The sequence below is a fragment of the Streptomyces griseorubiginosus genome, assembly GCF_017614965.1.
In the GTDB taxonomy this organism is placed as follows: domain Bacteria; phylum Actinomycetota; class Actinomycetes; order Streptomycetales; family Streptomycetaceae; genus Streptomyces; species Streptomyces griseorubiginosus_B.
This window is the reverse complement of record NZ_WVUG01000005.1, coordinates 1-56,627: the sequence shown is the minus strand read 5'-3', so window position 1 is coordinate 56,627 and position 56,627 is coordinate 1. Positions and strand designations below refer to the sequence as shown.

47 protein-coding genes and 3 pseudogenes (1 of these 50 running past the window's edge) are annotated in these 56,627 nt (G+C 71.0%); 22 read left to right on the top strand and 28 right to left on the bottom strand.

Annotated features, from left to right (window positions below):
* The 6 genes in view from GRC12_RS02005 to GRC12_RS01980 are tightly spaced (at most 36 nt apart) and all read right to left on the bottom strand, a layout consistent with a single transcriptional unit that may run on beyond the window.
* Positions 1-795, bottom strand: the 5' portion of a protein-coding gene (locus GRC12_RS02005) for an aldo/keto reductase (protein WP_208776862.1). The gene continues 165 nt to the left of window position 1, outside the view; only the first 795 of its 960 coding nucleotides appear in the window; its start codon is at positions 793-795; its stop codon lies beyond the left edge, outside the window.
* 2 nt (positions 796-797) lie between these two features.
* Positions 798-1,553 carry an SDR family NAD(P)-dependent oxidoreductase gene (locus GRC12_RS02000; protein WP_208776861.1) on the bottom strand — a complete coding sequence of 252 codons (756 nt, stop codon included), beginning with the start codon at positions 1,551-1,553 and terminating at the stop codon, positions 798-800.
* Positions 1,550-2,890: an L-fuconate dehydratase gene (locus GRC12_RS01995; protein WP_208776860.1), complete on the bottom strand. Its 1,341-nt coding sequence runs from the start codon at positions 2,888-2,890 to the stop codon at positions 1,550-1,552. The genes GRC12_RS02000 and GRC12_RS01995 overlap by 4 nt, the downstream gene beginning before the upstream one ends.
* 36 nt (positions 2,891-2,926) lie before the next feature.
* A complete protein-coding gene (locus GRC12_RS01990; protein WP_208776859.1) occupies positions 2,927-3,952 on the bottom strand; it encodes an ABC transporter permease in 1,026 nt (341 codons plus the stop codon).
* On the bottom strand, positions 3,945-5,462 hold the full coding sequence (locus GRC12_RS01985; RefSeq protein WP_208776858.1) for a sugar ABC transporter ATP-binding protein: 1,518 nt from the start codon (positions 5,460-5,462) through the stop codon (positions 3,945-3,947). Before GRC12_RS01985 ends, GRC12_RS01990 begins: the two co-directional genes overlap by 8 nt.
* On the bottom strand, positions 5,459-6,529 hold the full coding sequence (locus GRC12_RS01980) for a sugar ABC transporter substrate-binding protein (RefSeq protein WP_208776857.1): 1,071 nt from the start codon (positions 6,527-6,529) through the stop codon (positions 5,459-5,461). The genes GRC12_RS01985 and GRC12_RS01980 overlap by 4 nt, the downstream gene beginning before the upstream one ends.
* A 164-nt stretch (positions 6,530-6,693) precedes the next feature.
* Between GRC12_RS01980 and GRC12_RS01975 the strand changes: the two genes are divergently transcribed.
* Positions 6,694-7,395: a FadR/GntR family transcriptional regulator gene (locus tag GRC12_RS01975; protein WP_208776856.1), complete on the top strand. Its 702-nt coding sequence runs from the start codon at positions 6,694-6,696 to the stop codon at positions 7,393-7,395.
* 184 nt (positions 7,396-7,579) lie between these two features.
* Here GRC12_RS01975 and GRC12_RS01970 read toward each other — a convergent pair whose 3' ends face one another.
* Positions 7,580-8,713 carry an FAD-dependent oxidoreductase gene (locus GRC12_RS01970; protein ID WP_208776855.1) on the bottom strand — a complete coding sequence of 378 codons (1,134 nt, stop codon included), beginning with the start codon at positions 8,711-8,713 and terminating at the stop codon, positions 7,580-7,582.
* A gap of 139 nt (positions 8,714-8,852) precedes the next feature.
* Here GRC12_RS01970 and GRC12_RS01965 point away from each other — a divergent pair, with 139 nt between their 5' ends.
* Positions 8,853-9,530, top strand: a complete 678-nt coding sequence (locus tag GRC12_RS01965) for a TetR/AcrR family transcriptional regulator (protein WP_208776854.1) — start codon at positions 8,853-8,855, stop codon at positions 9,528-9,530.
* A 23-nt stretch (positions 9,531-9,553) separates the two neighbouring features.
* Here GRC12_RS01965 and GRC12_RS01960 read toward each other — a convergent pair whose 3' ends face one another.
* From GRC12_RS01960 to GRC12_RS01935, 6 genes are read right to left on the bottom strand one after another with little or no spacing between them, the layout of a single operon-like run.
* On the bottom strand, positions 9,554-12,574 hold the full coding sequence (locus GRC12_RS01960) for an alpha-mannosidase (protein WP_208776853.1): 3,021 nt from the start codon (positions 12,572-12,574) through the stop codon (positions 9,554-9,556).
* A gap of 30 nt (positions 12,575-12,604) precedes the next feature.
* On the bottom strand, positions 12,605-14,665 hold the full coding sequence (locus GRC12_RS01955) for an endo-beta-N-acetylglucosaminidase (RefSeq protein ID WP_208776852.1): 2,061 nt from the start codon (positions 14,663-14,665) through the stop codon (positions 12,605-12,607).
* Positions 14,662-15,918: a glycoside hydrolase 5 family protein gene (locus GRC12_RS01950; RefSeq protein WP_208776851.1), complete on the bottom strand. Its 1,257-nt coding sequence runs from the start codon at positions 15,916-15,918 to the stop codon at positions 14,662-14,664. The genes GRC12_RS01955 and GRC12_RS01950 overlap by 4 nt, the downstream gene beginning before the upstream one ends.
* 29 nt (positions 15,919-15,947) lie before the next feature.
* Positions 15,948-16,850 carry a carbohydrate ABC transporter permease gene (locus GRC12_RS01945; protein WP_208776850.1) on the bottom strand — a complete coding sequence of 301 codons (903 nt, stop codon included), beginning with the start codon at positions 16,848-16,850 and terminating at the stop codon, positions 15,948-15,950.
* Positions 16,847-17,740 carry a carbohydrate ABC transporter permease gene (locus tag GRC12_RS01940; protein WP_208776849.1) on the bottom strand — a complete coding sequence of 298 codons (894 nt, stop codon included), beginning with the start codon at positions 17,738-17,740 and terminating at the stop codon, positions 16,847-16,849. Before GRC12_RS01940 ends, GRC12_RS01945 begins: the two co-directional genes overlap by 4 nt.
* Before the next feature lie 6 nt (positions 17,741-17,746).
* A complete protein-coding gene (locus GRC12_RS01935; protein ID WP_208776848.1) occupies positions 17,747-19,039 on the bottom strand; it encodes an ABC transporter substrate-binding protein in 1,293 nt (430 codons plus the stop codon).
* A gap of 241 nt (positions 19,040-19,280) precedes the next feature.
* Here GRC12_RS01935 and GRC12_RS01930 point away from each other — a divergent pair, with 241 nt between their 5' ends.
* From GRC12_RS01930 to GRC12_RS01900, 7 genes are all read left to right on the top strand, one after another.
* On the top strand, positions 19,281-20,294 hold the full coding sequence (locus GRC12_RS01930) for a LacI family DNA-binding transcriptional regulator (RefSeq protein WP_208776888.1): 1,014 nt from the start codon (positions 19,281-19,283) through the stop codon (positions 20,292-20,294).
* An 83-nt stretch (positions 20,295-20,377) separates the two neighbouring features.
* Positions 20,378-20,986 carry a GNAT family N-acetyltransferase gene (locus GRC12_RS01925; RefSeq protein WP_208776847.1) on the top strand — a complete coding sequence of 203 codons (609 nt, stop codon included), beginning with the start codon at positions 20,378-20,380 and terminating at the stop codon, positions 20,984-20,986.
* Positions 20,987-21,164: 178 nt separating this feature from the next.
* The gene (locus GRC12_RS01920; RefSeq protein WP_308286448.1) at positions 21,165-22,316 is read left to right on the top strand and encodes a DNA gyrase subunit B; all 1,152 of its coding nucleotides are present in this window, start codon (positions 21,165-21,167) and stop codon (positions 22,314-22,316) included.
* A 59-nt stretch (positions 22,317-22,375) separates the two neighbouring features.
* Complete coding sequence (locus GRC12_RS01915; protein WP_208776846.1) at positions 22,376-23,179, top strand: SAM-dependent methyltransferase; 804 nt, start codon at positions 22,376-22,378, stop codon at positions 23,177-23,179.
* A gap of 130 nt (positions 23,180-23,309) precedes the next feature.
* Complete coding sequence (locus GRC12_RS01910; RefSeq protein WP_208776845.1) at positions 23,310-23,552, top strand: DUF397 domain-containing protein; 243 nt, start codon at positions 23,310-23,312, stop codon at positions 23,550-23,552.
* 147 nt (positions 23,553-23,699) lie between these two features.
* The gene (locus tag GRC12_RS01905; protein WP_208776844.1) at positions 23,700-24,605 is read left to right on the top strand and encodes a helix-turn-helix domain-containing protein; all 906 of its coding nucleotides are present in this window, start codon (positions 23,700-23,702) and stop codon (positions 24,603-24,605) included.
* Between the two features lie 53 nt (positions 24,606-24,658).
* Positions 24,659-25,270 carry a DedA family protein gene (locus GRC12_RS01900; protein ID WP_208776843.1) on the top strand — a complete coding sequence of 204 codons (612 nt, stop codon included), beginning with the start codon at positions 24,659-24,661 and terminating at the stop codon, positions 25,268-25,270.
* A 56-nt stretch (positions 25,271-25,326) separates the two neighbouring features.
* Here GRC12_RS01900 and GRC12_RS01895 read toward each other — a convergent pair whose 3' ends face one another.
* The 3 genes from GRC12_RS01895 to GRC12_RS01885 are packed head-to-tail and all read right to left on the bottom strand — an operon-like array spanning position 25,327 to position 29,463.
* Positions 25,327-26,868 carry an alpha-L-fucosidase gene (locus GRC12_RS01895; protein ID WP_208776842.1) on the bottom strand — a complete coding sequence of 514 codons (1,542 nt, stop codon included), beginning with the start codon at positions 26,866-26,868 and terminating at the stop codon, positions 25,327-25,329.
* A 20-nt stretch (positions 26,869-26,888) separates the two neighbouring features.
* A complete protein-coding gene (locus GRC12_RS01890) occupies positions 26,889-28,739 on the bottom strand; it encodes a beta-N-acetylhexosaminidase (RefSeq protein ID WP_208776841.1) in 1,851 nt (616 codons plus the stop codon).
* Positions 28,732-29,463 (bottom strand): hypothetical protein, encoded by a 732-nt coding sequence (locus GRC12_RS01885; protein ID WP_208776840.1) that lies wholly within the window; start codon positions 29,461-29,463, stop codon positions 28,732-28,734. Before GRC12_RS01885 ends, GRC12_RS01890 begins: the two co-directional genes overlap by 8 nt.
* A gap of 248 nt (positions 29,464-29,711) precedes the next feature.
* Here GRC12_RS01885 and GRC12_RS01880 point away from each other — a divergent pair, with 248 nt between their 5' ends.
* Both GRC12_RS01880 and GRC12_RS01875 read left to right on the top strand, forming a co-directional pair.
* Complete coding sequence (locus GRC12_RS01880) at positions 29,712-31,055, top strand: amidase (protein WP_208776839.1); 1,344 nt, start codon at positions 29,712-29,714, stop codon at positions 31,053-31,055.
* A gap of 23 nt (positions 31,056-31,078) precedes the next feature.
* Positions 31,079-31,615: a GNAT family N-acetyltransferase gene (locus tag GRC12_RS01875; protein ID WP_208776838.1), complete on the top strand. Its 537-nt coding sequence runs from the start codon at positions 31,079-31,081 to the stop codon at positions 31,613-31,615.
* Between the two features lie 29 nt (positions 31,616-31,644).
* Here GRC12_RS01875 and GRC12_RS01870 read toward each other — a convergent pair whose 3' ends face one another.
* Entirely contained in the window at positions 31,645-32,046 is a 402-nt protein-coding gene (locus GRC12_RS01870) for a VOC family protein (protein ID WP_208776837.1), read from the bottom strand.
* Between the two features lie 98 nt (positions 32,047-32,144).
* On the opposite strand from GRC12_RS01870, the gene GRC12_RS01865 reads away from it, so the two are divergent.
* Together GRC12_RS01865 and GRC12_RS01860 are read left to right on the top strand one after the other, a co-directional pair.
* On the top strand, positions 32,145-33,131 hold the full coding sequence (locus GRC12_RS01865) for a helix-turn-helix transcriptional regulator (RefSeq protein WP_208776836.1): 987 nt from the start codon (positions 32,145-32,147) through the stop codon (positions 33,129-33,131).
* A 61-nt stretch (positions 33,132-33,192) separates the two neighbouring features.
* Positions 33,193-33,834, top strand: coding sequence for a LysE family translocator (locus GRC12_RS01860; protein ID WP_133046537.1), 642 nt, complete (start codon positions 33,193-33,195; stop codon positions 33,832-33,834).
* A 14-nt stretch (positions 33,835-33,848) separates the two neighbouring features.
* Here the strand turns inward: GRC12_RS01860 and GRC12_RS01855 are convergent, their stop codons facing one another.
* Positions 33,849-34,331, bottom strand: a complete 483-nt coding sequence (locus tag GRC12_RS01855; RefSeq protein WP_208776835.1) for a GNAT family N-acetyltransferase — start codon at positions 34,329-34,331, stop codon at positions 33,849-33,851.
* 59 nt (positions 34,332-34,390) lie between these two features.
* A complete protein-coding gene (locus GRC12_RS01850; RefSeq protein WP_133046628.1) occupies positions 34,391-34,564 on the bottom strand; it encodes a hypothetical protein in 174 nt (57 codons plus the stop codon).
* Positions 34,565-34,938: 374 nt separating this feature from the next.
* Here GRC12_RS01850 and GRC12_RS01845 point away from each other — a divergent pair.
* Positions 34,939-36,003, top strand: a pseudogene (locus GRC12_RS01845) (ABC transporter ATP-binding protein); the annotation flags it as partial.
* On the opposite strand, the pseudogene GRC12_RS01840 reads toward GRC12_RS01845, so the two are convergent.
* A pseudogene (locus tag GRC12_RS01840) lies at positions 35,916-36,312 on the bottom strand (response regulator); the annotation flags it as partial. The pseudogenes GRC12_RS01845 and GRC12_RS01840 overlap by 88 nt on opposite strands.
* A complete protein-coding gene (locus GRC12_RS01835) occupies positions 36,309-37,943 on the bottom strand; it encodes a sensor histidine kinase (protein ID WP_208776834.1) in 1,635 nt (544 codons plus the stop codon). The pseudogene GRC12_RS01840 and the gene GRC12_RS01835, both read right to left, overlap by 4 nt.
* A gap of 190 nt (positions 37,944-38,133) precedes the next feature.
* Here GRC12_RS01835 and GRC12_RS01830 point away from each other — a divergent pair, with 190 nt between their 5' ends.
* The gene (locus GRC12_RS01830; RefSeq protein WP_244371904.1) at positions 38,134-39,549 is read left to right on the top strand and encodes a cation:dicarboxylate symporter family transporter; all 1,416 of its coding nucleotides are present in this window, start codon (positions 38,134-38,136) and stop codon (positions 39,547-39,549) included.
* Between the two features lie 262 nt (positions 39,550-39,811).
* Complete coding sequence (locus GRC12_RS01825; protein WP_208776833.1) at positions 39,812-40,576, top strand: DUF2127 domain-containing protein; 765 nt, start codon at positions 39,812-39,814, stop codon at positions 40,574-40,576.
* Here GRC12_RS01825 and GRC12_RS01820 read toward each other — a convergent pair.
* Positions 40,573-41,025: a MarR family winged helix-turn-helix transcriptional regulator gene (locus GRC12_RS01820; protein WP_208776832.1), complete on the bottom strand. Its 453-nt coding sequence runs from the start codon at positions 41,023-41,025 to the stop codon at positions 40,573-40,575. The genes GRC12_RS01825 and GRC12_RS01820 overlap by 4 nt on opposite strands.
* 91 nt (positions 41,026-41,116) lie before the next feature.
* Between GRC12_RS01820 and GRC12_RS01815 the strand changes: the two genes are divergently transcribed.
* The 4 genes from GRC12_RS01815 to GRC12_RS01800 all read left to right on the top strand — a co-directional run bounded on the left by GRC12_RS01815 (position 41,117) and on the right by GRC12_RS01800 (position 44,311).
* Positions 41,117-41,785 carry a maleylpyruvate isomerase family mycothiol-dependent enzyme gene (locus tag GRC12_RS01815; protein ID WP_208776831.1) on the top strand — a complete coding sequence of 223 codons (669 nt, stop codon included), beginning with the start codon at positions 41,117-41,119 and terminating at the stop codon, positions 41,783-41,785.
* A gap of 191 nt (positions 41,786-41,976) precedes the next feature.
* Entirely contained in the window at positions 41,977-43,560 is a 1,584-nt protein-coding gene (locus GRC12_RS01810) for an AAA family ATPase (RefSeq protein WP_208776830.1), read from the top strand.
* Positions 43,561-43,607: 47 nt separating this feature from the next.
* Positions 43,608-43,994, top strand: a complete 387-nt coding sequence (locus tag GRC12_RS01805; RefSeq protein WP_208776829.1) for a MerR family transcriptional regulator — start codon at positions 43,608-43,610, stop codon at positions 43,992-43,994.
* A 2-nt stretch (positions 43,995-43,996) separates the two neighbouring features.
* Entirely contained in the window at positions 43,997-44,311 is a 315-nt protein-coding gene (locus tag GRC12_RS01800) for a thioredoxin family protein (RefSeq protein WP_208776828.1), read from the top strand.
* A gap of 25 nt (positions 44,312-44,336) precedes the next feature.
* On the opposite strand, the gene GRC12_RS01795 is transcribed toward GRC12_RS01800, so the two are convergent.
* Positions 44,337-45,170, bottom strand: coding sequence for a class II glutamine amidotransferase (locus GRC12_RS01795; RefSeq protein WP_208776827.1), 834 nt, complete (start codon positions 45,168-45,170; stop codon positions 44,337-44,339).
* 33 nt (positions 45,171-45,203) lie between these two features.
* Positions 45,204-45,545: a carboxymuconolactone decarboxylase family protein gene (locus GRC12_RS01790; protein ID WP_208776826.1), complete on the bottom strand. Its 342-nt coding sequence runs from the start codon at positions 45,543-45,545 to the stop codon at positions 45,204-45,206.
* Between the two features lie 264 nt (positions 45,546-45,809).
* Between GRC12_RS01790 and GRC12_RS01785 the strand changes: the two genes are divergently transcribed.
* Together GRC12_RS01785 and GRC12_RS01780 are read left to right on the top strand one after the other, a co-directional pair.
* A complete protein-coding gene (locus GRC12_RS01785) occupies positions 45,810-48,059 on the top strand; it encodes a HelD family protein (protein WP_208776885.1) in 2,250 nt (749 codons plus the stop codon).
* 55 nt (positions 48,060-48,114) lie between these two features.
* Entirely contained in the window at positions 48,115-49,515 is a 1,401-nt protein-coding gene (locus tag GRC12_RS01780) for a cytochrome P450 (RefSeq protein ID WP_208776825.1), read from the top strand.
* A gap of 45 nt (positions 49,516-49,560) precedes the next feature.
* Here GRC12_RS01780 and glgB read toward each other — a convergent pair whose 3' ends face one another.
* From glgB to GRC12_RS01760, 4 genes and pseudogenes are all read right to left on the bottom strand, one after another.
* Complete coding sequence (gene glgB / locus GRC12_RS01775; RefSeq protein ID WP_308286447.1) at positions 49,561-52,734, bottom strand: 1,4-alpha-glucan branching enzyme; 3,174 nt, start codon at positions 52,732-52,734, stop codon at positions 49,561-49,563.
* A 60-nt stretch (positions 52,735-52,794) separates the two neighbouring features.
* Positions 52,795-54,186, bottom strand: coding sequence for a maltokinase N-terminal cap-like domain-containing protein (locus GRC12_RS01770; RefSeq protein ID WP_208776824.1), 1,392 nt, complete (start codon positions 54,184-54,186; stop codon positions 52,795-52,797).
* A 94-nt stretch (positions 54,187-54,280) separates the two neighbouring features.
* Entirely contained in the window at positions 54,281-55,981 is a 1,701-nt protein-coding gene (gene treS / locus GRC12_RS01765) for a maltose alpha-D-glucosyltransferase (protein ID WP_208776823.1), read from the bottom strand.
* Positions 55,978-56,627, bottom strand: a pseudogene (locus GRC12_RS01760) (alpha-1,4-glucan--maltose-1-phosphate maltosyltransferase); the annotation flags it as partial. The pseudogene GRC12_RS01760 and the gene treS, both read right to left, overlap by 4 nt.

Genomic DNA, 56,627 nt, shown 5'->3' with positions numbered 1-56,627 from the left:
CGCCGCGCAGAAGGCGAGGGCGGCGGCCCGCAGGGTGCTGCCGTGCCGCTCTGCGACCGCCTGCATGCCAAGGGCCCGGTCCAGCAACTCGGGTGGCACAGCAGCGTAGTTGTAGGTCGCCCCCGGCTTCGGATCCGCCAGCAGGCCCGAGTTGAAGGCTCCCCCGATCACCACCGAGACACCCCGGGCGAGGGCCGCGGGGAGGAGCTCCGTGAGCGCGCTCTGGTCGAGCAGGGTGTAGCGGCCGGCGCACAGCACCACGTCGACGTCGGTCTCGCGGACGAAACGGGTGAGCATCTCGGCCTGGTTCATCCCCGCGCCGATCGCGCCGACCACGCCTTCCGAACGGAGCTTCTCCAGCGCGGGATACGCCTCCCGGAAGGCCTGTTCGGCGTGGTCGTCCGGGTCGTGCAGGTAGACGATGTCGACGCGGTCGACGCCGAGCCGTTCCAGGCTGGCGTCGAGGGTGCGGCGGATGCCGTCCGCGGTGAAGTCCCACACCCGGCGGTGGGTGGCGGGGACGGCGAAGCCGTGCGCGAGGTCGTCCCCGCCCTCGGACGAGGGCTCAAGACGGCGGCCGACCTTGGTGGAGAGCGTGTACTGCTCACGCGGGTGCTCGCGCAGGACCGCGCCGAGGCGGCGTTCGGACACGCCGAGCCCGTAGTGGGGTGCGGTGTCGTAGTAGCGGATGCCGCGCCGCCAGGCGGCGGAGACGGCCTCGTACGCCTGCTCGTCGGTGACCTCGGTGTAGAGGCCGGCGATGCCGGCCGCTCCGAGACCGAGTCCATGCGGCATGTTCACCGGCCCACCGGCCTCAGCCGCAGTCCCTGCATGCCGCCGTCGACGGCGAGGGAGGTGCCGGTGGTGGCTCCGGAGAGTGGGCTGGCCAGGTAGGCGATGGCGCCCGCGACCTCTGCGGCGGAGACCAGGCGGCCGGTGGGCTGGCGGGCCTCCAGTGCGGCGCGTTCGGCGGCGGGGTCGGGGGCCTTGTCCAGCAGGCGGCCGACCCAGGGGGTGTCGGCCGTACCGGGATTGACGCAGTTGACGCGGATGCCCTCGCGGACGTGGTCGGCGGCCATGGCGAGGGTCAGCGCGTACACGGCGCCCTTGGTCGCGCTGTAGAGCGCGCGTTGCGGGAGGCCGGCGGTGGCGGCGATGGAGCAGGTGTTGACGATCGCCGCGTGCCGCGATGCGCGCAGATGCGGGAGCGCGGCGCGGGTCACGCGCACCATGCCGACCACGTTGACGTCCAGGACCCGGTGCCACTCGGCGTCGTCGTTGTCCTCGACGGTGCCCTGGGCGCCGATGCCCGCGTTGTTGACCACCACGTCGAGACCGCCGAGCTCGGCGACCGCGGCGGCCACCGCCTCTCGTACGGAGGTGTCGTCGCCGACGTCCGCCCGGAAGCCGAGCAGCGGCTTCTCCACCGGGGACGGGTCGAGGTCGAGGACGGCGACCTGGGCGCCGCGGGCGGCGAGGAGTTCGGCCGTGGCCCGTCCGATGCCGGAGGCTCCGCCGGTGACCAGGGCCTTCAGCCCCTCGAAGTCGGTCATGCCGCCTGTCCCTTCTTCTCGTCGAGGTCGGCGACCCAGAAGTCGCCGTCGGGAAAGGTGTACCGCGCGATCGACTCGGGACGCATGGCGGCCGAGAATCCGGGCGCGGCGGGTGCCTGGTAGTGGCCCTCGCGGATCACCACCGGGTCGAGGAAGTGGTCGTGCAGATGGTCGACGTACTCGATGACCCGGTTCTCGGTGGTGCCGGTGACCGCCACGTAGTCGAACATCGACAGGTGCTGGACGAGTTCGCACAGGCCGACGCCGCCGGCGTGCGGGCAGACCGGGACGCCGAACTTGGCGGCGAGCAGCAGGATGGCCAGGTTCTCGTTGACGCCGCCGACGCGGGCCGCGTCGATCTGGACGACGTCGAGGGCACCGGCCTGCAGCAGCTGCTTGAAGACGATCCGGTTCTGCACGTGCTCGCCGGTGGCCACCTTGACCGGGGCGACGGCCTCGCGGATCGCGGCGTGGCCGAGGACGTCGTCGGGGCTGGTGGGCTCCTCGATCCAGTACGGGTCGAACTCGGCCAGCGCCTTGGTCCAGCGGATCGCCTCCGCCACGTCCCAGCGCTGGTTGGCGTCGATGGCCATGCGGATGTCCGGTCCGACGACCGAGCGGGCGACCCGGCAGCGGCGGATGTCGTCCTCGAGGTCGGCGCCGACCTTCAGTTTGATCTGGGTGAAGCCGTCGGCGACGGCCTGTGCGGCGAGCCGGGTGAGCTTCTCGTCGCTGTAGCCGAGCCAGCCCGCGGAGGTGGTGTAGCCGGGGTAGCCGCGCTCCAGCAGCCGGGCGGTGCGCTCCTCGGCGCCCGGCCTGCCCCGGCGCAGGATCTCCAGCGCCTCCACGGGGGTGAGGGCGTCGGTGAGGTACCGGAAGTCGATCTGCCCGACCAGCCACTCGGGGTCGGCCTCGGCGAGCAGCCGCCACAGGGGCTTGTCGGCGCGCTTGGCGGCGAGGTCCCACACGGCGTTGGTGACCGCGCCGATCGCCATGTGCATCACGCCCTTCTCGGGCCCGAGCCAACGCAGTTGGCTGTCCCCGATCAAGTCGCGGTAGACCTGGCCCGGGTCGGCGCACAGTTCGTCGACGGACCGTCCGACCACGTGGTGGCGCAGCGCGTGGATCGCGGCGACCTGGACATCGTTGCCCCGCCCGATGGTGAAGGTGAAGCCGTGCCCCTGCGGACCGTCCTCGTCGTCGGTGCGCAGCACGACGTAGGCGGCCGAGTAGTCGGGGTCCGGGTTCATCGCGTCGGAGCCGTCGAGCTCGCGCGAGGTCGGGAACCGGATGTCGTAGGTGTCGACCGCGGTGATGCGGACGGGCGTCGGGGACACGGAGTGCCTTTCGGTCGGTGGCGGGGTCAGGGCGGGTCAGTCCTGGGCGCGGCCCGTTGTCAGGCGGGCGATCATGAGAGCGACGAGGATGATCCCGCCGTAGATGGCGTCGATCCAGAACGACGGCACCTGGGCCATGGTGAGCATGGTCTTGACCACGCCGAGCAGCAGCACGCCGGTGAGAGCCCCGAACATGGTGCCCCGGCCGCCGTCGAGGCTGATGCCCCCGATGACGGCTGCGGCGAACACCGTGAAGATCATGTTCTGGCCCTGGTTGGCGCCGATCGCGCCGACATAACCGGTGTACATCAGGCCACCGAGCGAGGCGAGCACACCCGCGACGACGTAGACGCCGAGCCGGACACGGTCGACGCGGATGCCTGCGGCGCGAGCCGCTTCCAGGTTGCCGCCGATGGCGTACAGCGAGCGGCCCACACGGTGGTACTTGAGCACCAGACCGGCGACGGCGAACGCCGCGGCGGCGACCCAGACCGACAGCGGGATGCGCAGGAACGTGGAGGTGGCCAACGAGAAGAACGCGTCCGGCATGCCGAACAATGTCTTGCCCTTGGTGGCGCCGACCAGGAGCCCGCGCAGAATGATCAGCATCGCCAGCGTGACGATGAACGCGTTGAGCTTCACCTTCACCACGAGGATGCCGTTGAAGGCACCGATGACAGCGCCCACCAGGGGGATGGCCAGCAGGGCCAGCCCGGCGGGGAGTTCCGTGCCCCAGCCGGCCTGGGCGGCCGGCAGAACCAGGAGCGCCGCCACCGCCGGAGCGACGCCGACCACCGATTCGAGCGACAGGTCGAACTTGCCCGTGATGAGGACCAGCGACTCGGCGAGCACCACCATCGCGAGCGCGGCGGAGGAGGCCAGGATGGAGATCAGGGTGTCCTCGGTGAAGAACGAGTCGTTCAGCAGGGCACCGAGCAGAAGGAGCAGCAACAGCGCGGGAACCAGAGCGAGTTCGCGGGCGCGGCGCACCAGCACTGCGCGAGCCGACCGAGCATCGGGCACCCTCACCGGCTTCACCGGCGGAGCCTTGGTGTCAGCCATGGTCAACTCCTTCGATGGAGGCGATCAGCTCGTGGTCGCGCCAGCCCGCCGAGTGCTCGGCGACGACACGGCCGTGGAAGAGGACGAGAACGCGGTCGCAGCGCCTGAGGTCGTCGAGTTCGTCGGAGACGACCAGGACGGCGGTGCCGTCCTCGCGGGCGCTGTCCACGCGGGCGAGCAGTGACTCCTTCGACTTCACGTCGACGCCCGCGGTGGGGTTGATGAGGACCAGCAGCCTGGGTTCGGAGGCGAGGGCGCGGGCCATGACGACCTTCTGCGCGTTGCCGCCGGACAGGGCGGAGACCGGCTGCTCGGGGCCCTCGGCGTGGATGTCGAGGCGGTCGATCAGCTCGGCGGCGAAGCCGCGTTTGCGGTCGGTGCCGATGAAGCCGAAGCGCCCGAGCCGGTCCAGGACGGTCATGGTGGAGTTGTCGCCGATGCTCATGCCGGCGACCAGGCCCTGTTCGTGCCGGTCGCGCGGCACGCAGCCGACGCCGGCCCCCAGAGCGGCCTGCACCGAGCCGAACTTCAGCCGCTCGCCGTCGAGTTCGGCCGTACCGCCGGTCGGGGTGCGCAGACCCGCGAAGGCCTCCGCCAGCTCGATCTTGCCGCTGGCGCTGGAGCCGGCGAGGCCGACGACCTCGCCGCGCCGGACGGTCAGGTCGACGTTCTGGTACGCCTCCGAGGTGAGCCCGCGTGCGTCGAGGAGGACGGGGGCCGCGTCGTCGACGGCCCTTTCCCGCAGGCCCTGTTCGGCGATCACCTCGATGGACTCCCCCGCCATCGCCTCGACCAGGGCCGCCCTGGGCAGTTCGGCGACGGGGGCCGTGGTGATCCAGCGGGCGTCGCGCAGCACGGTGACGGTCTGGCAGACCTCGTACACCTCCTGCAGATGGTGGGAGATGAACAGGAAGGTAACGCCCGAGTCCTGCAGACCGCGCATACGGGCGAAGAGCCGCTCGATCTCACGGTTGTCGAGCTGGGCGGTCGGCTCGTCGAGGATGATGAAGCGGGCGCCGAAGCTCAACGCCCGGGCGATCTCCACCATTTGACGGTCCTCGACCTTGAGGTCGGCGGTGCGCGCGTCGGGGTCGACGCGGACGTCCCAGGTGTCGAGCAGCCGGGCGGCCTCGCCGCGGAGCCTGCGCCAGCTGATGAAGCCGCGCTGGAGGGGCTGGCGGTTGATGAAGAGGTTCTCGGCCACTGTCAACTCGGGTACGACGGTGGGGTGCTGGTAGACGCAGGCGACCTTGCGGCGCCAGGCGTCGCGGTCGGTGAGCGCGGGCGCGGGCTCACCGTCGAAACGGACCGTGCCCTCGTCGGGCGCCTCCAGTCCGGTGAGGACACGGACCAGGGTCGACTTGCCGGCGCCGTTGCGGCCGACGAGGGCGTGGGACTCGCCGGGCAGCACGGTGAGCCGGCCGTCGGCGAGGGCGGTGGTGGGGCCGTACCGCTTGACGATGTCACGTGCCTCGACAAGCGGTACGACCGGGCTGTCGGATGCGCTCATTTGACCGTGTTGCCCCAGAGCTTGGGGTCGTCGACGTTGTCCTTGGTGACCAGGGGCGCGGGCAGCTGGTCCTCGAGGATGCCGCTCGGCAGCTTGACGATGGTCGAGTCGTGGTCGGTCGGGCCCGGCTTGAAGGTCTTCCCCTCCATCGCCGCCTTGATGTAGTACATGCCGTACTTGGCGTAGGCGTCGGCGGGCTGGGAGACGGTCGCGTCGATCTCGCCCTTGCGGATGGCGTCGAACTCCTGCGGGATGCCGTCGTTGGAGACGATGACGATGTGGCCCTTCTGGCCCGCCGCCTTCAGCAGGTTCTTCGACTTCAGGGTCTGCAGGGTGGGCGCGAGGTAGACGCCGCCGGCCTGCATGTAGATGCCCTTGATGTCGGGGTTGGCGTTGAGCAGGGTGCCCAACTGGGAGGCGGCCGTGTCGGACTCCCACTTGGCGGGGATCTCCAGGACCTTGAGCTTGGGGTACTTCGTCTTCACGCAGCTGCGGAAGGCCTGGGAGCGGTCGCGGCCGTTGACCGAGGCCAGGTCGCCCATGATCTGCACGACCTTGCCGCTGGTGACGTGCTGGCCCAGGTAGTCGCAGGCCTTGGTGCCGTAGGCGACGTTGTCGGCGCGCACCACCATGGCGACCTTGCCCTTGTCGGGCGCCACGTCGACGGCGACGACCGGCACGCCCTTGCGCTCCGCCTGGTCGAGGCCGGCCTCGATGGCGGCGCTGTCCAGCGGGGCCACGACGAGGCCCTTGACGCCCTGGTTGAGCTGGTTGTTGATGTCGGTGATCTGCTGCGAGGGGTCGCTGTTGGAGTTGACCGTCTTCAGCGCGTCGACGCCTTCGGACTTGGCCATCTTCGGCACGTAGTCGTTGTACGACTGCCAGAACGGCGAGGTCAGCAGGGGCAGGATCACCCCGACCTTGCCGGTCCCGCCGCCTCCGGCGCTGCCGGAGCCGGTGTCCTTGGTGCTGCCGCAGGCGGCGAGTAGGAGAGAGGCGCCGACGACCGCAGCCATCGCGCCGACGATCCGTGACCTGTACTGCTTGCGCGCTGTCGTGCCGGGCATGTGGGCGGCTCCTCGTTGAGCGGGTTCGAGCAGATGCCCGCATATTTATCAGACCACTTCCGGGAAACAACACCCTCCGACGCGATTTTTTCGCCTCTCATGACGGTATTGGTCCGACCACCCCGGGGGTTAGACTGCGGCGCACCGGCGACAGGAGGAACGGCGTGGACGAGACCGCCCCGCAGAAGGGCACGGTGACGCAACGCGCCATCGAGCGGATCAAGGGGATGATCGCCGAGGGCCGCCTGGAACCCGGTCAGCGCCTGCCGACCGAACGCGACCTAGCCGCCCAACTGGGCATGTCCCGCAGCTCGATGCGGGAGGCGATCCGCGCGCTGACGGTCCTGGGCGTCCTGGAGGCCCGGCACGGTTCGGGCATCTACGTGACGCAGTTGGAGGCCGGGGATCTGCTGGAGACGTTCGGTGTCGTGGCCGATCTCTCGCGCGGGCCGCGGCTGGTGGAGCTGCTGGAGGTGCGGCGCATCCTGGAGTCGACGGCCACCGCGCTGGCGGCGGCCCGGATCACGCCGGACCAGCTGGCCGAGGTCGAGAAGCATCTCACCGCGATGAACGCCACCGACGACCCCGAGGAGATCCTCGCCCACGACCTCGCCTTCCACCGCGAGATCGCCATGGCCGCCGGCAACGACACCATGGCCGCGATCCTGGAGGGCCTGTCGTCGCGGACCTTCCGCGCCCGCGTGTGGCGCGGCTACCAGGAGGAGGGCGCATTCGCCCGCACCCGCCGCGAACACGCGGCGATCCACCGCGCCCTGGTCGCCCACGACCCGGAGGCGGCACGCGCGGCAGCGGCCGCGCATGTGGGCGAGGTGGAACAGTGGCTACGAAGCCAGCTCGGGGAGTAACGGAACGGCGACCGGCCGGCGAGGGAGAACGGCGACCGGCCGGCGTGGGGGCGAACAGACAGGCGGCTGGGGGAATCGGTTCGGCGGCTGGGGGCAGCCCCGGGGGTGACGAGGTGCAGGGCAGCTCCGGGAGGAGCGGAGCCGTGGTTGACGGCGGCCACAGCCCGCTCCCTCCTGCCCGGGTTCATCCAGCCTGACCCTTGCCCGTGAAGAAGTCGACCAAGCTGTGCGGGGCGTTTTCGCCGAGGAGGAGGTCCTGGAGCTGCGCGGACGCGGCGGCCTCTGCGGCGCTGCGCGGGAACATGGCCTCCTCGTACGCGGTGAGCGCGGACTCCGGGTCGCCCGGGTGTGCGGCGAGGGCGTTGCCGAGTTCGGCGGCGTCGTACATGGCGAGGTTGGCTCCCTCGCCGGACGGAGGCATGAGGTGGGCGGCGTCGCCGAGCAGGGTCACGCCGGGCACCCGGTCCCAACGGTGGTCGCCGGGCAGGGTGTTGACGGGCCGTGGGACCAGCGGGGTCTCACCGTCCGTGATCAGCGCGGTGAGTTCCGGAGCCCAGTCCTCGAACTCGGCGGCGACCAGCGCCCGGGCCGCCCCGGCGTCGGCGAAGTCGACGGCGTCCAGCCACTCCTGCGGCTTGGCGAGCTGTACATAGGTGTGCAGCACACCGTCGGGCTCGCGGTGGGCGCTGATGCCCTTGCCCGGGGCGAGCGCGAAGAGGGAACCGTTGCCCACGGCACGGGCGGTGGCGGGGTGGTGGGTGTCGCTGTCGAAGAGGTACGTCTCGATGATGGACAGGCCGACGTACTCCGGCATCGCGTCGGACAGCAGCGGACGGACCCGGGACCACGCCCCGTCCGCGCCGACCAACAAGCCGGTCGTCACCGTCGTACCGTCCGCGAACGTCACCTCGTGCCGGCCGTCGTCGAGGGACCGGGCCCCGGTCACCTTGTGTCCCCACCGGATCGCGTCGGCGGGCAGCGAGTCGATCAGGATCCGCCGAAGGGCACCGCGGGGCACCTCCGGGCGTCGGCCCGCTCCGTCGTCGGGCTCGTCCAGCAGGACCTTTCCGTCCTTGCCCATCACCCGTGACGCCTCGGCACCCGGGTGGACGATCCCGAGGAACTCGTCGAAGAGCCCGGCCGCCTTGAGGGCGAGCTGTCCGTTGTGGTCATGGATGTCGAGCATTCCGCCCTGGGCGCGGGACACGGGCGAGGCCTCCGCCTCGTAGACCGTCGCCGGGATCCCGTGGACGTGCAGGACACGCGCGAGCGTCAGCCCGCCGAGCCCCGCGCCGATGATCGTGACGTGTGTGGTCATGGTGCTTCCTCCCCATCGCGGACCACCGGCCCGATGCCTGGCGGATCCTCTGGAACGCCGTTCCAGCACCTCCACACTGGAACATCGTTCCAGGCACTGTCAAGCTGGAACGGTGTTCCAGGCGGGATAGGATGGCGGCATGGCAACCAAGGCGCGTCGTCCGGAGCGACGGCAGGAACCGCTCTCCCGTGAGCGCATCGTCGGCGCCGCCGTCGAGCTCCTCGACTCCGTGGGCGAGGGCGGGCTCACCTTCCGCGCCCTGGCCGAACGCCTCGCGACCGGGCCGGGGGCGATCTACTGGCACGTGGCGGGCAAGACCGAACTCCTCGCCGCCGCCACCGACGCCGTCGTCGCCACGGCCCTCGCCGGCGACCACACCGACGCCACGCCGAACGAGGCGATCCGGGCCCTCGCGCTCGGCCTGTTCGACGCGATCGACGACCATCCCTGGGTCGGCACACAACTGGCCCGCACCCCTGCGCAGCCGCCGATGCTCCAGGTCTTCGAACGCATCGGACGTCAGGTGCGGGCCCTTGGCGTGCCCGAGGCCGCCCAGTTCACGGCGGCGTCGGCGCTGCTGAACTACATCCTCGGAGTGGCGGGACAGAACGCGGCCAACGCCCGGACGCACCGACCCGGCACGAACCGCTCCGAGTTCCTCGACACGGTGGCGAGCGAGTGGGAGGAACTCGACCCGGCCCAGTACGCGTTCACCCGCGCCGTCGCCGGTCAACTCCGCGAGCACGACGACCGGGCCGAGTTCGCCGCCGGCATCGACCTCATCCTCACCGGGATCACCGCCCACGAGTGGCCGTGAGCGGTGCGGGCCGCTCCCCCGGCTCAGACCCGCCGCAGCCGCAGGGTCATCAGCTCGAAGGGACGCAGGCGTACGGCGACGCGCTCGCCGTCGACCCGTGGTGCGGGCGTCTGCGGCAGCGGGCGTTCCAGCAGGTCGGTGACCATGACGTCGGCGACCGCGAAGCCCGCGGTCAGGGTGGCCCGCGCCCGGCCGCCGTGGGCCTCGTGGAAGCGGACGACCACATCGCCGCTGCCGTCGTCGGCGAGCTTCACCGCCGTGACCACGACCGCCTCCTGATCGACCGTCACCAGCGGCGCGACCTCGCCCGCGCCGTCGACCCGACGCTCGGGAAGGTTGATCCGCCAGCCCTCGCGCACGGCGTCCCCGATCCCCGCCCCTGGCACCAGCGCGTGCCGGAAGCGGTGCACCCCCTGGTCGGTCTCGGGGTCGGGGAAGCGCGGGGCGCGCAGCAGGGAGACCCGCACCGTGGTGGTCGTACCGCGGTCGCCGTCCGTGCGCACGGTGCGGGTCACGTCATGGCCGTACGTGGAGTCGTTGACGAGCGCGACCCCCCAGCCCGGTTCCTCCAGATGGACGAAGCGGTGGTTGCAGGCCTCGAACTTGGCCGCCTCCCAGGAGGTGTTGGTGTGGGTCGGGCGGTGGAAGTGCCCGAACTGCGTCTCGGAGGCGTACCGTTCGGCGTGCACGTCGAGCGGGAAGGCGAGCTTGAGGAACTTCTCCGTCTCGTGCCAGTCCACCTCCGTCTCCAGCAGCAGCCGCCGCTCCCCCGGCGGCAGCGACAGCACCTGTGTGACGCGTGAGGCGCCGAACGTACGGACGATCCGCACGGACCCGGCGTCCTCACCGGCGACCACCTCGTCGGCGTCCGTGAGGTCGGTGACGGTGTTGCGGTAGAACTCGTCGACGTCCCAGGCGTCCCACATGTTCGGGAAGTCGGGGTGCAGCTGGAGCAGGTTGGCGGCCCGGCCCGGGGCGATGGTCTCGCGGTCCGCCCCGATGTCGAGGGCCGACACGACCAGGCCCCGGGCGTCGATCTCGACGCGCAGCAGGCCGTTGTCGAGGATGTGGCCGCCGTCGGGGCGCACCGTGCGGATCGTCTCACCCTCGGTGGCGGGCGTGCCCGCGCCGCCCGCCGGAATGCCGTGGCGGGTGTGCGGGGCGGAGTTGAAGAGGAGAGGGGTCGATCCCTCGCCCGCCAGGGCGTGTTGGGCCGCCGTGATGATGGTGGTCAGCTCGGCGGCCAGGCGTTCGTACGTCGCCCGTGCCTCGCGGTGGACCCAGGCGATCGACGATCCCGGCAGGATGTCGTGGAACTGGTGCAGCAGCACCGTCTTCCAGATGCGGTCCAACTCCTCGTAAGGATAAGGGAATCCGGTCCGTACGGCCGCCGTAGCCGCCCACAGTTCCGCCTCGCGCAGGAGGTGCTCGCTGCGGCGGTTGCCCTGCTTTGTCTTCGCCTGGCTGGTGAGGGTGGCGCGGTGGAGTTCGAGGTAGAGCTCGCCGACCCAGACGGGCGGTTCGGGGTACTCGGCCTCGGCCTTCTCGAAGAACGCGCGCGGGGTCTCCCAGGCGACGGTCGCCGAACCCTCCAGGTCCCTGAGGCGGGACGCCTTCGCGACCATCTCCCGGGTCGTGCCGCCTCCGCCGTCACCCCAGCCGGTCGGGGCGAGGGAGTGCCGGGCGACTCCCTTGTCCTTGAAGTTGCGGGCCGCGTGGGCGATCTCGCCGCCCTTCATCGAGCAGTTGTAGGTGTCGACCGGCGGGAAGTGCGTGAAGATCCGGGTGCCGTCGATGCCCTCCCAACGGAACGTGTGGTGGGGGAACTTGTTCGTCTGCGACCAGGAGATCTTCTGCGTCAGCAGCCACTTGGAGCCCGCCGCTTTGATGATCTGCGGCAGTCCGGCGGCGAAGCCGAAGGTGTCGGGCAGCCAGGCCTCCTCGTTCTCGATGCCGAACTCGTCCAGGAAGAACCGCTTACCGTGCACGAACTGACGGGCCATCGCCTCCGAGCCCGGCATGTTGGTGTCCGACTCCACCCACATCCCGCCCGCCGGCACGAACCTCCCGTCGGCCACCGCCTTCTTCACCCGCGCCCACACCTCGGGCCGGTGTTCCTTCACCCAGGCCCACTGCTGGGCCTGCGACATGGCGAAGACGAACTCGGGTTCGTCGTCCAGCAGCGCCGTCATGTTGGAGGTCGTGCGGGCCACCTTGCGCACCGTCTCCCGCAGCGGCCACAGCCACGCCGAGTCGATGTGCGCGTGGCCGACGGCGCTGACGTGGTGGGCGGAGGGAGCGGCCGGCTCGGACAGGACCCCTCTCAGACGTGAACGGGCTTCGCCCGCCGTGCCGTTGACGTCCTGCAGGTCGACCGCGTCCAGGGCCCGCTCCACCGCCCGCAGGATCTCCCAGCGCCGGGCCGAGTCCGCGGGCAGCTCCGCCATCAGCTCGCCGAGCACCTCCAGGTCGATCACCAGCTGCCACACCGTCTCGTCGAAGACGGCCAGGTCCATGCGGGTGAGGGTGTACTGCGGCTCGCTGCCGGCGGTGTCCTTGTCACCCAACTCGGTGGGCAGGAAGGGGTGGTAGTCGAGGATGACGGGGTTGGAGGCGGCCTCGACGTGCAGGCGCACCTCCTCGCCGCCCTCGACGGGCGCGCCGATGCGTACCCACTGGTTGCGTGGGTTGAGGCCCTTCACCGGGGTGCCGTCGGGCCGGTAGACCAGGCCCTCGCACTGGAAGCCCGGCATGTTCTCGTCGAAGCCGAGGTCGAGGAGGGCCTCGACGGTCCGGCCCGCCCACGCCTCGGGGACGGTTCCGGTGACGCGGAACCAGCTCGTCCCCCAGGGAGCACCCCACCGAGCGCCCACCGTGATCGGCTCGGGCTCGGCCGCGATCCCCTCCTCGACCGGCACCGGCTCACCGGGCGCGTGCCACACCGCCACCTCCAGCGGTACCGACTCCGGGTACACCGCGGGCCGGACGCGCTCCTCGAGGACGCGCTTGAGACGGGCTTCGACCAGGCTGCGGTCGTCATGCATACGGGGTGCTCCAAGGCTGGGGACGGACGGTTACCAGGGGTGGGTCACGGTGACGGGGGCCGACGAGGTGTACAGCTCCCCCACGGCACGCAGCTCGAACCGCGCGGCCGCCTCCCCCTGTTCGGGCTGGAGGCCGGAGACGAAGTACGCCCTCTGGCAGGTCCCGCCGAGGAAGCGCCGGGTGCCGTCGGCGAGGAGGCGGTGCAGGGTGTACTGGCGTACGTCACCGGGGGCGGCGGTCCAGGCGAACCGCAGGTCGCCACCGGAGGCCGAGGTGACCCGCAGGCCGGAGGGGGCGGCCGGGGTGACGACCTCGTCCCGCACGGCGAGGGCGCCGAGCCGCCACGTGACCGGGCCGTCGGTTGCGGTGAGCCGTACCCCGAGGGCGTGGATCGTGCCCGTCAGGCCAGTGAGCGGCACGGTCACCGTCTCCCAGCCGTTGACCGACTTCACACGCACGCCCCGCCGCCGTCCGCGCTGGTGCCGGCGGCTCGTGTTGACCGGGTTCACAGGCAGATATGTGTACGGCGGTGTCGCACCCGGCGTGCTCGGCTCGCCCAGCCCGACGGCGACCTCGACGTTCACAGCGCCCGCGTCCGTCCGATGGGTCAGCTCGACAACCGTGTCGACACCGGCCGGCAGCCGTGCCGCGTACACGTCCAGCACCACCGGCTCGTCGAGTGCACCGTCCACCAGCACACTGCTGCCGCCCCGCCACGCGTCCGCGAAGTCGAAGGAGACGGCCGGCCGCTGCCCCCGCGTCCGCGCCACCCATCGCCGGGACGGCAGCCGGTCCTGGAGCCCGAGGTGGTTCCACGGGGCGTCCGAGGTGACCGCCCCGTCCTCGTACCACCGCAGCCCGTGCCCCGTGTTGAAAGTGCTGGCGAATGGCATGCCGCTCACCGTCGACCGGTCCGCGACCGACACCGCGGGGGCCCGCCAGGGGTCGCCGGCGTCGGGCTCGGACGGGTCCAGGGACCGCCCGGTCCAGAAGCGGTCGTCCGCCGCGTGGAAGTCACCCGGCGTCCGCGAGGCGGGCAGGTGGTTGCGGGTCCACTCGGGCCGGTAGAACCCGATCGACGTGACATGGGTTCTGGTGGTCGGCACGATCGCGTCCCAGTTGACGGAGGTGTCCGACCCGTTGGACTCGACGTCGACGCCCGCCCACAACTCGTATCGGCTGCGGCCGAGTTGGCCGGTCTTCGTCCCGGAGGAGGCGAGGGTGCCCGCCGTCCAGCGGAAGTCGACGAACATGTCGTCGGCGGCCTGGAAGAAGGCCTGGTTCTGGCCGTTCAGCGCGCCTTGCCAGCTCACGGTCCCGTTCACGGTCATGGCGTCGTACCAGGTCACGCGCTGTCCGCGGGCCGCCGCCAGCGCCTTCAGCTCCTTGACGAAGCCCAGCATGTCCGCGGCCAGCGCGCTGTCGCCGCCTCCGGTCTCGGCGTTGACGAACCACCCGTCGAAGCCGTACGCCGCCGCCACGGCCACGAGTTGGGCCGCGAGGGGGTAGCGCCCGGAGGAGTCCTTCTGCACCAGGTCCCGGGTCCACCGCAGTTGACCGCCGTACGCGGTGGGCGGCAGGAAGATGTTGCCGAGGACCGGCACGCCGTGGCGGTGGGCGGCGTCGACGACGGGTGCGTTCGGGGCGAGGATCAGCCCCTCGCCGGACGAGCCGCCCCAGAAGACGAGTTCGTCGAGGTAGGCCCAGTGGGTGAGGGCGTAGTAGTCGGCGGTGGCCGAGCCCTGGGAGGGGTTGCTCGAGGTCGGTCCGAAGGACACCAGCGACTGGACGCGGGCCTGCCCGGAGCGGGCCGTCGTGTTCGCCGGGGTCGGGGTGAAGCGGGGCGCGAGCGGCACGGAGGCGGCGTTGAAGGCGAGGTCGGCGTCACCGGCGGCCGTCCAGGACTTCAGGCTCCGCCAGGTGATGCCGGTGCCGGGCGTGCCCGAGGGCAGCGAGTCCGGGTACCAGTAGGAGGCGTACGGCGGTGTCGTGGTGGCGTCGGCCCGGCGGGTCGCCGCGACGGCGGGCAGGGGCGGCAGCAGGGCGGCGGCGGCACCGGCGAGCAGGACGGTGCGTCTGGTGGGGTTCACGAGCTGGTGTCTCCTTGTGGGGTGGGGAGTACCTGTTCGGGAGTGACGACTTCGGTGATGCCGCGTGCGGCGAGGTGGTCCTTGTCGCCCGCGCGGGTGTCCAGGACTGTGGTGGGGCGGGCGCCGTCGGCGGTCAGCCGGAAGAAGGCGTCGAAGACCGGGCCGCCGGGCGCGCAGCGGGACCGTACGGCCGGATCGGCGGGGACGACGAGGGCGGTGGTGCGCGGCGCGGGCGCCCTGTGGTCGCGCGCCGCCGCGCCGGCCAGTACGCGTGCCGTGTCCTTCGGGTGCCGGTCGTTCGTCAACAGCCCGAGCCCGTATTCGAGTTCGGGGAAGTCGGCGAGGTCGCGGGAGACGTCGTGGGAGCACCACCAGGTGATGCCCCACAGGTCGGGGCAGTCGAGGGCGCTCGCGACGGTGGCCTCGGTGAAGGCGGCGGCGTGCTCGGGCGGGATGAGGGGTGCGGGGGCGCCGACCTCCTGGAGCCAGACGGGGCGGTTCGGGTCATCGGCCCATGCCCTGCTCAGTTCGATGAGGTACGCGGCATGGTGTTCGGTCGGCACGGAGGTACGGCCGTGGCGCTGGGCGGTGCCGTTGAACACCCAGGAGTGCACGGCCGTGAGGGCGCCGTGCCGGGCCGCCTGGGCCGGGGTGAACGGCATGTCGTCCTGGTACCAGGTGGCGTCGTACTCGGCGTGCAGATGGAGCTTACCGGGGGCGCCCTTCTCGCAGGCGGTCAGCATGCGCTCCAGCCACGCGTCGATCTGCGCCGCGGAGGCCCGGTCGGGGTCGGGGTGCGGGCCGGCCGAGAACTGGTTGACCTCGTTGCCGAGCGTCATGCCGAGGAAGTTGGGGCGGTCGGCGAGGGCGGCGGCCAGGGTGCGGAGATAGGCGGCCTGGCCGTCGAGGACGTCCGGGTCGGTGAAGAGGTTGCGCCGGTGCCAGGTGCGGGTCCAGGCAGGCAGGAAGTCGAAACTGCTCAAGTGCCCTTGCAGTCCGTCCACGTTGACGTCGAGGCCGCGTTCGGCGGCGGCGTCCACCAGGGCCACGAGCTGTTCGACGGCCCGTGGGCGGATCAGCGTGCGGTTGGGCTGGAAGTACGGCCACAGCGGGAAGACCCGGACGTGGTCCAGGCCGAGCGCGGCGATCGAGTCGAGGTCGGCGCGTACGGAGTCGAGGTCGAAGTCGAGCCAGTGGTGGAACCACCCTTCGCTGGGGGTGTAGTTGACGCCGAAGCGCACGGCAGGAGGCATGCGGTGTCCTTGGAACTCGTAGACGGCGATCAGCCCTTGACGGCCCCCTCGCCCACCCCGCGGAAGAAGTACCGCTGCAGACAGGCGAAGAGGGCGATCAGCGGGGCGACGGCGATGACCGTGCCCGCGGCGACGAGGCGTTCGTCGTTGGCGAAGGTGCCGTGCAGGTAGTTGAGGCCGATGGTCAGCGTGAACTTGGACGGGTCGCTGAGCACGATCAACGGCCACAGGAAGTCGTCCCAGGCGCCCATGAAGGCGAAGATCGCCACGACGGCGAGGGTGCCACGCACCGAGGGCAGCGCGATGCGCAGGAACCGCTGCCAGACGTCGGCGCCGTCGACATAGGCGGCCTCCTCGATCTCGTACGGCAGGTTGAGGAAGGCGTTGCGCATCAGCAGCACGTTCATGGCGGCGATGCAGCCGGGCAGGACGACGCCGACGAGGGTGTTGTTGAGCCCGAGTTCCCGCATGGTGGTGAACTGGGCGATGATGATGCCCTCCACCGGTACGAGCATCGCGAGGATGAACACGAGGGTGGCGACGCGTCGGCCGCGGTAGCGCAGCCGGGCCAGGGCGTAGCCGGCGAGGGCCGAACCGACACAGTTGGTCACGACGTTGGCGGCGGCGACCTTGAGGGAGTTCAGCGCGTAGTCCCACACCGGGATGGTGTCGGCGACCCGCTCGTAGTTGTGCAGGGTCGGGTGTCCGGGCAGGAACTTCGGCGGTGAGCTGAAGATGTCCTCCGTGGGACCTTTGAGCGAGGTGGACAGCTGCCACAGGAACGGGCCGACGGTCAGCGCGAGGACGACGAGCAACAGCACGTAGCGCACGACGAGTTCGCCCACCCGGATGCGGCGGCCGTGTTCGTCGGTGACGCGGGGCCCGGGGGCCTCGGGGCGGGAGACGGGCCGTGCCTTCTCCAGGACGCTCATGACGCCTCCCTCCGGTCGGCGCGCAGCACCAGCAGCATCAGCGCGACGGTGACGACGAAGACGACCAGCGAGATGGCGGAGGCGTAGCCGACGCGGCCGGTGAGGCCGGTGCCGGTGCGCTGGACCAGCATCACCAGGGTGGTGTCCTCGCCCGCCGGGCCTCCGCTGGGGCCCGCCATCAGGTACACCTCGGAGAAGACCTTGAAGGCGGCGACCGAGGACAGCGCGCCGACCAGGACCATGGTGGAGCGTACGGCGGGCACGGTGACCGTGCGAAAGCGGCGGACCGCGCCTGCGCCGTCGACGGCGGCGGCCTCGTGGAGTTCGCGCGGGACGTTCGCCAGCGCGGCCAGATAGATGATCATGTAGTAGCCGAGGCCCTTCCAGACGGTCACGGCCATGGCGCTGAACAGCAGCAGCCACTGGTCGCTGAGGAAGCCGACGCGGCCGACCCCGACGCTCTCCAGCAGGGAGTTGATCAGACCGCGTTCGTCCAGGAGCCACACCCAGATCAGCCCGACCACGACGATCGAGGCGACGACCGGCGTGTAGAACGCGGACCGGAAGAAGGTGATGCCGGGGATGTTCTTCTGCACCAGCAGCGCGAGCAGCAACGGCAGGACGACGAGGGCGGGGACGACGCAGACGATGTACAACGTGCTGTTGCGCAGGCCGATCCAGAACATGTCGTCGTGCAGCAGCTCGCGGAAGTTGGCGAGCCCGACGAACTTCCCCGGGACGAGGGTACGGCGGTCGGTGAAGGCGCTCACGACCGTGGAGACGAACGGGTACAGGATGAACACGCCGGTGATCAGCAGCCCGGGCGCGGCGAACAGCCAGGGGCTGCTCGGCAGTTGGCGCCGTACCCGGGTGACGGTCGAGGTGGCCATCGCGCGTCAGCCCTGCTGCTGGAGGAGTGTGTTGCAGGCCTTGACAGCGTTGTCTAGAGCCGCCTTGGGGCTCTCCTTGCCCTGCAGCGCCTTGGCCACCTCGTTGCGCAGGGCCGTCTTCATCTGGTCGCTGAACAGCACGGGCGTGTAATTGACCGCGTTCTTCAGGGACTTGGCGGCGGCGATCCGCACCCGTGTCTCGTCGGTGCCGTCCTCCTTGGTGAAGTAGGGGTCCTCCAGGGAGCCGGCGGTGCTGGGGAAGATGGCGACCTTCTTGGCGAAGGACATCTGGTGCTCTGCGTCGGTGACGTAGTGCGCGAAGGCGACGGCGGCCGGGGTGCGCTTGGTCCTGGAGTTGACCATCACGCCCATGACGTACATGTTGACGTGACCGGTGCTGGTGATCTGGTCGGTGATGCCGATGTTCTTGTACAGGTTCGGCGCCTGCTTCTTGAAGTTGTCGAGGTCGAGGGCACTGCCCGGGTTCATGGCGACGGCCTCGGTGAGGAACTTCCTTCCCGACGACTCCGGGGTGGCGGTCAGCGCCTGCGGGTCCAGCGCCTTGGCGTCGTACAACTCCTTGTACTTGCTCAGCAGTTGGACGCCCTTGGCGTCGTTGAAGGTGAAGGCGGTGCCCTCCTTGTTCATCAGCTCCACGCCGTAGCGGCCGAAGTCCTCGATGGTCGGGACGTTGGCGAGGGTGGCGACCTTGCCGTCGCTCTTGTGCGCCATGGTCAGGGCGTCGGCGAAAAGGTCGTCGTACGTCTTCGGCGGGCTGTCGGGGTCGAGTCCGGCCTTCTTGAACAGCGACTTGTTGTAGAAGAGCGGGCCCGTGTTGAGGTACCAGGGGAAGGCATAGGTGCCGGTCATGCCCGGTATCCGATGGCTGGCCCAGGCGCCCGGCAGGTACTCCTTCCTGTACTTGGCCGCCGCCTTGTCGAGGTCGAGCGCGAGGCCGGCCTTGGCGAGCGGGGCGACGAGGTCCGGGGAGACGTTGACGACGTCGGGCAGGGTGCCGCCCGCCGCGTCGGCGCTGATCTTGTCGGCGTACCCCTCGGCGGGCTGGTCGATCCACTTCACATGGGTGCCGGGGTACTGCTTCTCGAAGTCGGCGATCACGCCGTCGAAGTACGACTTGAAGTTGGCGCGCAGGTTCCAGGTCTGGAAGGTGATGTCGCCCTCGACCTTGCCGGAGGCGTCGCCCGATCCGCCGTCGTCACCTCCCGAACCGCACGCGCTGAGCGGCAGGACGAGGGCGACGAAAGCGGCTGCGGCAAGGGTTCTGCGGGAAACGGACACGACGCAACGGCCTCCTCGTGCAACGGGGTTGGGGCAGTGGGGTTGGCCAACGACGCAGACCCTGCACGCCGTTTCACCGGCCCGTCAATGGAACCGGAGGAGCTAATCGCATTAGTTGCTAATACGCATTAGGTTCTTGCGGCTGAACCGCATTAGTACCTACTCTCCTGGAATCCGCTCACTGAAAGTTGAATGGGGAATCACCGTGTCAGGCAAGCGGTCGCCCGCGCGTCGGCCGACGATGAAGGACATCGCGCGGCACGCCGGGGTCTCCCAGAGCGCCGTCTCCTTCGCGCTCAACGGCCGGCCGGGCGTCTCCGAGGGGACCCGTGACCGGGTGCGCCAGGTCGCCGAGGAGCTCGGCTGGCGGCCCAGCACCGCGGCCCGTCAGCTGTCCGGTGAGGGCGCGGCGACGGTCGGCTTCGTGCTGGCCCGCCCCGCGGACACCCTCGGTGTCGACTCCTTCTTCCTCCAACTCGTCTCGGGCATACAGGAGGTGCTGGCGGAACGGCATCTGGGCCTGCTGTTCCAGGTGGTCGAGGACGTCGACGACGAGTGCGCGGTCTACCGGCGCTGGTGGGCCGAGCACCGCGTGGACGGCGTCCTCGTCGTCGACCCGCGCACCGCCGACCCGCGCCCCGACCTGCTGGACCAACTCGGCCTGCCCGCCGTGGTGATCGGCGGCGCCCCCGACGAACGTCACCCGGGCCTGTCGACGGTCTGGGCCGACGACGCGGGCGCGATGGCCTCGGTCGTGGACGAGTTGTACGCGCACGGCCACCGCCGGATCGTGCACATCGCGGGTCTGCCCGGTCTGGCGCACACCGAGCGCCGTATCCGCACCCTGCGCGCCGAGGCGGAGCGCCGGAGTCTGTCCGAGGTGGAGTCGGTGACCACCGACTACTCCGACGCTGAGGGCGCCGCCGTCACCCGCCGGGTCCTGGGACGCCCCGCTCCCCCGACCGCGCTGATCTACGACAACGACGTGATGGCCGTGGCCGGCGTCGCCACCGCCGCCGAACTGGGCTTCTCCGTACCGGCCGACGTGTCGGTGCTGTCCTGGGAGGACTCGGCCCTGTGCCGGATGGTCAAGCCGTGGCTGTCGGCGCTCTCCCGCGACAGCGTGGAGTTCGGCCGTACGGCGGCACGGGAGCTGACCGCCCTGGTGGACGGCGGCCCGGCACGGACGGTACGGGTGCCGGTGCCCCAGGTCATCGTGCGGGACAGCACGGGGGCGGCACGGGCACCCGCATAGATCACCGCCCGCGACTGGCTCGCCCGGCTCAGGTGCTCACATATTGGATTGCCGCGCTCGGCCTCGTCGGATAGGAAGCCTGCATGCTGAAGGGCGAGAAGGTCGGGCTCAGGGCCCGCCACGAGGACGACATGCCGGTGCTGCGGACCGAGCTCTACGACGACGTGGTCAACTCCTCGCGGGCGTCAGGCGGGCCGTGGCGGCCGGTCTCGCCCGGCTCGAATGATCCGCGGCTCGTGGTGGACGACATGGAGGAAAGCCATGTCCCCTTCTCCGTGGTGGAGTTGGACGGCGGCACGCTGATCGGCACCGCGACGCTCTGGGGCATCGACAACCACAACCGCCTGGCGCACGTCGGGCTCGGCCTCCTGCCGTCCTCGCGCGGCAAGGGCTACGGCACCGATGTGGTCGCGGTCCTGTGCCACTACGGCTTCGTCGTCCGCGGCCTGCGACGCCTCCAGATCGAGACGCTGGCCGACAACCACGCGATGCTGCGCGCCGCCGAACACAACGGCTTCGTCCGCGAGGGCGTACTGCGGTCCTCGGCCTGGGTGATGGGCGAGTTCCTGGACGAGGTCCTGCTCGGCCTCCTGGTACAGGAGTGGAAGCAGAACGCGAGGAGCCAGCAAGCGGCCGGCAGCGCCAGGACCCTGGAAACAGAGGCCCGGGAGACGTCCCAGACGGGGTCGTGAGCGGCCTCAGTGGGGTCGCGGGCCCCTTTTCGGCCCCCTGCTTTCCCCCCGCGCCGCCCGTCGTCCCGCGGGCCCTCTCCCGCTCGTCCACGGCTTCGATGCAGCTGCTCTGACCTGGCCTTTCCCGGGATTTCTCCTAGGGTGGGGACATCCGCCGGACGCCATGGGAGGGGTCTTCGTGAGTGGGGAAGGCATGCGGTACGACGCTGCTGATATCGAGGTGCTGGAGGGGCTCACGGCCGTGCGCAAGCGGCCCGGGATGTATGTCGGCTCCACCGGTGAACGCGGTCTGCATGAACTGGTGTTCGCGGTCGTGAGCCAGGCGGTGAACGAGGTCCTGGCCCAGGGGGCCGGCCGCATCGACGTCACGCTCTTGCCCGACGGCGGTGTGCGGGTCACCGACGACGCACCGGCGGCCGCCTTCGGGGATGGCGGCGGCCCGGGGCTCGAAGTCCGGTTGACCACCCTGTACGCCGGCTCGGAGCCCGGCGACCGGCACTCCGTGTACGTGGGCCACTTCAACCTCGGGCTCGTCGTCGCCACCGCGCTGTCGAGCCGACTGACCGCGGAGGTGCGGCGCGAGGGGGTGCGTTGGGTCCAAGAGTACGCGCGCGGTGTCGCCCTCGCCCCACCCTCCGCCGTGGCTTCAACGGCCCGCACGGGGAAGACCATCACCTTCTGGCCCGACACGGAGATCTTCGAGACGACACGGTGCTCGTTCGCCGTACTCGCGGAGCGCTTCCGGCAGGTGGCCTTCCTCAACCGGGGGCTGGAGATCTCCCTGACGGACGAACGCCCCGCAGGGCAGCCGCGGTTGGAGCGGTTGTGCTACCCGGGCGGCGTACGGGACTTCGTTGCCGCGCTCGATGCGGCGGCCGGCGGGTCCCTCCATCCGGAGATCATCGCCTTCGAGCGGGAGGACCCGCGGATGGCGGGGACGATGGAGATCGCCTTCCAATGGGGTGGGAGGGACGCGCAGGGCGTCCGCGGCTTCGTCAACGGGCGGGCCACCCGGGAGGGCGGCACGCATGTGGAAGGGTTCCGCGACGGGGTGACGGCCGCCGTGACCGCGTACGCCCACAAGAGGGGACTGCCGACGGTCACGGACACCGGTCCGATCGGCGACCGGATCGGCCGGAGCCTGGTGGCCGTCGTGTCGGTGAACCTGGACCGCCCCGAGTACCTCGGCGCCATCCGCGGACTGCTCGGCAACACCGAGGTGCGTGCCTGTGTCGCCGAGGCCGTGCACCACCATCTCGGCGCCTGGTTCGAGGAGCACCCGGAGCGCGCGGAGGCGGTCGTCGGGAAGATCGTGCGGACACCGGTGTGACGGGGCCGTAGCCGGTCAACCGCCGGACAGCGCCGCCCACTTCGTGTGACGCTTTGCCCATGACTTCCGAAGAACCGGAGGCCGACCGGCTGCATCCCGACCAGCCCCACTCGGCCCGTGTGTGGAACTTCCTGCTGGGCGGCAAGGACAACTACGCCGCCGACCGGCAGGCCGGCGAGATGATCCTGCAGATGTTCCCGGACATCGCGCTGCTCGCCCGTCTCCAACGGCGCTTCCTGGTCCGCGCGGTGCGCCATCTGGCCGCCGACGCGGGCATCCGCCAGTTCCTGGACATCGGCACCGGACTGCCCACGGTCGACAACACCCACGAGGTCGCCCAGCGGTTCGCGCCCGACAGCCGCATCGTCTACGTCGACAACGACCCGCTGGTGCTGGTGCACGCCCAGGCCCTGCTCACCAGCACCCCGGAGGGCGCCTGCGCCTATCTCGAGGCGGATGTCCGCGACCCCGACCGCATCGTCGAAGGGGCCGCGCGGACGCTGGACTTCGACCGGCCCGTCGCCCTGACCATGCTCGGCATCCTGGGGCAGATCCCGGACTCCGACGAGCCCGAGGCGCTCGTGGCGCGCTACCTGGACATCCTTCCTCCGGGCAGCCACCTCGCCCTGGCCGACGGCACCGACACCAACGAGACGCTCAACCAGGCGATCTCGGTCTACAACGCCAACTCCGCCAGCTCCTACCACCTGCGCAGCCCGGAGCGGATCGCGGCCTTCTTCGACGGACTCGACCTCGTCGAGCCCGGCATCGTGCCGACCTCCCGGTGGCACCCCGAGCCGGTCGACGTGGGCCGCTCCCCCACCGAGGTGGACGCGATCTGCGGCATCGGCCGCAAAGCCTGACGGCCGCAAGCCCGCAAAGCCGCGAGATGGGAAAAACGCAATTACCGCTGCAATTGCAGACGATCTTGGTACTGTCGTAGCGACGCAACCGCAGTGACTGCCGGGCGAGTTGATCTCGAAGAGGCCTCAGATGCAGCACGTGAGCAACGGCACGCCGGCCGACCGGCTGACCGGGGTGGTCTGGCGCAAGAGCCGGCACAGCAACCCCGAGGGCAACTGCGTCGAGCTCGCTGTGCTCGCGGACGGCAGCGTCGCGGTACGCAACTCCCGTCACCCCGAAGGTCCGGCACTCGTGTATCCCCGCGCCGAGATCTCCGCCTTCGTCCGCGGTGTGAAGGACGGCGACTTCGACGGCCTACTCCCCGGTCGTTGACGTCGGGCACACCCGCGGACGGCCGGAGGGCCCGGTCGACGACCGACGCCCTCCGGCCTTCTCACGCCCCGCGGCGGTACGGCGACGCGGTGCTACGCTCCTTGGCGAGTCACGACGTAACGCACGGCGGCGGCCGAGGGGATGACCATGGCGGCAGCTCGACCAGAACCCCTTCCCCCTGATTCCCAGGTACTCAGCCTCAGGCGCGGCGGCCCGACCGTGCAGCGCATCATGCTGGGCACCCGTCTGCGCCGGCTGCGCGAGTCCCTCGGCATCTCCCGGGAGCGGGCCGCCTCGGAGATCCGCGCCTCGGACGCCAAACTGTGCCGCATGGAACTGGGCCGCGTCGGCTTCAAGGTCCGTGACGTCGCCGACCTGCTCACCCTCTACGGCGTCCACGACACCGCCGTACGCGAGGAGTTGCTGGACTCGGTGCGGCGGGCGAACCAGCCCGGCTGGTGGCGGGCGTACGGCGACGCCTTCCCGAGCTGGTTCGAGCAGCACCTGGGGCTGGAGGAGGCGGCCTGTCTCATCCGCACCTACGAAGTCCAGTTCGTGCCGGGCCTGTTGCAGACCCCCGCCTATGCCGAGGCCGTCGTCCGGCTCGGCCACTCCGTCACCTCCGAGGACGCGGTCGAGCGCCGTGTCACCCTGCGGATGAAAAGGCAATCGCTGCTGTCCGGCCCGGACGCGCCCAGGCTGTGGGTCGTGGTGGACGAGGCGGCGCTGCGCCGTCCGCTCGGCGGGAGAGAGGTGATGCGCGACCAGCTCCGGCACCTGATCGAGGCGGCCGGCCTGCCCAACGTGACCGTCCAGGTGCTCCCCTTCCACGTGGGCGGTCACGCGGCGGCGGGCGGCCCGGTCACCGTGCTGCGCTTCCCGGTCCCGGACCTGCCCGACATCGTCTACCTGGAGCAACTCTCCAGCGCCCTCTACCTGGACAAGCCCGAGGACGTCGACCACTATCTCGCCGTCATGGACCGGCTCACCCTGGTGGCTCTGTCGGCGGCGGACTCGGTGGGCTTCCTGGAGAAGGTCCTGGCCGAGACCTGAGGAACGCGACGCCCGATGGGGTACTCGACCGCCGCTGGGAAGGGAGTCGGCGGATGAGCGCTGTCACCCACTGGCTCGCGCATCTGTCCGGGCCCGTGGTGTACATCGTGGTCGTGGGCCTCGTCTTCGCCGAGGACGCGTTCTTCTTCGGGTTCGTCCTGCCCGGGGAGACCGCGGTGATCGTCGGCGGGGTGCTGGCCCGGCAGGGCGTGGTCGACCTGGTCTGGCTGGCCGTCGCCGTGGTCCTGGCCGCGATCGCCGGGGACGGCGTCGGCTACGAGCTCGGCCGCCGCCTCGGCCCCCCGCTCCTGCGCAGCCGCCCGCTGCGCCGGCACGCCCACGGCGCGGACAGGACACGCGACCTGATCCGCCGGCGCGGCCCGGCGGCCGTCTTCATCGGCCGCTTCGTCGCCCTCCTCCGCTCCCTGGTCCCGGCGATGGCGGGCGCCTCCGGCATGCCCTACCCCCGCTTCTTCCTCTACAACGCGCTCGGCGGACTGGTCTGGGGCGCCGGGAACGCCGTCCTCGGCTACGCGGCCGGCGCCGCCTACCAGCGGGCCGAGGGCCTGATCGGCAAGACCACGGCACTGGTGGTGGCCGTGCTGGCGGTCGTGGCCCTGGTCGTCTGGCGGGTCCGCCGCCACCACCGCGGCCGCGAGACCTGAGGCGGGCGGTCACCAGGTCGCCGATGCCCTGGTGACCGCCCTGATCGGGTACCCCGTCAGACCGCGGACCGGTACAGCCCGAACTCCGCGATCCGGACGGCACCCCGCGCACCCGTCACCCGTACCCGCCACCGCCGGGCCGTGACGGGCTCCGGCAACTGCAGGATGCGGCTCGCGCCGATCGTTCCGGCCGTTGCCACCCGGTCCCAGGCGCCCTCGCGCCAGGCCTCGACGACGAAGCCCTCGACCTGCTGGCCGTGCCGGATGTCCTCGGCGAGACGGACGCGGTCCACCTCGTGCTCGGCGGCGAGATCGACCGTGACTCCGGCCGCGGCAAGGGTGGTGCGGGCGCCCCGGGCCAGGTCGCTCGGAAGCTCGCGCTCGATGCGGGCGCGGAACTCCCGCAGCCGGACGACGTCGGTGTCGTGCAGCCGGCCGTCCGTGTCCGGCGGGACGTTGAGCAGCAGCACCGAGTTGCGGCCCACCGAGCCGAACCAGATCCTCGTCAAGTCGTCCACGGACTTGGGGAGTTGGTCGGGGTGGTAGAACCAGCCGTCCCGGATGGACACATCGCACTCGGCGGGCCACCACTGCAGGTAGTCCGTTGTCGGCCGGGCGGTCACGAGCGCGTCGCGGCTGCCCTCGTCGGCGGTGTCGTACGACAGCGCCCAGTCGGTGCGCCCGTACTGGTTCTCCTTGACCGGGATGACGCTCCACTCGTTCTCGCGGGCCAGCCCGTCCTCGTTGCCGACCCAGCGCAGGTCGGGCCCGGTCACGGCGATCGCGGCGTCCGGGGCGAGGGCGCGGACCAGGGCGTACCAGCTGTCCCAGTCGTAGTTCTCCACCTTGTCTGGAGGTATGTGGCCCTGGGCGCCGTCGAACCACACCTCGTCGACCGGACCGTACTCGGTGAGCACCTCGTAGAGCGTGTTGAGCATGTGGGCGCCGTAGTCGGTCGCCGGAAGGGTGTAGAAGCGGTCCGGGGCGCGGTCGTCGCCCTCGGTCAGGGTGGGAACGGTGCGGGTGGTGCGGGCGCTGCCGTTGGCGTAGACGCCGTGCAGGTACTGGTTCTCGTCGGCGGGTGAGATGTAGACGCCGACCTTGAGGCCGTACCGGCGCATGGAGTCGGCGAAGGAGCGCAGCACGTCGCCGTGGCCGCCCTGCCAACTGCTCGACGCCACCGAGTGGTCGGTGTAGCGGGAGGGGTAGAGGACGAAGCCGTCGTGGTGCTTGACGGTGAGGATCGCCAGCCTGAACCCGCCGTCGCGCAGGGCGCGGGCCCACTGGTCGGTGTCCAGGCCGGTGGGCTGGAAGACGTTCGGGTCCTCGTCGCCGGTGCCCCACTCCAGCCCGGTGAAGGTGTTCACGCCGAAGTGCAGGAAGGCGGTCTGTTCCAGGGCCTGCCAGGCGATCTGCCGTGCTGTGGGCCGGACTCGGGAGGCCTTGCGGACGAGCTCGTCGGGGGTGTCGTCGGGGCTGACGGGGATGCGGGAGCGGTCACTGGGCGCGCCCGCCGCGAACGCGGGGAGGCCGGGCGCGGCGAGCGCGGAGACCGATGCGACGGCGGTGGTGACGAAGAGGCGTCTGGAGAGAGCCATGGAGGATCGGACTCCTCGGTTCAGTGGGCGGTGAGGTGCCAGACGGCGGGCGGGCGCTGGTCCGGCGGGTACTGGACGAGCCGGCCGTCGTCGCTCACGGTCAGCGCCATCTGCGTGATCGCGTTGACGAGCTCGTAGCCCCCGGCGGCGCGGTTCACCTGCCAGCGCTGCAGGGTGCCGGCGACGTCACAGCTCTTCCAGGTCGCCTCGACGCCGGGCTGCAGCGGCGCGTTGAGCGTGAGCTTGCCGCCGCTGATCTCCAGGCAGCCGTCAGGGGACCGCAGGCTCGCGTATCCGTCGGCGGTGCGGGCGAGTCGGGCCGTGAAGGTCTGTCCCGCGGTACGGAAGGAGTACGTGCCCTCCGCCACCGGAAGCCGCGTCAGATCACGCCAACCGGGCGCGTGGCCCACCGCCGTCCCCCGTGCGGTGAACTCGGCGTAGGTGGCATCCGGGTGCGGATCGCCCCAGGTGGCCTCAGCGATGTGGCGTAGCGCGGGCCAGAGTTCGACGGCGACCTCGTTCTCCGTCTCGCCGCTGCCGTTGTCCGGCCACAGGCTGATCTTCGCCCCGGTGATGCCCTCGCCGGTCGCCACCTTCTCCCCCTCGAAGCTGCGCGGATCCCACCCCTGGTCGTACAGGGACCCGGTGTCGCTGTGGAACCCGCCGCGGACCAGGTACAGCGAGTAGGCGGCGTTCTCGACCCGGTAGCCCCGGGCGATGAGCGCGCTGGGCTTCACGGCGACGTTCAGCCAGTGCTCGACGGTCGTCCCGGCCGCCACCGGCACGGTGTTGGCGCCGGTCAGCCCGTCGTTCCAGATGCGCAGCCGCTTGCCCTTGCTCACCGCGTACGCCTGGACGCGGTTGATGAAGTCCACGTACGCGTCCTGCGGGGTGGCGTTCGGCCCGTACTTCTCCCGCGCGTACGTCAGCATCTGCGGGTACTTGGCGTAGTCGGAGCCGAGCATGTACTCGTCGGCGCCCATGTGCCAGGACTTCGCGGTGAAGACCTGCGCGTACTCGTCCATCAGACCGGTGTAGTAGTCGAAGGCGGCCTGCTGGGTGACGTCGAGGCGGGCGGGCTGCTTGTTGCCGTCTGAGTCGCTGAGCTGCAGGTCCGGGCGGTTCTCGATCCACGGGTCCATGTGGCCCGGGGAGTTGATCTCCGGGATGATCTCCACGTGGTACTTGTCGCCGAGGGCGACCAGCCGGCGCATCTCGTCCTTGGTGTAGTAGCCCCAGGTGTTCGCCTCGGGATGCGCGTCGCTCTTCACCTTCAGCTCCAGGAGCAGCTGGTTGAGCTTGTGGTACGCCATCTCGCGCACCAGGTTCTCCAGCCAGGGCAGCGTGATGTGGATGTAGCAGGCGCACACGCCGACGCCCCGCTCCTTGTAGCGCGGTACGTCGATCGTCCGTCCCGCCGGTATCCGGTCGCCCTGCGCGAGGAGTTGGAGGAGGGTGCGGGTGCCGTAGAAGGCGCCGGTCTCGGTGGCGGCGGTCACCGACAGCCGCGTGCCGACGGTGAGTTCGTAGCCCTCGGCGCCGAGGGATCCGCGGGAGGGCTGGACGTCGACCACGATGTCCCCGGTGCGTGCGCCGCCCGGGACGACGGGGACGCTGCCGTGCCCCGCCGCGCGCAGATCGTCGGCGAGTGTGTCGGCGACCCGCCGCTCGCCCGGGCTGTCGGCGACCAGCCGAACGCCCTTGCCGTACACGTAACTTCCGTGTCCGGCGGTCCAGTTGGCCAGCGCCGGCACGGTGACCGGAACCGTCGGCCGCGTCTCCCGTGCGACCGCCTGGACCGGCGTGACGAGCAGCGTCAGGGCCGCCGTGACGCCGAGCAGCCGCAGCAGTCTCTTCCTGATCTCACCCATGCCACTCCACCTTGAACACCCAAACGTGCTGTCCCGCCTTACGGGCCGTCTCCGGTACGTCGATCACCAGCGCCCCCTTTCCGACGGTCCAGGTGAGCGGACGGTCGTGGCCGAGCGGGGTCACCTTGTCGCCGGGCCGGATCGGCACGGGCGCCTCGACGGTGAGCTTCGCTCCCGGCCGGGTCAGGGAGTGGATGTAGAAGGCCTCGTTCGGGCGGACGGTGAACCGCAGGTCCTCGCCGAGCTGAGCCATCCGAGACCAGTACGTCGTGTCGTAGACCGCCTCGCCGTTGACCTTCAGCCAGGCACCCGTCTCACGCAGCCGGGTCGTGAGGAAGACGGCGGAGAGATAGCGGCCGCGGGGCAGGTCGACGCGCTGGCCGAGCGCGACCACGTTGTTCTTGGTGCCCGCGGTCGAGGAGGGGAAGTCGAAGGGGACGCCGTCGACCTCCACGCGGCCCGCGGGGAGTTCCTCGCCGGGGAAGGTGTAGCCGGAGCCGTCGAAGCCGCCGCCGCGTGCGGTGGCGGTGTCGATGCCGTCGTTGTCGTAGAGGGAGTCGAGCGGCACGGGGACCGGGTCGGGGACGGGGACCCAGCCCGCCGCGCCTTTCCCGCCGCCCGGCCCGGCCGCGAGGGTATCGCTCGCCGCGGCGAGGGGAAGGGCGCCGGCCGCGGTGACGGCCACCGCGGCGCCCAGGACCTGACGTCTTGGATACGGACTCATGAGCGGCTCCAATTCATCGGATGTCTGATCATTGGGCGGCCTCAGGAGCCTGTCAATGACACCTCCACACACGGCAGTTGCCCCATTGATCCGATGACCTGCGGGTCAGTGACCGGCGGCCGGTGAAAAGTCCAACAACAGCGGTCCGAATGTCCAAGCGCCGGTGCTCTCGACGCCGGGCGCGCGGCGGGGCAGAGTGCACTCCGTACTCACGAGTAGCCCACGCACCGCACTCCCGAGGAGCCCCCGTGACCAGCTGGGTCGGCCGGACCGCCACCGAGATCGCCGCCGCCGTACGCGAGAAGCGGGCCACTCCGCGCGAGGTGGTGGCCGAGCACCTCGAACGGACCGAGCGGCTCGACGGACGCGTCGGCGCGTTCCGGGTCGTACGGGCCGAGGCGGCGCTCGCCGAGGCCGACGAGGTGGGCTCGCGCGGTGATCTGGCCGAACTGCCGCTGGCCGGTGTGCCGGTGGCGGTCAAGGACAACCTCGCCGTGCGGGGCGAGTCCAACCGCGTGGGCTCCGCCGCCACCCCGGACACCCCGGCCGCCGAGGACCATGTGACGGTGGCCCGGCTGCGCGCGGCGGGCGCGGTGGTGGTGGGGCTGACGAACGTGCCCGAGCTGTGCGTCTTCGGCACCACCGAGGGCGTGCACGGCACCGCCCGCAACCCCTGGGACCTGACCCGCACGGCGGGCGGCTCCTCCGGCGGCAGCGGCGCGGCGGTGGCCGCCGGCTTCACGCCGATCGCCCTCGGCAACGACGGCATGGGCTCCCTGCGCATCCCGGCCGCCAACTGCGGCCTGGTCACCATCAAGCCGGGTTACGGCGTGGTGCCCGCGGGCATCGGTGACGGCGACTGGTTCGGCATGTCGGAGAACGGCCCGCTCGCCACGACGGTCGAGGACGCGCGCCTGATGCTGTCGGTCCTGGCGGACCCGGACGCGCTGCGGCCGTCCGAACCGGGCATGCGCAGGGTCGCCGTGTCGCTGCGCAGTCCCCTGGTCGGCGTCACCGTCAGCCGGCCGTACGCCACCGCCGCCCGGGACGCCGCCGGGATCCTGATCAAGGCCGGTCACCAGGTGCGGCGCGCCGACCCGCCCTACCCCGCCTCCCTGAGCACGACCTCCCTCGCGCACTGGACGGCGGGTACGGCGGTGGACGCCCAGGGCCTCGACCGGCGTCTGCTGACCCGGCGCACCCGGGTGCACGCGGCCGTCGGCCGCCGTTTCCTGAGCTCCGTCCGGGGCGGTGAGAGCCGGGATCGTCTGCGCCGCCGTATGGAGCCGTTCTTCGAGGAGTACGACGTCCTGCTGACCCCCGCGCTCGCCCGCCGCTCCCCCAAGGCGGTGGCCTGGCACGAGCGGGGCTGGCTCGCCAACATCCTCGCCAACACCACCTACTCGCCCCTGACGCCCCCGTGGAACCTCACCGGCTGGCCGGCGATGTCCGTTCCCTTCGGCACTCTGCCCTCCGGCGCCCCCACCGCCGTCCAGCTCGTGGGCCGCCCCGGCTCGGAGGCGACCCTGCTGGAACTGGCGGAACAGCTGGAGAAGCTGCATCCGTGGCAGCGGACGGCACCCCTGGACTGAGGGGGGGTGTTACGGTCCCTCGCATGGCCGAACTGATCGCTCCCACCGCCCGGTTGCACTCCTCGTGGATCGAGGCCCGTGACGAGTGGCCCGGCGCTCACCAGGACGGGGCCGGCTTCCGCCTGGTGGGCGACGACGACCTCGACAGCCCCGAGGGGTTCGCCTCCTGGGTCGAGCGGCTGCGGCAGCAGTCGGACCGCTCGCTGCCGGTCGGGGAAGGGCGCGTGCACGCCAGCCACTGGTGGATCGCCGACGGCGGGGTGTACCTCGGGGCCATCGACCTCCGTCACTATCTCAACGCCTTCCTGCTGGAGGGCGGCGGACACATCGGCTACAGCGTCCGGCCCTCCGCCAGAAGGCGCGGACTGGCCACGTGGGCACTGGGAACCGTTCTCCTCAAGGCACCGGCGCTCGGTCTGGACCGGGTCCTGCTCACCTGCGACGACGGCAACGTCGGTTCGGCGCGCACCATCGAGAGCAACGGTGGGGTCCTGGAGGACGTGCGCAGCACGGAGGCCGGGCTCAAGCGCCGCTACTGGATCACTCTCGGCTCCCGTTGAGGCGTACCCGCGGCCACGGCTGCTACTGCTCAGGGCCGCTCCTGCCACCGTACCGCCTCGGGCGTCACCGGGGTGAAGAAGTTGATCAGGTTGCCGTCGGGGTCGCGGAAGAGGAGGGAGCGGTTGCCCCAGGGCATCGTCGTGGGCTTCTGGACGAACTCGACGCCCAGTGACTCCAGTCGGCGGTGTTCCGCGTCGACGTCGGCGACCCGGAACTCGGTGATCACCGTGTGGTTGGCGGCCGGGCGGGCGGAGCCGGCGCCGAAGAGGGCCACGGTGCGCTCGCTCGCGACGGCCAAGGTGCAGCACGGCGTGACGAGTTCGGCGAAGTCCGGGGTCGACCAGGTCGCCGGGACGGCGGTGACCTGCTCGTAGAAGGCGACGAGGCGGGCGACGTCATGGGTGATCACGCGGATCGAGACGAAGTTCATGAGGGCTCCTGTCAGAAGGGTGTCGGATGAAGGAACGTCCCGAACGCTAGGACCAATACCGGACAGGTTCCGCCCGGTATACGAGGCAGACTTGCCGAGTGACCACATCGACCGCCCGGGTGCTCGCCCTGCTGGAGATCCTTCAGGGAGGCGGCACCCGCACCGTCCCCGACCTGGCCGCCCGCCTCGGCGTCGACGAACGCACTGTCCGCCGCTACGCCGGCCACCTGCTGGAACTCGGCGTGCCGGTCGAGTCGGTGCGCGGCCGCTACGGCGGCTACCGGCTCGCCCCCGGCCACCGCATGCCGCCGCTGATGCTCACCGACGAGGAGGCGCTGGCCGTGCTCCTCGGCCTGCTGGCCGCCCGGCGCACCGGGCTGGTCCCCGCGTCCGCCGCGGCCGGTGAGAGCGCGGCGGCGAAACTGCGGCGCGTCCTGCCGAAGCCTCTCGGCCGACGCCTGTCGGCGCTGCTGGACACGGCCGACTTCACCGCGCCGGCCCGCTCCGGCACCGGCCGCGGGACGGACGTCCTGCTCGGACTCGCCGAGGCGGCGCTGCACCGGCACCCGGTGGAGATCACCTACACCGACCGGCAGGGCCGCGAGAGCGACCGGACCGTGTTGCCCTACGGTCTCGTGGCCCACTCCGGGCGCTGGTACCTGACCGCCGCCGACCCGGGTGCCGGCGACGGGGAGACCCGTACCTTCCGGCTGGACCGCATCGCCGCCATGACCGTCCGGCCCGGATCCTTCGACGTCCCGCAGGCGTTCGATCCGGTGGCCGCCGTGCAGGACGGTCTCGCGCGGACGCCGTGGACGCACGACGTGTCCCTGCGCGTCCACGCCGACGTCGGGCACATCCGCGACCACCTCCCCGCCCACCTCGCCAGGGTGTCCCCGCTCCCCGACACCGACGTCGATCACGCGGGCTGGGTCCGCGTGCGGATCCGGGCCGAACGCCTGGAGTGGATCCCCCCGGTCCTGGCCGCCCTGGACCGCCCGTTCGTCATCGAGCGCCCCACGGAACTGCGCACACTCGTGCAGGCGCTGGCCGACCGCCTCCACCGGCACGCGAGCGCCGACTAGGGTGCGATCCGCGGCGAAAACCCACTGGAAAGCGGGGTGCCCGCGCTGCTTCCATGGCCGCATGATGTCCACCGACCGTCTGCTCGCCTTCGCGGCGCTGTCCTTCCTGCTGATCGTGATCCCCGGTCCGAGCGTGCTGTTCGTGATCGGGCGGGCGCTCGCGCAGGGGCGCCGGGCGGCGCTGACCACCGTCGCGGGCAACACGCTCGGCGCGTATCTGCTGGTCGTGGCCGTGGCGGTCGGGATCGGGTCCGTGGTGGAGCGCTCGGTGCTCGTCTTCACGGTGCTCAAGCTGGCCGGTGCCGCTTATCTGGTGTACCTCGGCGTGAAGGCGTGGCGTGCCCGCGGTTCGCTGCGGGCCGCGTTCACGGGCGCGGAGGCGGTGACCCACAGCGGACTGCGCACCTTCTGGGAGGGGTTCGTGGTCGGTGTGACCAACCCCAAGACCATCGTGTTCTTCGCCGCCGTACTTCCCCAGTTCGTCGAGCGCGACCGCGGGCACGTCACCCCGCAGATGCTGCTGCTCGGCCTGGTCTTCAACGCCATCGCGCTCGCGTCCGACAGCGTCTGGGGGCTGGTGGCCGCCACCGCGCGCGACTGGTTCGCCCGCTCCCCGCGTCGCCTCTCCCTGGTCGGCGGGGTGGGCGGCCTGACGATGATCGGTCTGGGAGTGACCGTGGCGGTGACGGGCCGCAAGGACTAGCCGCGCACGGAGCTCTACAGCGCCCGGTACATGATGTGCAGGCCCACCCGGCCGTGGCTCGGGTGGTCGAAGGCCTCCGGTACGGTGCCCAGGATCGTGAAGCCGAGGGACAGCCACAGCTTGACCGCCGGGTTGGTCTCCACGACCGCGTTGAAGACCATGCCGCGATAGCCGTCCGCCCGGGCCTCGGTCAGGACGTGCTCGGCGAGGGCGCGGCCGAAGCCGCGGCCCGCTTGGGCGGGGTCGACCATGAAGCCGGCGTTGGCGATCCGCGCGGCGGGCCCGCCGTAGTTGGGGGTGACGAAGGCCGAGGCGACGATCGCGCCGGTCTCGTCCTCGACGACGAACACACGCTTGGCCGGCCCCATCCACAAGGACCGGGCCACCTCCTCGGAGGTGTCCCGGTCCCAGGTGTAGGTCTCGCCGGCGGCGACGATACGGTGCCAGAAAGGCCAGATGCGCGGCCAGTCCCCGGCCGCGGCTTCCCTGATCTGCATGGGCGTGAGTCTGTCACGCCCATGCGGTCGGCGATCGCGAGGTTCCTGCTCGCGCGACGTCAGTCGATGCTGGGCAGGATGTGCGGCTCGGCGAGGTCGTCCTCGTAGCCCGCCAGGCGGATGGGGGCGGACCGGGCCCACACGTCCAGGCTGCCGAGCTCGCCGGGCCGGCGGCCTGCGCGCTCCGTGCGTTCCTTGGGGCGCTGTTCGCGATTCGTCTTCTCCGGTGTCACCGCGCACTCCTTATGTGTCGGGTCACCCTCGGGGCGTGCCGGCCACTTCACGGTCCGGCTCCTGACGCCCGCTCGGGTGTGAGTCGAATGCAGTTCGGACGCGGTGGCGCCGGTAACTCGTGTGAGAACAGGCCGTTGTCTGCCGGCCCGCCCCGGGACGGACGTGGGTGTGGGTGGGACCCGGTGATGCTGTCCGTCGGCTCCAGATTAACCAAATGAGCGGCCCCCCGCTCTATGGGGCCGGAAAACTTGGCGTTACCGTTGCAAGTCGCCCTGTTTGCTCCGTTCTTTCCTGTCACTCGTTCGGCCCAAGGGCGTGCCGAACGCCAACGCCCGTTCCACTCTTGGTTCCAGGACCTTCAGAGGGGGCCGTCATGGCGTCCGTCACCTTCGACAAGGTCACCCGGCGCTTCCCGTCGGGCGGCCGGCCGGCCGTCGACTCGCTCGACCTCGAGATCGGGGACGGCGAGTTCATGGTGCTGCTCGGACCCTCCGGGTGCGGAAAGTCGACCTGTCTGCGTCTGCTCGCCGGGCTCGAGGACGTCGACTCGGGATCCATCCACATCGGCGTCCGGGACGTCACTCATCTTCCACCCCGGGAGCGGGACGTCGCGATGGTGTTCCAGAACTACGCGCTGTACCCGCATTTGTCGGCTGCCGACAACATCGGCTTCGCCCTGCGCATCGCGCGCATGCCGAGACGGCACGCCCGGCAGCGGGTGCGGTTCGCCGCCTCCGTACTCGACATCGAGGACTACCTCGGGCGCCGGCCGAGGACCCTGTCGGGCGGCGAGCGGCAGCGGGTGGCGACGGGGCGGGCGCTGGTACGGGACCCGCGGGCGTATCTGATGGACGAGCCGCTGTCCAACCTCGACGCCCGGCTGCGGGTGGAGACCCGCACCCAGATCGTCCGGATGCAGCACCATCTCGGCATCACCACGCTCTACGTCACCCACGACCAGATCGAGGCGATGGCCATGGGCGACCGGCTGGCGGTGCTCAGGGACGGAGTGCTGCAGCAGGTGGGCAGGCCGCGGGACGTCTTCGCCCGCCCGGCCAACACCTTCGTGGGCGGTTTCGTCGGCTCGCCCGCGATGAACCTGTTCCGGCTGCCGCTGTCCGGGGGCGGGGTGCGGCTCGACGGCCTGGAGGTACCGCTGCCCCGGGCGACCGTGCGGGCGGCCGCGGCCGAGGGGGCGGACGCGATCGTGCTCGGCGTCCGGCCCGAGGGGTTCCGGGTGGTCTCGGCCGAGGACGACTCGGGCCCTGCCTTCGACCTGGTGGTCGAGTCCGTCGAGGACACCGGCGCCGCCGTGTTTCTCCACACGTCCGCCGGGAACCTCGGGCACGTCGCCGTCCGCCTCCCCGGCCGCCCCACGGAACTCCGCGTACCGCACCAGCCGGTCCCTGAGCGTCGCGAAGGTGAACGGCTTCAGGACGTACTGCACGACCCCCAGCGACACCCCTTCGCGCACCACCGTCAGATCCCGCGCGGACGTCACCGCGATCACGTCCGCGTGATGCCCCGCCGCCCGCAACGAGCGGGCGAACTGCAGCCCGTGCACGTCCGGCAGATGCAGGTCCAGCAGGAGCAGGTCCACCGCCGTGCGGTCCAGCAGCCGGCGGGCCTCCGCGCCCGTGTGCGCCTTCCCGACCGCGACGAACCCCGGTACCCGGCCGACGTACATGACGTGCGCGTCCGCCGCGACCGGATCGTCCTCCACCACCAGCACCCGGATGTCGGTCATGCCTCGCCTCCCGGCACCGGGACGGGCGTCGTCGTCCTCAGCGGCAGCCGCACCACGAACTCCGCGCCCCCGCCGTCCGCCTCGGTCACCGTCAGTTCGCCGCCCTGCCGCTGCACGGCCTGCCGTACCAGCGCCAGACCCAGCCCCCGGCCCCCCGGCCCGGACGGTTTCGTGGAGAAGCCGCGCTGGAAGACCAGGTCGGCGTGGGCGGGATCCACCCCGGCGCCCGTGTCCGCCACCCGCAGCACCAGCTCGGAGCCCTCCGCGTACGCCGTCACCGTCACCCGCGCCCGCACGCTTCCCTGCGCCGCGTCCACCGCGTTGTCGATCAGGTTGCCGAGGATGGTCACCAGGTCCCGGGCGGGCAGGGTCGGCGGCAGCAGACCGTCGTCCAGGCGGCTGTCCTCCGACACCACCAGCTCCACGCCCCGCTCGTTCGCCTGCGCCGTCTTGCCCAGGAGCAGGGCAGCGAGCACCGGCTCGCTCACCGCCGCCACCACCTGGTCGGTGAGCGCCTGCGCCAGCTCCAGTTCCGCCGTCGCGAAGTCCACCGCCTCCTCCGCGCGGCCCAGCTCGATCAGGGAGACCACCGTGTGGAGGCGGTTCGCGGCCTCGTGCGCCTGGGAGCGCAGGGCCTGGGTGAAACCACGCTCGGAGTTCAACTCGCCCATCAGGGACTGCAGTTCGGTGACGTCCCGGAGGGTGACCACGGTGCCGCGGCGCTCACCGCCGGACACCGGGGAGGTGTTGACCACCAGTACCCGGTCCGCCGTCAGATGCACCTCGTCCACCCGCGGCTCCGACGCCAGCAACGCCCCCGTCAACGGGCTCGGCAGACCCAGGTCCGCGACCGACGTCCCGATCACGCCCCGCTCGCCCTCCAGCCCCAGCAGCTCCCGTCCGCCGTCGTTGATCAGCGCCACCCGGTACTGCCCGTCCAGCATCAGCAGCCCCTCGCGCACCGCGTGCAGGGCGGCCTCGTGGTAGTCGTGCATCCGGCTGAGCTCGGCCGCGTTCATGCCGTGGGTGTGGCGGCGCAGCCGGGCGTTGACGACGTAGGTGCCGATCGCGCCGAGGGCGAGGGCGCCGGCCGCGACGCCGAGGAGGGCCGAGACCTGGCCCCGTACCTGCTTGCTGATCGCCTGGACCTTGATACCGGCGCTGACCAGGCCGATGACCCTGTCGTCCGCGTCCTTGATCGGGGTGACCGCGCGGACCGACACACCGAGGGTGCCCTTGTACTTCTCGGTGAGCGAGCCGCCCTTCTGGGCCTTGGCGATATTGCCGACGAAGTGCTTGCCGATCAGATTCTTGTTGGGGTGGGTCCAGCGGATGCCCCGCGGATCCATGATCGTCACGAAGTCCACGTCGGCGTCGCGCATCACCTTCAGCGCGTACGGCTGGAGTTCGGTGCTCGGCTTGGGGGTGGCGATCGCCGCGTGCACGGAGGGCGCGTCGGCGATGGAACGGGCCACCGCCATGGCCTGCCGGCCGGCCGCCCGCTCGGCCTGCCGCTCGTCGCTGACATACGTGAACAGCGCATATCCGGCCACGACGACCGCTATCAGCACGGCCTGCATGGCGAAGAGCTGCCCCGCCAGGCTGCGGGGTCTCGGGACAGGGATGCGCATGCCGTCAGTCTGCCTCCCACGTCAAGCGTGAACTAAATGAACGGAAGGGTGACCGCCCTCACAGGGGCACGGGATAGTCACCGCAATGCGGAAGCGAGCGGAAGCGGGACATTCGGTTCCAGCCATCGCGGCCGCCGGACGAAACCGCACCCCCGATCCCCATCCCCCGGACGTGAGCCGCACGCCGGTGATGCCGACGAAGACGTCAAGGAGGGCAGCCGTGGCCGCCGCCAGCACCCCCGATACGGCACCTGCCGCACCCCGCGTGAAGCGGGACCGTACCCACTACCTCTACCTCGCCGTGATCGCGGCGGTCGTGCTCGGTATCGCCGTGGGGCTGATCTGGCCCGACGCCGGCGTCGAGCTCAAGCCGCTCGGTACGGGCTTTGTGAACCTGATCAAGATGATGATCTCCCCGATCATCTTCTGCACGATCGTGCTCGGCATCGGATCGGTACGGAAGGCCGCGAAGGTCGGTGCCGTCGGCGGTATCGCGCTCGGCTACTTCCTGGTGATGTCGCTGGTCGCGCTGACCATCGGTCTCGTCGTCGGCAACATCCTGCACCCGGGCGACGGACTGCACCTCACCAACGCGATCAAGGCGTCCGGCCACGACCAGGTCTCCAGCGACGCGCTGCCGCCCGTGGACTTCGTGCTGTCGATCATCCCGACCACCTTCGTCTCGGCGTTCACCGAGGGCCAGGTCCTGCAGACCCTGCTCATCGCGCTGCTCACCGGCTTCGCGCTGCAGGCCATGGGCTCGGTGGGCCAGCCGATCCTGCGCGGTGTCGAGCACATCCAGCGGCTCGTCTTCCGCATCCTCGCCATGGTGATGTGGGCCGCCCCGATCGGTGCCTTCGGCGCCATCGCCGCGGTCGTCGGCTCGGCCGGCCTCGACGCCCTGAAGAGCCTCGCGGTCCTGATGCTCGGCTTCTACGTCACCTGCGTCCTGTTCGTCTTCGTCGTGCTGGGCACTCTGCTGCGGGTCATCGCCGGGCTGAACATCTTCACGCTGTTCAAGTACCTGGCCCGTGAGTTCCTGCTGATCCTGTCCACCTCCTCCTCCGAGTCCGCGCTGCCGCGGCTCATCGCGAAGATGGAGCACCTGGGCGTCAGCAAGCCGGTGGTCGGCATCACCGTCCCGACCGGCTACTCCTTCAACCTCGACGGCACCATGATCTACATGACCATGGCGTCCCTCTACATCGCCGACGCCCTCGGCACGCCGATGTCCGTCGGCGAGCAGATCCCGCTGCTGCTCTTCCTGCTGCTGGCCTCCAAGGGCGCGGCGGGCGTCAGCGGCGCGGGCCTTGCGACCCTGGCCGGTGGTCTGCAGTCGCACAAGCCCGCCCTGGTGGACGGCGTCGGTCTGATCGTCGGCATCGACCGCTTCATGAGCGAGGCCCGCGCCCTGACCAACTTCGCGGGCAACGCGGTCGCCACCGTGCTGGTCGGCACCTGGACCAAGGAGATCGACAAGATCCGCGTCCGCCAGGTCCTCGCCGGAGAACTCCCCTTCGACGAGACCACCCTCCTCGACGAGGGCGTGCAGCCGCACGCCGAGATCCCCGAGCAGGGCGGCGAGAAGGAACTCGCCAAGGCCTGAGGCCCCGGCGAACCCGGGAGGGGCCCGCCCTGAACGCGGGCCCGTCCCCCGCCCGCACCGGGCGGCTGAGCGTCCCCCCCGTCGCCCAGCCGCCCGGTCCGGGGTGGCCACCCGGTCCCGGGAGAAGCGGCGGGCGCCGCGGTGAACTGACCTCCCCGGATCGTCGTCTCTTACTCCGATGCACTAACGTGCCGTGCCGTCGACCGGCACGGCACGTTCGTACGCTCGGCATGCTCGACACGGCGGTATGGAGGCGCGGGGGATGAAGATCGACTGGGACCGGCGGACGTGTTCCCGCAAGGGGCACATCACGTACGCGCCGGACGACCCCCGGCTGCGGGTGCGGCTGCACGCCGAGACCGCCCTCGGCGAGGTCTGGCGCTGTCTGCGCTGCGGCGACTTCGTGCTCGGCGAGCCGCACGGCTCGGGACCGGCCGCCGAGGCGCCCCTGGTGCCGCGCGGCAAGGTGCTGCGTGATCTGTTCATCCTGCGCTTCCTGGCGGTCGAGCGGGCCGTGCGCGGGGTGTTCATCGTGCTGGTGGCGGTGGCCGTGTGGAAGTTCAGCAACAGCCAGGACTCGGTGCGCCGGCTCTTCGACGAGTACCTCGACGTCTTCCGGCCCGTCTTCCGGCACTTCCACTACGACCTCGACCACTCGCCGATCGTCGGCACCATCCAGAAGACCTTCGGCTACAAGCACTCCACGCTGGTCCTGGTGGCCGCGCTGCTGCTCGCCTACGCGCTGATCGAACTCGTCGAGGCGGTCGGTCTCTGGTACGCCAAGCGCTGGGCGGAGTATCTGACGGTGGTCGCCACCGCCGCGTTCCTGCCGCTGGAGATCTACGAACTCACCGAGCACGTCAGCTACTTGAAGATCGCCACCCTGGTCCTCAACATCCTCGCGGTGCTCTACATCGCCCTCGCCAAGCGCCTGTTCGGACTCCGGGGCGGCCGCAGGGCCTTCGAGGAGGAACGCCAGAGCGCGTCACTCCTGGAGGTCGAGGAGTCGGCCGGGGTGCCGGTCTAGGGCTGCCGCTCCGCCCAGGGGTCGGTGATCTCCCGCAGCAGGATCAGCGCCTCGCGCAGCTGCTTCATACGGCGCTTGCCGAGGTGCCGCTCCCACTCATCCTCGACCTCGGCCACGATCCCGTCGGCGATCTCCTTCGCCGCCCACGCCCTCTGTGCCAGGCACACGAGCCGGGCCCGTCTGTCGGTCGGGTCCGGCTCGCGGCGTACGTACCCGGTCTTCTCCAGCTGGTCGACCAGGAAGCCCGCGGTCTGCTTGGTCACCTGGGCCTGTTCGGCCAGCTCCGTCAGCCGTGTGCCCTCCGGCCCGATCCGCTGCAGGACCCGGGCCTGGGCGGGCGTGAGGTCGTCGTGCCCCGCTGCGGCGAGCACGGCGAAGATACGGTTCTCCAGGGCCCGATAGGGGAGGAACAGGAGCACTCCCGTATTGAGCTCGCTCTCCACCGCCATCGTGGACGTTCCTCCGCTTACCTTGACATTGGTCAGAGTCTCTGACTACTTTGGTCAGTGAAGCTTACCACTTGAGTGGGCGGTGATCCCCATGGGTGCGCAGTTGCCGACGGACGAGCTCTGGCAGGTCGTCGACCGTGAGCGGGCGGGCCTCGCCGATCTGCTGGCCGGTCTGAGCGCGGAGGAGTGGGAGACGCCCACCCGCTGCGGGGACTGGCGAGTGCGGGACGTGGCCGCCCATCTGACCATCGGGGCGCGCTATCCGGCGCGGACCGTGTTGCGGGAAGTCGTGCGCGCCCGGGGGGACTTCGACCGCATGATCCATGACTCGGCGCTGCGCGAGGCCCGGCTGCCCGTGGGCGAGATCGTCGCCCATCTGCGCTCCATCGTCGGCTCCCGGCGCATGGCCCCGCTGACCACGCCCCGCGAGTCGCTGCTGGACGTCCTCGTGCACGGCCAGGACATCGCCCTCGCGCTCGGCCGGACGCGCGAGATGCCGTCGGAGGCCGCTCGGGACGCCGCCGACCGGGTGTGGACCATGCGGATCCCGCCGCGTCCCTGGCCGCTTCCCCGGGCCCGGCTCGTCGCCACCGACATCGAGTGGACGCGCGGGGAGGGCGAGGAGATCCGCGGCCCGATCGCGGCGCTGCTCCTCCTGCTCACCGGGCGCCCCGAAGCGGCCCGCGTGTGGTTCGAGCGGGCCGGGGCGAAGGAGGCCGAGGAGCCACCCTGGACAACGGCGGTCGTTGCCGAGCGGTGAGACCGGGGCGAGTGACGAGACCGACGGGGGAGACGCGGGGGAACGGAGCGGCGGGTCCGGGAGCGGGCCCGCCGCTCCGGGTGCGAACGGCGACCGTTTGGTGACGCTTGCCCTACATGCTTTGCCTCCGGTGTCGGTTGGGACCAGGCTGGGGAGCCCTGGAGCGCACGTACCGACCATACGGAGGCGACATGGGGGAGTCCGAAGGGGCCGAGATCGTCAGCTCGGCCGCGTACGAGCGACGCTACGGCGCGGGCCGCGAGCCGTCGTCGCTGTCGATGGAACAGATCTCCGAGATGTTCTACGAGTTCCTCTCCGCCGTGGCCCATCCCCGGCGCAAGGAGGACGACGACCGCCGCAACCTCACCAGGCGGCTGCGCGAGCACCTCGGCTCGGCGCCCACCGACCGCCCGGTGGTCAAGGCGGCGTACCCGCCCTACGACCTCCCCAACGTGCACCTCGCGCTGGAACGCTGGTTCGCCGCCGACGGCCGCTCCTACGAGCTCATCGGCATGCGCGGCGCCCAGCACCACGGCGAGCTCACCCTCGGCGACATCCTCGAATCCGCCGACCGCTACGACCGGTTCACCATCGGCGCGGTCGACTACGCGCACCTGCCGATCTCCCCGGACGAGGAACTGGCCTGCGTCTCCTGCGGGTTCTATCTCGGCACGGACGGCGAGGAGCGGTTCGCGGTGCTGCTGCGCGGCCCCGCCGACGAGTACGGGCGCAACAAGGTCGAGATCGAGGTCCTCGCGCAGGAGAAGGAGTTCGCGGACCGGCTGCTCGCGGACCTCGACGCGATCGTGCGCGAGCACAACGTCTTCCGCGGCCAGGTGCTGTCCTTCGAGGGCTCCCAGTTCGGCCACGGTCTCGGCCCGTTCCGCTTCCACCGCAGGCCCGGCCTGACCCGCGAGGACATCGTGCTGCCGACCGGCCTGCTGGAGCGGGTGGAGCGTCAGGTGGTGGGCGTGGCCCGGCGCCGCGAGCAGCTGCGCGCGGTCGGCCAGCACCTGCGCCGGGGCCTGCTGCTCTACGGTCCGCCCGGCACCGGCAAGACCCACACCATCCGCTACCTCCTCTCCCACCTCCCGCAGTTCACGGCGGTCATCCTCTCCGGCACCAGCATCGAGGCCATCGGCCCGGCCTGCGCCCTGGCCCGGATGCTCCAGCCCGCGCTCGTCGTCCTGGAGGACTGCGACCTGATCGCCGAGGCCCGCGACTACGGCAACGGCGAACAGCCCCTGCTCTTCCAGGTGCTGAACGAGATGGACGGCCTCGGCGACGACGCCGACGTCGCCTTCCTGCTCACCACCAACCGCGCCGACCTGCTGGAACCGGCCCTCGTGCAGCGCCCCGGCCGCGTCGACCTCGCCGTCGAGATCCCGCTGCCCGACGCCGAGGGCCGCGCCGCCCTCCTCGCCCTGTACGGCACCCATCTCGGCCTCGGCGAGGACATCGCCGCCGAGGTGGTGACCCGCACCGAGGGCACGACGGCCTCCTTCACCAAGGAACTGGTGCGCCGCTCGGTGCTGATCGCGGCGGAACGCGAGTCCGCCCGCACCGAACCGGCGGACGTCCGCGAGGCCCTCGACGAACTCCTCTCCGACCGCGACCGCCTCACCCGCAGGCTGCTGGGCGTGCGGACCGGCGACGAGGACGAGGAGGACTGGCCGGCGGACGACGACGAGGAGGAGGTCCACTCGGGGCCGCCCTCCGGCGAATGGCTGCTGGGCCCGCGCCCGGGCCGGGCGCCCGGTGTGCCGCCCCGCTGACACCGGTGCTTGCCTTGACGTCGGCGTGAAGGCTTACGTTCGTAGGCATGCGAATCGGCGAGCTGGCCGCACGGGCCGGGACCACGACGAGGGCGCTCAGGTACTACGAGGCGCGCGGGCTGCTGCCCGCGCGCCGCGACGAGCTCGGACACCGGACCTACGACGAGAGCGATGTGAAGCTGCTCCGGCAGATCCGCACGCTGCAGGACTTCGGGTTCGACCTGGAGGAGACACGGCCCTTCGTGGAGTGTCTGCGGGCCGGTCATCCGGAGGGTGACTCCTGCCCGGCCTCGGTCGCGGTCTACCGGCGCAAGCTCGCCGAACTCGACGCGCTGATCGGTGAGTTGCAGGCGGTGCGGGCGACCATCGCCGTGCGCCTGGCCTCGACCGACAGCGAACCACCGTTGTGCGAACTGGGAGGGCGGGAACTGTGAGCGTGACCGAGGTGACGGACGCGGACTTCGCGGCGCAGGTGATCGGCTCGGAGCTGCCGGTGCTGGTGGAGTTCACCGCCGACTGGTGCCCGCCGTGCCGGCAGATGGGCCCGGTACTGAAGGCCCTCGCGGCCGAGGAGGGCGAGCGGCTGAAGGTGGTCCAGCTGGACGTGGACGCCAACCCGGAGACGACGAACGCCTACAAGGTGCTCTCGATGCCGACCTTCATGGTCTTCCGGGCCGGCGAGCCGGTGAAGGCGATGGTGGGCGCCCGCCCCAAGCGGCGGCTGCTCGCGGAGCTGGAGGACGTGCTCTGACCAGCCGGCCAGGGCCCTGCTCCGCCTACCCGTACTGGGGCTTGAAGGTGCGCAGGACGTCCTGCCCCGGCTGGACGATGCCGTACGTGCTCTCCGGCACCTCGTTCCAGGCGCCGGGCAGATCGCCCAGCGGCTCCGACACGATCAGCCGGGTGTCGTCGGAGACGTCCTTCAGGAACGAGACGTCGGGGTGGAGGGCGCGCAGGTCGCTGACGCGGCTGCTGTAGAACAGCGACCGTGAGGCGCCGGCGCTGGAGTACCGGAAGGCCCAGACCCGCTCCCCGTCGGTCACGGCGATCGTCATCTGCAGGGGCTCCGCCACCCCGTGCGTGTGCCCCACGTGTTCGACCAGGCCCGCCATACGGGCCACGGCTCCCGGGGGATCGACGTCGAGTCCGTAGGTGAGGGCCAGGTAGAACATGAGTTCCGAGTCCGTGGTGCCCTCGATCGAGGGGAACAGGACGGGGTCGACGGCGAGGGTGAGGTCGCGGCGCAGTACCGCGAAGTCCGCGATCGCGCCGTTGTGCATCCACATCCAGTGACGGTGCCGGAAGGGGTGGCAGTTGGTCTGCTGCACGGCCGTCCCGGTGGAGGCCCGGATATGGGCGAAGAACAGCGGCGAACTGACGTGGGAGGCGATCTCGTGGAGGTTGCGGTCGCTCCAGGCCGGGCCGGTGTCGTGGAAGACGGCCGGGGTGTGGGCGTGGTCGGTGTACCAGCCCACACCGAAGCCGTCGCCGTTGGTCGTCTCGACGCCCATCCGCGAATGGAGGCTCTGGTCGATCAGTGAATGCGTCGGGCGGTAGAGGACCTCCTCGATCAGCACGGGTGTCCCCGAGTAGGCGAGCCAGCGGCACATGACGGTCTCCCTGTCTCGGGCCTGCCGCGCCGGTCAGGCGGCGTCCGGCAGGTCCAGTCCGAAGGCCTCGCCGATGTTCCGGGCGGCGGACACGACACGGGCGCTGCCGACGACGGGTGCGATGGCCACGAGGGTGCCCCGGATCCGCTCCAGCGGAATGCCCAGTGAGTCCGCCGTGCCGATGTTGAGCAGGTAGGAGGCCGGCGCGGCGTCCATGGCCACCAGCGCCGCGATACGGGTCAGCAGGTACGTCTCCGGGTCGAGGCCCGACCGCTCGAAGGTGTTGAGGGTCATCTGCACGAGCGTTTCGAAGACGGGAGCGTCGGCCTCGGCGAGTGCGGTCACTCCGCCCGCGCCGGTGGTGTCCTGGGTCATCTCGGGGTCCGTTCTCGCAGGGGTGCGGAGGTTGTGGTCACCCACCAGCGAACTCCGGCCCGAGCGAGCGCCGCCTCACCCGCCGCGGGTGGTTCCGGCGGCGCCCGACCCGACGGGAACAAAGAGAAATCCCCCGAGCAATTGCGCTCGGGGGATTTTCCTGCGTATATTCAATGGTTCGCGACTTCACGGGAATTGAGTCGCAAAGAAGTTCAGTGAGCACAGTATATCTGGCCGGGAGTGGAATTGTCAAACAGCGATGAAATTCGCGGTGAGCAGGAATTCATCGACAGGCTTTACGCCCGTGTGGACGCCCTGCGCGGGGACACCGAGGCCGGTGTCACGGACGCGCTCGCCCAGGGCGACACGCCCATGCAGGCCCGGCTGGAGCGAGACATCCTGGTCGCCGAGCGCTCCGGACTGCTGGCCGCCCTGAACGCGGTGGACGGCTCGCTCTGCTTCGGCCGGATCGACCTGACCTCGGGCGCCAACCACCACATCGGCCGCATCGGGCTGCGCACCGACGACGCCGAGCGCACCCCGATCCTCATCGACTGGCGGGCCGACGTCGCCCGCCCCTTCTACCTGGCCACCGGCCACACCCCGATGGGTCTGCGCAGGCGTCGGCACATCACCACCGGCGGCCGTACCGTCACCGCCCTGCACGACGAGATCCTCGACCTCGGCGACCGGGAGCGCACCGGCCACGAGGACCCGACCGGCGACGCCGTGCTGCTCGCCGCCCTCGACGCGGCCCGCACCGGACGTATGCACGACATCGTGCAGACCATCCAGGCCGAGCAGGACGAGATCATCCGGGCGCCCCACCGCGGTGTGCTGGTCGTCGAGGGCGGCCCGGGGACCGGCAAGACGGCCGTCGCGCTGCACCGGGCGGCCTTTCTCCTCTACGAGCACCGGGAACTGCTCGCCAAGCGGGCCGTGCTCATCGTCGGCCCCAACCCCGCCTTCCTCGGCTACATCGGCGAGGTGCTGCCGGCCCTCGGCGAGACGGGCGTACTGCTCGCCACCGTGGGGGAGCTGTTCCCCGGCGTGCGGGCGACGGCCACGGACACCCGGGAGGCGGCGGCCGTGAAGGGCCGCGCCGACATGGCGGATGTGCTCGCCGACGTCGTACGCGACTGGCAGGCGCTGCCCGACCCGGTGATCGCGATCGAGCACGACCGGGAGGTGCTGATGCTCGACGACGGCCTGGTGAAGGTCGCCCGCGAGAAGACCCGGGCCGCCCGGCTGCCGCACAACGTGGCCCGGGAGCACTTCGAGGGCCACATCCTCAACACGCTCACCGAGCTGTACGCCGAGCGCGTCGGCACCGACCCCTACGACGGCGGCAGTCTGCTGGACGCCTCCGACGTCACCCAGATCCGTGACGAGATCGCCGAGAACCCCGAAGTGTGGGCCGCCATCGACCAGTTGTGGCCGCGGCTGACCCCGCAGCGGCTGGTCGCGGACTTCCTCGCCGACCCCGTCGGCTACGTCTCGGACGAGGACGCCGCCGCCATCCGCCGCCCGGTGACCCGCGCGTGGACCGTGGCCGACGTCCCGCTGCTCGACGAGGCGGCCGAACTGCTGGGCGTGGACGAGCGGTTCGCGCGGGCGCGGGCCGAGCGTGAGCGGGAGACCCGGATCGCCTACGCGCAGGGCGTGCTGGACGTGTCCTTCGCCTCCCGGACCTACGAGTTCGAGGACAAGGAGGACAGCGACCCGGACGGCTCCGAGGTGCTGTCCGCGCACGACATCATCGACGCCGAGCGGTTCGCCGAGCGGCAGGAGGAGGACGACCACCGCAGCGCCGCCGAGCGCGCGGCCGCCGACCGCACCTGGGCCTTCGGGCACATCATCGTGGACGAGGCGCAGGAGTTGTCGCCGATGGCCTGGCGGCTGCTCATGCGGCGCAGCCCGACCCGCTCGATGACCCTGGTCGGCGACCCGGCGCAGACCGCGGAGGCGGCGGGCGTCGGCTCCTGGGAGAAGATCCTCGCGCCCTACGTCGAGGACCGCTGGGAGCACACCCGCCTGGGCGTCAACTACCGCACCCCCGCCGAGATCATGGACCTCGCGGCGGCCGTCGTACGCGCCGAGAACCCGGACTTCGAGCCGCCGAGCTCGATCCGTTCGACAGGGGTACGGCCCTGGGTGCGCGCCACCGACGACCTGCCCGGCGCGGTCGCCGAGGCGGTGAAGGAGCTGACCCCCGCCGAGGGCCGGCTCGCGGTCATCGCCCCGCGCCATCTGCACCGCAGGCTCGCGGCCCGGCTGGACGGGGTGACGGCCGGCGCGGAACCGGACCTGACCCGGACCGTCGTCCTGCTCGACCCGCGTCAGTCGAAGGGGCTGGAATTCGACTCCGTGCTGGTGGTCGAGCCGGGCCTGTACGGCACCAGCGACCTGTATGTGGCGCTGACCCGGGCCACGCAGCGGCTGGGCGTGCTGCACACCGGACGGCTGCCGAAGGGGCTGGTCGACACGGGCGCCTTGGGGATCACCAAGCCGTAACAGTTCCCGCCATGGTCACTGCTCGTACACGGTCGGTGCGGTATGCGTGGTGGTCATGGAAGCCCATCCGTACACCGGCGCGCCGGCCGACCGTCCCCGGCTCGAGTCGCTGCCCGTCCAGCCGCTGCTCACGGCGGAGTTCGACGCCGATCCCGGGGCGGTGTACGACAGGCTGCGGCGCACCTACGGCCCGGTGGCTCCGGTCGGGCTGATGGGCGTGCCCGTATGGCTGGTTCTCGACTACCGAGAGGTGCTGGAGGTCCTGAAGAACGAGAACCAGTGGCGACGGGACGTCCGGTACTGGCGGGCCCGGGCCGAGGGACGCCTGCCCCACGACTGGCCGCTGCTCGCCGGGTACGAGGTGCGGCAGACCATGTTCATGGACGACGAGGAGCACCGGGCGGCGCGCGTGACGCTGCACTCGGCGCTGCGGCCCTTCCAGGAGCCGAGCACTCCGCAGGGATGGGAGCTCAGGGCGACCGTCGCGCGGTACGCGGACGAACTCGTCGGCATGCTCGCCGCCGAGTCGGGGACGGCCGGGTTCGCGGACCTGGGCGCCCAGTACACCCGGCCGCTGCTGCTCATGGTCACCACCAAGCTGTTCGGCTGCCCGGTCGAACTCGGCGACGAACTGGTCATGGACCTGTGGCGGATGCTGGACGGCGGGCCGGACGCGGGGCCCGCGACGGGACGGGCGCTGGCGGCGATGACCCGGCTGGCCGCGCACCGGCGGGCCCGGCCCGGGGACGACCTCACGTCCTACATGCTGCTGGCCGACCCGGGCATGAGCGACGAGCAGCTGGGCCGGGAGCTGTTCATGAACGCCGTGTACCTGAACGACATCACCGGCAACATGGTGCTCAACACCCTGCTGGAGGTGCTGCGCGGCAACGCCGGGGTGCGGCGGAGCCTGTCGGCCGGGCAGTTTGGGGAGACGGTCAACCGGGCGGCGCTGGTCAATCCGCCGGTCGCCAACATGTGCTTCCGCTTCGCGGCGCGGGACGCGCTGCTGGGCGACTTCTGTGTGCGGGCCGGTGACGTCGTCTCGCCGTCGGCGGCCGCGGCGCACCAGGACCTGCTGGCGATCGGTTCCTCCCCGATGGTGGGGTCGACGGTCAGTACCCGGGCCCATCTGGGCTGGGGCGCCGGTCCGCACGGCTGCCCGAGCGCGGCGCGCGAACTGGGCGGAATGATCGTGACCACGGCGGTCGGCCGCGTCTTCGACCACTTCACCAAGGCCGAACTGACCCTGCCGCCGGACCAGTTGCCGTGGCGGACGGGGCCGGTGGTGCGGGGTCTGAGGCTGCTGCCGGTGCGGTACGAGCTGAGCGGCCGGGTGCGTCCTTCCGCCCCGGGGGCGCGGGAGGAGCCCGTCGCGGTCGACACGGGCCGGGGCGACAGTCATGTGCGGGGGATGCTGTCGGCGCTGCGGAGGCTGATGTTCGGGAACCGTTGAGCGGGGCCCGGGGCCTGTGTGTCCCGGGCCCCTGCTCCGGAGCGGTCACGCCGGGCGCAGCCAGAGCGTCGCCAGCGGGGGCAGGGTCAGCCGGATGCTGGCCGGGCGGCCGTGCCAGGGGTGGGGCTCCGGTTTGATGTCGTCCGGGTTGGTGACGTCGGTGCCGCCGTATCGCGCGGCGTCGGTGTTCACCGCCTCGTGCCAGGCGGGGACGTCGTCCGGGACACCCAACCGGTAGTCGTGGCGGACCACCGGGGAGAAGTGGGAGACGGCCAGGAGCGGGGTGCCGTCGGTGGCGTACCTCAGGAACGCGAAGACGTTGTCGTCGGCCGCGTCGCCCACGATCCACTCGAAGCCCGCCGGCTGGATGTCCTGCTGCCACAGCGCCGGGCTGTGCCGGTACACGGTGTTGAGATCGCGGACCAGGTCACGCACGCCCCGGTGGTCGGCCTCCGCGCCGTACCCCGGGTCGAGCAGCCACCAGTCCGGGCCGTGCGCCTCCGACCACTCCGCGCCCTGCGCGAACTCCTGCCCCATGAAGAGCAGTTGCTTGCCGGGGTGCGACCACATGAAGGCCAGATAGGCACGCAGGTTGGCCCGCTGCTGCCACCAGTCGCCCGGCATCTTCGACACCAACGAGCGCTTGCCGTGGACGACTTCGTCGTGCGAGATGGGCAGGACGTAGTTCTCGCTGTAGGCGTACACCATCGAGAACGTCATCTCGTTGTGGTGGTACTTGCGGTGGATCGGCTCGTGGCTCATGTAGTCCAGCGAGTCGTGCATCCAGCCCATGTTCCACTTCAGGCCGAAGCCGAGCCCGCCGAAGCCGCCCGGGCCCCGGTGGTGCGTGGCGCGCGTGACGCCGTCCCAGGCCGTTGACTCCTCCGCGATCGTCACCACGCCCGGCACCCGCCGGTACACGGTCGCGTTCATCTCCTGCAGGAAGGCGACGGCGTCCAGGTTCTCCCGGCCGCCGTGCTCGTTCGGCACCCACTGGCCCGGCTCGCGCGAGTAGTCCAGGTAGAGCATGGAGGCGACGGCGTCCACCCGCAGACCGTCGATGTGGAACTCCTCGCACCAGTAAATGGCGTTCGCCACCAGGAAGTTGCGCACCTCGCGGCGGCCGAAGTCGAACTCCAGGGTGCCCCAGTCGGGGTGCGCGGACCGCAGTGGGTCCTCGTGCTCGTACAGCGGGCGGCCGTCGAACTCCGCGAGCGCCCAGTCGTCGCGCGGGAAGTGTGCCGGCACCCAGTCCATCAGGACGCCGATGCCGGCCTGGTGGAGGGCGTCGACCAGGTACCGGAAGTCGTCCGGGGTGCCGAGGCGGGCCGTCGGCGCGTAGAAGCCGGTGACCTGGTAGCCCCAGGAGCCGCCGAAGGGATGCTCGGCGACCGGCATCAGCTCGACGTGGGTGAAGCCGAGGTCCTTGACGTACGCGGGGAGCTGCTCGGCGAGTTGACGGTACGTCAGTCCTGGGCGCCAGGAGGGCAGATGGACCTCGTACACGGAGAACGGCGCCTCGTGCGCGGGCAGGTCCGCGCGGCGGGCCAGCCACTCCGCGTCCCGCCACTCGTGGTGCGAGGCGGTGATGATCGACGAGGTCTCCGGCGGGGCCTGGGTGCGGCGGGCCAGTGGGTCGGCGCGCAGGGTCTTGGAGCCGTCGGGGCGGGTGATCTGGAACTTGTACAGCTCGCCCTCGCCGATGCCGGGCACGAACAGCTCCCACACGCCGGAGGAGCCGAGCGAGCGCATCGGGTAGCCGGTGCCGTCCCAGAAGTTGAAGGTGCCGGCCACGTGGACGCCGCGTGCGTTGGGGGCCCACACGGAGAATCGGGTGCCTGCCACGCCCTGGTGGGTCATCGGGTGCGCGCCCAGTACCTTCCACAGCTCCTCGTGCCGGCCCTCACCGATCAGGTGCAGGTCCAGCTCGCCGAGCGTGGGCAGGAAGCGGTACGCGTCCTCGACGTCCTGCACGGACCCCTCGTAGGTCACGAGCAGCCGATACCCCGGCGGCACCTCCGACAACGGCAGCAGCCCGGAGAAGAACCCGTCCCCGTCGTCCTCCAACTCCGCCCGCAGCTCACCGGCGACGACGGTCACGCCCAGCGCGTAGGGCCGGAAAACCCGGAACGCCACGCCCCCGTCGACGCGGTGGGCCCCCAGCACGGTGTGCGGATCATGATGGGTACCGGCCAGCAACCGCTCCCGATCCTCACGACCGAGAGTGACGGGCTGCGCGGAGCCGGAGTCACCGGCGGCGGCAAGTGGCTCCGGGGCTGTGCCGCCCTCGGGAGCGGGGTGCTCGGTGCTGCCGGGCTCGCCGGAGGCGCTGGCCGCGGTGAGTCGCTCCGGCGCCGAAGGGGGCGTCGTGGCGGGTCGCGGTGCCGCGGCAGTCGACGGCACGGTCTCGGACGACGTCGGCTCCGTCGGCGCGGCGGCAGCCGCCTGCGCCGCCGCAGCGACCTTGCCGGCCGTCGCCTTCGAGGTCGCCGTCTTGGCAGGGGCCCTCTTCGCGGTGCTCGCCTTCTTGGCCGCGGCCTTCGCCGTCACCGCCTTCTTGGCGACCGTCTTCTCAGCAGCGGCCTTCTTGGCAGCCGTAGCGGAAGAAGCGGCCTTCGCCGGAGCCTTCTTGGCGGCCGCCTTGGCCACCGTGCCCGCGGCGGTCGCCTTCTTCGCGGCTGTCTTCTTGAGCGCCGTGCCCTCGCCGGCGACCTTCTTCGCGGCTGTCTTCTTGGCGGCCGTCTTCTTCACCGCCGCGCCCTCGCCGACGACCTTCTTCGCCGCCGTCTTCTTCACCGCCGTACCCTCACCAGCGGTCTTCTTCGCCGCGGCCGTCTTCTTCGCCGCCGGACCCTCGGCGGCGACCTTCTTGGCGGCAGCCTTCTTGAGCGCAGTTCCCTCGCCGGGGACCTTCTTGGCCGCTGTCTTCTTGGCCGCCGTGCCCTCCGCAGCCACCTTCTTCGCGGTCGTCTTCTTCGCGGCTGCCTTCTTCGCCGTCGCCTTCTTGGCGGTCACCTTCTCCGCCGGGGCCGCGCCCGCCGGGGCCTTCGGGGGCGTCTTCCTCGCCGGGGTCTTCTCCGCCCCCGACGAGGAAGACCCCGGCGTGACCTTGTCCGCGGCCTTCTTCACCGCCTTCTTCACACTCTTCGCGGCTTTGACGGCCTTGTCCTCGGCCGTCTTCTTGGGATCCGGACCGCTGGACGTGGGGCGGGGGGTCACGGGCGGCGCCTCCTCGGCGAAGGGTCGGGGGTGGAGTAGGTCAGTACAGGACGGTACAAGTCAGTACAGGTCAGAGGTGGCGTAACGCTCTATCGCCGTCATCGGCACCGACAGCCAGTCGGGCCGGTGCCGGGCCTCGTAGACGACCTCGTAGATCGCCTTGTCGGTCTCACAGGCCCGCAGCAGTACCGGGTCGGTGCGCGGATCCGCGCCGCTGACCTCGGCGTATCCGGAACAGTACGCCGCCCGGCAGGTCTCGGCCCAGTCCTCCGCGGCCGACGGCCCCGCGGAGTGCGCGGCATAGTCGAAGGACCGCAGCATGCCCGCGACGTCCCGCACCGGCGGCTGCGGCATCCGACGCTCGGCCAGCGGCCTGGCCGGCTCGCCCTCGAAGTCGATCAGCCACCACTGACCGCCCGGCGAGCGCAGACACTGCCCGAGGTGCAGATCCCCGTGGACGCGCTGCGCGGTCCAGACACGGCCCTCGGCCGCCAGGTCGGCCAGCGCCGTGAACGCCGAGCGCAGGGCCGGCACGTACGGCCGCAACACCGGCACCGCCTGCGCCGCCGCCTCCAGCCGTTCGATCATGCCGTCGGCCAGCAGTTCCATCTGGGTGTGGCCGAGCGTGACCGTCGGCAGCGCACGGGCCAGCGCCGTGTGGACCTCGGCCGTCGCACGGCCCAGCGCCCGCGCCTCGGCACCGAAGTCCTCGCCCTTGGCGAGTTCCCGCAGGGCCAGCTCCCAGCCGTCGGACGCGCCCTGCAGGAAGGGCTGCAGCACGCCCAGGACGTACGGCTCCCCGCCCAGCTCCGCCCGCAGCCACGCCGTCGGCGGGGGCACCCGGGGGCAGCCCTCGCGGGCCAGTGCCAGCGGCAGCTCCAGGTCGGGGTTGACGCCGGGCACCACCCGGCGCATCAGCTTCAGGATGAACGTATCGCCGTAGACGACCGACGAGTTCGACTGCTCGGCGGTCATCAGCCGCGGGACGAGTCCGGCCCGGATCTCCCGGCCCGGCTCCCGCTCGAAACGCAGCCCGCCGATGCGGGCCTGGGAGCGCAGCGCCTCCAGGAGCACCTCGGCGGGCCGGGAATCGTACAGGGCCTCGTACACCGTGCGTCCGGCGAGCGGGCCCTCCTCCACATGTCCGATCAGCGCGGGCGCCAGCCGGGGCGGCAGCGCCTCGCGCACGCCTATGAGCAGCTGGTAGCAGTCGCCGGGGTGGGTCTCCGCGCCCAGCGCGGACGGCTGGTGGGCGCGCACCAGCAGGTGGTAGAGGCCCAGCTTGCCGTCGACGGGGAGCAGCTCGGTGGCGGCGACCAGTGAGAACCCGGTGACCGGACGTCCCTTGCCGGCGAACCAGCGCTGCCGGGGCAGCCACTCGCGCAGCAGGGGGTCCAGTGACGCAAGGAGGCCGGGGCTGGTCGTGGCGGTACTGGTGACGGCTTCCGACATGGCGTCGCGTCCTTTCCCCGGGTGGGCGGGGTGTTACGTATGCGTGCCCCGGGTGGGGCGGGAGAAACCGCCCCACGCCGGGTTCGCGGGGCTGCTAGGCGCCTTCCCCGCGGAGCCGGAACCAGTAGAACCCGTGCCCCGCGAGGGTCAGCAAGTACGGCAGTTCCCCGATGGCCGGGAAACGCACCCCACCGAACAGCTCCACCGGATGCCGCCCGTTGAACTCGCGCAGGTCGAGCTCGGTGGGCTGTGCGAACCGGGAGAAGTTGTGCACGCACAGCACGAGATCGTCCTCGTACTCGCGCAGGAAGGCGATGACCGCCGGGTTGGACGACTGCAGCTCCGTGTAGGACCCGAGCCCGAAGGCCGGGTTCTGCTTACGGATCTCGATCATGCGGCGGGTCCAGTGCAGCAGCGAGGAGGGCGACGACATCGACGCCTCGACGTTGGTGACCTGATAGCCGTAGACCGGGTCCATGATGGTCGGCAGGTAGAGGCGCCCGGGGTCACAGGACGAAAAACCCGCGTTACGGTCAGGTGTCCACTGCATCGGCGTGCGGACCGCGTCCCGGTCGCCGAGCCAGATGTTGTCGCCCATGCCGATCTCGTCGCCGTAGTACAGGATCGGCGAGCCCGGCAGGGACAGCAGCAGGGCGGTGAACAGCTCGATCTGGTTGCGGTCGTTGTCGAGGAGCGGGGCGAGCCGGCGCCGGATGCCGATGTTGGCGCGCATCCGTGGGTCCTTGGCGTACTCGGCCCACATGTAGTCGCGTTCCTCGTCGGTGACCATCTCCAGGGTCAGCTCGTCGTGGTTGCGCAGGAAGATGCCCCACTGGCAGTTCTTCGGGATCGCCGGGGTCTTGGCCAGGATCTCCGAGACCGGGTAGCGGGACTCCCGTCGTACGGCCATGAAGATGCGCGGCATGACCGGGAAGTGGAAGGCCATGTGGCACTCGTCGCCGCCGGACTCGAAGTCGCCGAAGTAGTCGACGACGTCCTCGGGCCACTGGTTGGCCTCGGCCAGCACCACCGTGTCCGGGTAGGAGGCGTCGATCTCCTTGCGCACCCGCTTGAGGAACTCATGGGTTGCCGGAAGGTTTTCGCAGTTGGTGCCCTCCTCCTGGTACAGGTACGGCACCGCGTCCAGCCGGAAGCCGTCGATGCCCAGGTCCAGCCAGAACCGCAGGGCGGAGATCATCTCCTCCTGGACGGCCGGGTTCTCGTAGTTGAGGTCCGGCTGGTGGGAGAAGAACCGGTGCCAGAAGTACTGCTTGCGGACCGGGTCGAAGGTCCAGTTGGAGGCCTCGGTGTCGACGAAGATGATCCGGGCGTCCGGGAACTGCTTGTCGTCGTCGGCCCACACGTAGTAGTCGCCGTAGGGGCCGTCGGGATCCTTGCGGGACTCCTGGAACCACGGGTGCTGGTCGCTGGTGTGGTTCATGACGAAGTCGATGATCACCCGCATACCGCGCTGGTGGGCGGCGTCGACGAACTCCACGAAGTCGGCGAGGTCCCCGAACTCCGGCAGGACGGCGGTGTAGTCCGAGACGTCGTAACCGCCGTCGCGGAGGGGTGACTTGAAGAAGGGCGGCAGCCACAGGCAGTCGATGCCCAGCCACTGCAGGTAGTCGAGTTTGGCGGTCAGGCCCTTGAGGTCGCCGACGCCGTCGCCGTTGCTGTCCTGGAAGGAACGGACGAGGACCTCGTAGAACACCGCGCGCTTGAACCAATCCGGGTCGCGGTCCTTGGTGGGGGTGTCCTCGAAGGTGTCCGGAACGGGCTCGTTGACGATCATGTTGTGGGTGACCCTCCGATCTGCGGGGTGGACGGTCGCAGGAGCGTGAACACGTGCGCGGGACGGGTGCCCGGTTCCAGGCGCACGTAATTGGCCCTGCCCCAGTGATAGGTCTCGCCGGTGAGCTCGTCGCGCACCGGCACCGACTCGTGCCAGTCCAGGCCGAGTTGCGGCATGTCCAACGAGACCGTGGCCTCCTGGGTGTGGTGAGGGTCGAGGTTGGCGACCACCAGAACCGTGTTCGAACCGCTCCGTTTCGAGTATGCGATCACCGGGTCCTGGTCCGCATGGTGGAAGTGCAGATCGCGCAGCTGCCTCAGGGCCGGGTTCGCGCGGCGGATCGCGTTGAGCCGGGTGATGAGGGGGGTGATGGTGCGGCCCTCGCGTTCGGCCGTCTCCCAGTCCCGGGGGCGCAGCTGGTACTTCTCGGAGTCGAGGTATTCCTCGCTGCCCTCGCGCAGGGGGACGTTCTCGCACAGTTCGTAGCCGGAGTACACGCCCCAGGTCGGGGAGAGGGTGGCGGCCAGGACGGCGCGGACCTCGAAGGCGGGCCGGCCCCCGTGCTGAAGGTATGCGTGCAGGATGTCGGGGGTGTTGACGAAGAAGTTGGGCCGCATGTAGGCGGCCGTCTGTGTGGACAGCTCCG

What these genes read in the sequence shown, in the direction of transcription:
- GRC12_RS01795 (WP_208776827.1), bottom strand. Translation starts at nt 45,170, where the DNA reads ATGTGCCGCTGGCTCGCCTACTCGGGGACACCCGTGCTGATCGAGGAG.
- GRC12_RS01815 (WP_208776831.1), top strand. Translation starts at nt 41,117, where the DNA reads ATGGGTGCGCAGTTGCCGACGGACGAGCTCTGGCAGGTCGTCGACCGT.
- GRC12_RS01980 (WP_208776857.1), bottom strand. Translation starts at nt 6,529, where the DNA reads ATGCCCGGCACGACAGCGCGCAAGCAGTACAGGTCACGGATCGTCGGC.
- GRC12_RS01895 (WP_208776842.1), bottom strand. Translation starts at nt 26,868, where the DNA reads ATGGCTCTCTCCAGACGCCTCTTCGTCACCACCGCCGTCGCATCGGTC.
- GRC12_RS01835 (WP_208776834.1), bottom strand. Translation starts at nt 37,943, where the DNA reads ATGCGCATCCCTGTCCCGAGACCCCGCAGCCTGGCGGGGCAGCTCTTC.
- GRC12_RS01820 (WP_208776832.1), bottom strand. Translation starts at nt 41,025, where the DNA reads ATGGCGGTGGAGAGCGAGCTCAATACGGGAGTGCTCCTGTTCCTCCCC.
- GRC12_RS01945 (WP_208776850.1), bottom strand. Translation starts at nt 16,850, where the DNA reads ATGAGCGTCCTGGAGAAGGCACGGCCCGTCTCCCGCCCCGAGGCCCCC.
- GRC12_RS01855 (WP_208776835.1), bottom strand. Translation starts at nt 34,331, where the DNA reads ATGCAGATCAGGGAAGCCGCGGCCGGGGACTGGCCGCGCATCTGGCCT.
- GRC12_RS01940 (WP_208776849.1), bottom strand. Translation starts at nt 17,740, where the DNA reads ATGGCCACCTCGACCGTCACCCGGGTACGGCGCCAACTGCCGAGCAGC.
- GRC12_RS01930 (WP_208776888.1), top strand. Translation starts at nt 19,281, where the DNA reads ATGAAGGACATCGCGCGGCACGCCGGGGTCTCCCAGAGCGCCGTCTCC.
- GRC12_RS01790 (WP_208776826.1), bottom strand. Translation starts at nt 45,545, where the DNA reads ATGACCCAGGACACCACCGGCGCGGGCGGAGTGACCGCACTCGCCGAG.
- GRC12_RS01780 (WP_208776825.1), top strand. Translation starts at nt 48,115, where the DNA reads ATGGAAGCCCATCCGTACACCGGCGCGCCGGCCGACCGTCCCCGGCTC.
- GRC12_RS01890 (WP_208776841.1), bottom strand. Translation starts at nt 28,739, where the DNA reads ATGGGTGAGATCAGGAAGAGACTGCTGCGGCTGCTCGGCGTCACGGCG.
- GRC12_RS01905 (WP_208776844.1), top strand. Translation starts at nt 23,700, where the DNA reads ATGGCGGCAGCTCGACCAGAACCCCTTCCCCCTGATTCCCAGGTACTC.
- GRC12_RS01900 (WP_208776843.1), top strand. Translation starts at nt 24,659, where the DNA reads ATGAGCGCTGTCACCCACTGGCTCGCGCATCTGTCCGGGCCCGTGGTG.
- GRC12_RS01885 (WP_208776840.1), bottom strand. Translation starts at nt 29,463, where the DNA reads ATGAGTCCGTATCCAAGACGTCAGGTCCTGGGCGCCGCGGTGGCCGTC.
- GRC12_RS01825 (WP_208776833.1), top strand. Translation starts at nt 39,812, where the DNA reads ATGAAGATCGACTGGGACCGGCGGACGTGTTCCCGCAAGGGGCACATC.
- GRC12_RS01960 (WP_208776853.1), bottom strand. Translation starts at nt 12,574, where the DNA reads ATGCATGACGACCGCAGCCTGGTCGAAGCCCGTCTCAAGCGCGTCCTC.
- GRC12_RS01805 (WP_208776829.1), top strand. Translation starts at nt 43,608, where the DNA reads ATGCGAATCGGCGAGCTGGCCGCACGGGCCGGGACCACGACGAGGGCG.
- GRC12_RS01925 (WP_208776847.1), top strand. Translation starts at nt 20,378, where the DNA reads ATGCTGAAGGGCGAGAAGGTCGGGCTCAGGGCCCGCCACGAGGACGAC.
- GRC12_RS01810 (WP_208776830.1), top strand. Translation starts at nt 41,977, where the DNA reads ATGGGGGAGTCCGAAGGGGCCGAGATCGTCAGCTCGGCCGCGTACGAG.
- GRC12_RS01965 (WP_208776854.1), top strand. Translation starts at nt 8,853, where the DNA reads ATGGCAACCAAGGCGCGTCGTCCGGAGCGACGGCAGGAACCGCTCTCC.
- GRC12_RS01990 (WP_208776859.1), bottom strand. Translation starts at nt 3,952, where the DNA reads ATGGCTGACACCAAGGCTCCGCCGGTGAAGCCGGTGAGGGTGCCCGAT.
- GRC12_RS01970 (WP_208776855.1), bottom strand. Translation starts at nt 8,713, where the DNA reads ATGACCACACACGTCACGATCATCGGCGCGGGGCTCGGCGGGCTGACG.
- GRC12_RS01950 (WP_208776851.1), bottom strand. Translation starts at nt 15,918, where the DNA reads ATGCCTCCTGCCGTGCGCTTCGGCGTCAACTACACCCCCAGCGAAGGG.
- treS (WP_208776823.1), bottom strand. Translation starts at nt 55,981, where the DNA reads ATGATCGTCAACGAGCCCGTTCCGGACACCTTCGAGGACACCCCCACC.
- GRC12_RS01870 (WP_208776837.1), bottom strand. Translation starts at nt 32,046, where the DNA reads ATGAACTTCGTCTCGATCCGCGTGATCACCCATGACGTCGCCCGCCTC.
- GRC12_RS02000 (WP_208776861.1), bottom strand. Translation starts at nt 1,553, where the DNA reads ATGACCGACTTCGAGGGGCTGAAGGCCCTGGTCACCGGCGGAGCCTCC.
- GRC12_RS01830 (WP_244371904.1), top strand. Translation starts at nt 38,134, where the DNA reads ATGCCGACGAAGACGTCAAGGAGGGCAGCCGTGGCCGCCGCCAGCACC.
- GRC12_RS01915 (WP_208776846.1), top strand. Translation starts at nt 22,376, where the DNA reads ATGACTTCCGAAGAACCGGAGGCCGACCGGCTGCATCCCGACCAGCCC.
- GRC12_RS01875 (WP_208776838.1), top strand. Translation starts at nt 31,079, where the DNA reads ATGGCCGAACTGATCGCTCCCACCGCCCGGTTGCACTCCTCGTGGATC.
- GRC12_RS01910 (WP_208776845.1), top strand. Translation starts at nt 23,310, where the DNA reads ATGCAGCACGTGAGCAACGGCACGCCGGCCGACCGGCTGACCGGGGTG.
- GRC12_RS01770 (WP_208776824.1), bottom strand. Translation starts at nt 54,186, where the DNA reads ATGTCGGAAGCCGTCACCAGTACCGCCACGACCAGCCCCGGCCTCCTT.
- GRC12_RS01985 (WP_208776858.1), bottom strand. Translation starts at nt 5,462, where the DNA reads ATGAGCGCATCCGACAGCCCGGTCGTACCGCTTGTCGAGGCACGTGAC.
- GRC12_RS01860 (WP_133046537.1), top strand. Translation starts at nt 33,193, where the DNA reads ATGATGTCCACCGACCGTCTGCTCGCCTTCGCGGCGCTGTCCTTCCTG.